The sequence below is a fragment of the Actinophytocola glycyrrhizae genome (genome assembly GCF_042653545.1).
GTDB classification, from domain to species: Bacteria; Actinomycetota; Actinomycetes; order Mycobacteriales; family Pseudonocardiaceae; genus Actinophytocola; species Actinophytocola glycyrrhizae.
On sequence record NZ_JBHSIS010000017.1, the window covers coordinates 281,962 to 338,946 of the forward strand.

Here is a 56,985-nt window from a genome sequence, read left to right on the forward strand (position 1 = left end):
GTGGCGGCGGGTGTCGAGATAACGGAGGGTGTTGCGCAGTGCCGCTTCGGCCGCCGTGGTGTACAGCTCCAGCAGCGCGGCGTCGAGTGCGCGGAAGCCGTGGGTTCGCCTGCCGTAGAGGTTGAGCGACCCCTGGTACTTGTCGTCGATGAACAGTGGCGCCGACAGATAGCTGCCGATCCCCAGGTCGCCGGCCGCTGCGGCGAAGGCGGGCCACCGTCCCGCCACGTCCGGCACGGTGATGTGCTGCACCTTCCCCGATCGGACGGCTTCGAGGCAGGGGCCCTCACCGGCGTCGTACTGGGCGCGGTCCACGGACAGCGTGTACCGGTCGGTCCAGGCGAGGGACGCGGGGGTGCCATCACGAAGCACCGTCACGCTCGCGAGGTCCGCGTCGGGAATGGCACCGACGACCCGGTGACACATCCGTTCCATGATGACCGACAGGTCCTCTTCCTGATCAAGGACCCTGGACAGCTCCGCCAACGCGCCGGTGACCTCGTCCAGCCGCTGGATCACGTCGTCCGCCGGTACCTGCCCCACCCCTCAGCACTCCTCGAACGTCACTCGGGCCCGTCCGCCGCTCGCCGCTGGTCGAACGGAGCGTCTGACCTACGCAGCTACAGAAACGCACAATACTCGTCATCCCGTGCCCTCGTCCGGCACGTACGGGTGGACACTGGTGGTGTGACACCTCCAAGCGATGGGTTCGAGCCGAGTGCGGTGGCGCGTCGGTTGACGGGTTCGCTGGCTCGCCGCGCCGCACGGGAGGAGGCGGTGGGGGTGGTGAGCAGCTGGCAGCACTGCGACACCACACAGGCCAGGAACGACCTCGTCGCACGTGGGCGGCTCGACGGCCAGGACGCCGAGGTGGCGCGGGTGGTCGCCATCATCGACGCGGTGGCGGACGGACGTGGTGACCCGGACTGGGACGAGTAGCGCCGCGGTCGATCCGTGCCGGGCCTACCTGAACAGCTCCGCGGGGTCGAGGGCGCCGTCCGTGATGGCGCGGACGACGTCGCGGATCCCGCGCTCCTCGCGCTCGGCGTAGCCGATCAGGGCGGTGTGGGCGGCGGCGGGGTGGATGTCGAGGGTGCCCGCGACCAGGCCGACGGCCTGACCGAGGTGCACGCGGTCGTTCAGCGCGGTGAGGGTGCGTTCGGCGAACCGGTCGGCCCGCCGGTAGCCGTCTTCCTGGACCAGCGCGAGGACGGTGAGGTCCGCGATCACCTGCGCCAGCCGGAGCTGGTCCGTGGTCAGGACGGTGTTCTCGGTGAAGAGGAGGTTGAGCCCGCCGACGGCCCGGCTGTCCAGCGGCAGCGGGATCGAGGTGATCGCGCGGTAGCCGACCGCCAGCGCGGCCGGGACGAACTCCGGCCACCGGTCGTGCTCGGCTTCCAGGTCGAACGCGGTGACCACGGCGGTCTCGGTGATGCAGTCCAGGCAGGGGCCCTGCGCCACCTGGCTTTGCAGCAGCTCGACGAACCTGGCCGGTTCGTCGGAGGCGGCTGCCACCTCCACCCCACCACGCGGGTCCACCACCATCAGGCCGGTCGCCGCCGCACCGAGCAGCTCCATGCCCGCGTTGGTGACAAGACGCAGCACAGCGCCGCTGTCCGGGGCGCCGACCAGCACCGAGGTGATCTCGGCCAGCGTGTCGGCCACGGCGGTGGCGAAGAGATCCGCCTGGTGGGCATGGGGGGAGTCCGGCATGTCGCCGAGCCTACGGCCATTCACGGGTCCTCCAGGTCGGGCAGTTTACTGGGCCAGCTCGTCCAGCGGGATCCGCTGCTCGAGGACGTCGCGGGCGACGTCGAGCACCGAGCGGCCCTTGGCGAAGGCGTGCCCGCGTAACCGGATGAACGCGTCGTCCAGGCCGATCCGCAACTGGGCGGCGAGCATTCCGGTGGCGATGTTGACGTCCTGGAACGAGGTCACCGGGCGCGGTGCGAACTCCCTGCCGTCCTGTTCGGCGTCGCGGGCCTGCCGGACCAGCCCGGTGGTGGCCAGGTCGGCGGCGAGCACAGCGTCGCTGAGCTCATTGCTCGCCAGGCTGCCGGCACGGTGGCGGAAGAACTCCAGGGTGCCGACCTTGATCGCGCCGAGCTGCAGCGGGAACGCGAACGCCGCCTCGGCACCCGCGGCACGCGCGGCGTCGGCGAACCCCGGCCAGCGTTCCTGTTCGACGCGCATGTCGGGTACCAGCACGGGCCCGCCGGTGGTGAACGCCTCCACCCCGGGGCCCTCACCGACGGTGTACTGCGACACGGCCAGCTCGGCGGCCCAGGAGTCACTGGCCCCCAGTATCTCGTGCGCCCTGGCGGTGTCCCGCAACGCCAGGATCGCCGCGTCGGCCCCCGGCAGCGCCGCCACGCAGGCCAGGCACACCGCCTGGGCCCACCCGTCCTCGCCGGGCGCCTCGGCGCCTGCGGCGATCGCCCGCCACAACCGCTGCCGACGCTGCCCGTCCAACACGCACCTTCCGTCCCGCAAAGCCGATCCCTGAACGACAGCCTACGAGAACATCCGGCCACGAGCGCGCAAGCGGACGAGAACCCCCTCAGGTGGCCGACTCGCCCGTCCTGATGTCCTCGCCGGCGCGCCAGAACTGCGTGCACGCCCACAGGCCGAACACCATCGCGGGCACGCCGATCGACAGCAGCACGATCGCGACGGTGGTCGCCTCCCGGATGTCCTCCGCGTCACCGAAGTCGTCCGCGGGGACGTTCGCCAGGCTCCACCAGATCATCGCGCCCACCACGACGATGAGCATCGCGGCTCCGCAGATCCACAGGTCGAACCGCCACCGGTAGGAGAAGGCACGCCAGAACGGCTGTGCCTTGCGCGGTACTCGACCGTGCGGGTTCTTCACCGCCTGCCGCCGGTACCAGCGGGCATAGGAGGTCTTCTTGACCAGTGAGCCCAGCACGGCGCCGTTCACCGGGACGATGACCGTGCCCCACAGGAACCAGACGAAGAAGGTCTCGAAGTCCCAGTCGATGGTCCACGGCAGGCCGAGCAGTGCGCAGGCCAGCACCGCGAGACCGAGGAACCACGCCAGGTGCGACGGCGTGGACAGGAGACGGATCTCCGACTCGAAACTGCCCGCGGCCGCCTTCCTACCCCGCTGACTTCCCGACACCCCGATCGAGCCCCGCCGGGTGTACTCCAGGATCCACATCGCACACATCAGCAGCATGCCGACCCAGGAGAACACGTACGGGTTGTTGATCACGCCGAGCAGCCCGTCCGAAACGTCCACCCGTTCCCGCTCGGTGTGCCACGCGATGAGCGTGAGCGCCCCCGGCAGCAGCGTGGCCACGAAGTAGAGCACGCACAGCACGAAGACGATCCACCAGGAGACGTTGGGTCCTCTCCTGCCGCCCCCGATCCTGCCGTCCGCGCCGAGCACGGCGTAGCCGATCAGGTTCGCGGGGTCGACCCGGTCCATGGCGGTCCCTTTCGTGTGACCCGGCTCCCGGCTCGACGGTCACCGTGGTGGGGGTGTGGCGGCACAGGCGCGCTTTCTGAAGCTGTCGAAGACGTCGACCGCGTTGTCGCCGTAGTCCTCCCACGGCCTGCCGGACGCGTCGGTGCCCAGCCGGGCGAACAGCGGCACGGCCTCGGCGCCCCGGTCCGCGCTCACCAGCCCGTACGCCGCCCAGCGCCGGTCGCTGCCCGCGTGGACGCCACGGCCACCCGCCGGGCTGGCCAGCCACTGGAGCAGCGTGTCGAGCGCACGGTGGATCCTGGCGTCCGCCCAGATCCGCTCGTCGTGGTCCTCGTAGCTGAACGCGGCCTGGACGACCAGGAAGGCGAGGGTGGGGGACGCGGCGGCGGCCCGTTCGGCGAACGCGAACAGCCGGTCGTACGAGACCGGCTCGTCGTCGGCCATGTACATCAGCGCGAACTCGTGTCCCGCGCGGTGCAGCGGACTGCGGGCCTGCAGCTCGCGCCAGATGGCGGCGAACGTGTCGCCGCCGTACCCTCGGCCACGCGCGAGCGTGATCAGCGTGTACCACGGGGTCGGATCCTCCGGCGCCAGCTCGGTCGCCCGCCGCGCGGCCATCTCCGACCGCACCAGCGTCCGGTAAAACGCGTCGTGCTGCTCGGCGGAGGTGTCCTCCGGCAGCTTGTTGCCGCGCAGTTTCCAGGCCAGCCAGAGTAACGCGTGTGCGTCGACGACGGCGATGTGCCGGTCGTCGCCGGTGCCCGCGGCACGCCACGCGTCCAGCCAGGCCACTGTGTCCCCGGCGGCCTCGCCGAGTGCGTGCACCGCGGCCGCACGCATCGCCCAGTCCCCGTAGCCGCGGTTGAGCAGGTCGGCGGCCGGTCGCCAGTCACCGGCCCGCGCGGCGGCGACCGCCGCTCCGATCACGGGGACCGGCCTGCTCAGATCCGTGCTCAGCGCGTGCCTGGGCGGCATACCCCACCCGGTGACGTCGACCGCGGGCCGGTCAGGAAGGCCAGGCACGATCTCGGCCGGGTTGACGGTGGGGTCCACCTGGTGGATCAACGCGATCATCTCGTCGTGGGACGCCGTCTGCAGGTAGGCCTTCACCGAAAGGCCTCGGCGCTTGGCTTCCTTGCGCATGACCATCAGGACGCGGGTTTTCGTCCCCAGTAGCAGTGCCACGATGCCGTTGCCTTCCGTGTGGTTGTCCTACCGAGTCGAGCAGTGCGCGCAGTCCGGCCGTGTCCGGTCGTTCGGACACCGCGGCGTCGACCAGCTCCGGCAGCGAGACCTGGCGCCCCTCGTCCAGTCGCATGGCGCCGACCCCCGGCCACGACTCCCGCCAGCGGATCATGCCCGCTTCGGTGAGCGTCCTGACGACCGCACCGAAGAGTCCTTTGCCGACGATCAGCCTGGCACGTTCGTGCCGGACCCGGGGGCCGTCCGACCGGCCGACCGGACTGGCCGGGTCCGTGCCGAGTTCGGTCAACAGGCCCGCGTCGAGCGCGTCGAGCAGCGTGCGCAGCGACGGTGGCCGTGCGGTCAGCCGGGCCGCGTTCGCCAGCACCCGGCCGGTGTTCTCGGTAAGTGCGGTGATGCCGCCGATGCGGACCAGCGTCGGCCAGTCCACACGGCGCTTGGTGCGTGCCTCGGGCACCAGCCCGTCCAGCAGTGCCGCGTCGAGCAGCGGCACCGGGTCGCGCAGCAGGCCGAGCGCGTTCCCGGCCGGGACGCGCACCGTGCCGAGGGCGCGCAGCGCGTCGATGGCCGCGATCCGCTCGCTCATCGGCGGGTGTGTGTCGTACGGTTCCGCGTCCTCCGGCGGGTTGGCGCGCAGCTCGGCCAGCTCGTCGTGCAGCGAGGCACGCAGCTTGCGGTACCCGGCGAACGCGTCGGCGGGCAGGTAGCCTGCGGTCCAGCCCACGGTCAGGTGGTTGTTCAGGAACACGTTCCACGACTCGGCGATCGGCGCCAGCTCGCGGAACGCGGCGACGGTGGCCACGGAGCCGACCGCGCGTGCCGCCGCCTCGTCGGCCGCGCTCTCCTGCCGCCTGCTCAGCTTCGTGGTCGCGCGCAGCGTGAGCGCGCCGCAGCGCCGCAGGAGGAAATGCAGTGCCCGCTGGAGGTAGTCGTCCCTGTTCATCGTGTTCAGGGTGTGCACGAAGGCACGCCTGCTGCGGTAGGCGATGCCCGCGAAGCGGGTGTCCCGGTTGCTGTAGTGCGCGAGCTCGTGGGTGAGCACCGCGGCGAACTGGGCGGAGCCCATCTCGGCGACCAGCGGGGCGCCGACGAACAGGTGGCGGCGCCTGGAGACCAGCCCGAGCAGCCGGGTGTCCTCCAGTACGGCGGCGTTCGCGTCGGCGATCAGGTGGATGTCGTCCGGTGGCGCGGTGCCCGCGACCTCGGCGAGCCTGCGGACCAGCGCCCACAGCTCTGGCTGCTCGTGCTCGCGCACCGGCACACCGTGCACCGGGTTGTCGATCTTCTTGAAAAGCACCCACAGCCCGCGGCCGAGAACCAGCACGGTCGGCACCACGCCGATCGCGATCTTCACGGCGGTGACGGGGGACTGCGTGAACGCGTAGATGCCGAACCCGACCAGGACGGCCGCGACGACCAGCATCGTCACCGGGACGACGCTGATCAGCAGCACCCATGACACGGTGCGCGACAGCAGCTTCACGAGTGGTCCCTCTGTACGGCGCCATGGTGTTCATCCCGGTGCGTGCTCCGCAGCGGCCCTTTAGAGGGACGCCGACGTTCACGGGGTGCGGCGGAAGCGTAGGCAGGTCGAGTACATGGCCGGTACAACGGTGGAATACGTCCTTGCCCGTGCGACCCGCGGTGAGCCGGGGGCACAGGCGCTCACCCGCGGACGAACGTCCCGGCGCGGGCCCTGCCCGGCTGTCGGGAGTTCACCTGACACCGCCGAGGGCAGACCGTTCCTAGGCTCCCTGGTGCCCACCTGTCACCAGGGAGTACCGCGGAAGGAACAGGACGACATGCACCAGGGACCCCAGCAACCGTGGCCCGCGGGCAGGCAGCCGGGCCCGCCGCCCGCCGAGCCCCCGAGGTCCACGGCGATGCTGACGGCGACCTGGGTGGTCACGTCGATCGTGGGACTCGCCTACATCGGTCTCTTCGTGCTGATGGGTCTCGGCGCGAGCGACGAGATCTCGACGATCGAGAAGCTGAAGGAGATGAAGGCGGGCGGCGCCCCGATCACCAACACCGTCGAGGACCTGGACGAGTCCATCGCCGAGAACGAGCTCGCGATCGTGGTGTTCTTCGTCGGTGCGGCGCTCACGCTCCCGCTCGTGATCGCGAGCTTCCTCGCGGGCACGGGCCGGGCCTGGGTACGGGTCACCGCCACCATCTTCCTCGTGCCGCCGATCGTCGTGATCGTCTTCGGCGTCGTCCACGACATCCGCGACGGCCACCCGGAGAACGCGTTCGCCCTGGTGTTCACCCTCCCGGCGATCGTGCTCGCGATCCTCTGGTGGCTCCCGGCCACCACCAGGGCGATGACCGCCAGGCGGTTGAAGCGCGAGCCCGTCCCGCCGGTGCCGCAGGGATACCACCCCGCATACCGGTGACCGGATTCCCGCGGCAGGCCGCGGCACGGTGATCCACAGTGGATGCAGACCACGGCATCGACAACGACCCGGCCCCGGCTGGGTTCGCCGTCAGGCGCGCAGGAAGTCCAGGATCGGCTGGGTCTGGCCGACGATGGAGTGCGCGACGTCGGGCAGCAGGGTGACGGTCGCGTGCGGCACGGTGTGGTCGAAGCGCTTGGCCGTGTCCGCGGAGTCGAACATCGCGTCGCGTCCGCCGACGACCACCAGTACCGGCATGGTCAGCTTCCGCAGGGTCTCGTCGGAGAACACGGGAAGCCGGTCGCGGCGCGGCAGGAAGTGCGTGAACATCAGCGCGAGGTACTCGGCGACCTCCGGCATCACCCGGACGTCGACGCCCGCGACCGCCTTGATCGACCGGAGCCTGCCCCACTGCCCGAATGGTTTGTACAGCAGGGCTTTGAGGAGGAACCCGACCTTCTGGCGGCCGACGCCGCCAGGGCACAGCAGCGCGAGCTTCTCGACGCGGTCCGGTCGCCGGGTCGCGTAGTCGAGCGCCAGCCAGCCGCCCAGTGACGCTCCGGTGAGCGCGGCGCGTTCGAGTCCGAGGTGGTCCAGGACGTCGTCGAGCCACAGCGCGTACGCGGGGGAAGCCAACGGCGGGCGCGACGGTGCGGACAGACCTGGTTCGCCGATCATGTCCACGGCGTGGACGCGGAAGTGTCTCGCCCACGCCGGGACGTCACCCAGCCACATCGCCGCGTTGGAGCCCGATCCGTGGAGCAGCAGGAGGGGTGGCGCTTCCTCGGGCCCGCACACCAGGACGAACGTGTCGCCCTCGCGGGTGGGCACCACCCGGTGTTCGGCCGGGACGGGCCAGTTCGCGAGGGTGTGCTCGTAGCGGCGCCGGATCTCCCGTTCGCCTGCCTCGGTCTTGTAGATCACGACTCGAGCACCGCCTGCAGGTACTCGAGGATGTGTCTGGTGTCGGCCAGTCCACCGAGGACGATGATCTTCATGCGTGCCCTTTCCTCGTCATAGACCGTCTCCACTCGTAGCGGCTGGTCGCCCGCGTGGGTGCGTACGGCCGTGAGCAGGGTGCCGGCGCGGTGGGCCGTCTCCTGGCTGACCGCGTCGATCTCGACGATGGTCGACACGTCGACGTGCCGGTGCCGCCTGACTTCTGGCGGGTCTGCCACCGGCGCACCGACGAACGCCTCGAGGTCCGCGCGCGTGACGCGGTACTGCTTCCCGACGCGGACCGCCTTGAGTCGGCCGTCGCGGAGGTAGCCGCGCACTGTCCGCACGTGCAGCCCGAGCTGCTCGGCCACCTCTTCCGCTGAGTAGAGCTGCTTGTTCACAAATTTACCTTAACAGCTCTATAGTTACGCGAGAATAGGTGCTTTAGGTAACGATAGATCATAGCTGAGAGGATCGTCTCGTGAGCGGCGACGAGATGTTCGTCGAGTACGCCGGCTGCTCCTCGACGAGACCGCCACGACCGCCGACGGGCAGGTGTCGCTCCCGCGACGCACCTCGCCGCGATGCTCGGCGTGCAACGCCCGGCGCTGAACAAGATCCTCGAGGAACTCGAACGCGACGGCGTGCCCTACGCGGCCATCGACCTCCTCGACCAGGAAGGCCTGCGCGAGCGAGCGGGCTGGCGTCGTGGTCGACGGCACGCGCCGGCCGGTCGAGTTCTCCCGCACGCCGGCATCAGCCTGTGGCAGTGGGCGTGGATGCCGCTCACCTGATGGCCACGACGGGGCTCTGGTCGGGGAACGAGCCGTCGCCGAAGAGGAGGTGGGCGGCGGCGACCCGCCCCGGCCGCGTACGCAGCAGCCGGAAGGCCAGCTCGGCGGTGGCCGGGCTTCCCATCCTGGAGAGGACATCGCGCAGCAGTAGTCTGCCGCGGAACCGGGCGCGCAGTGCCGCTCCGTCGTAGTGGCGCAGCACCGACGGGTCGCCGGTGCGCAGGTAGTCGCCGGTGACGGCGGCGGCCAGCCGCGACAGGCGCAGGCACGGGTCGAGGCCGCCAGCGGTCAGCGGGGACACCGCGCCCGCGGCGTCCCCGACGAGGAGTCCTTCGGCGCACGCGATCCGGCGCAGCACGCCACCGACGGGGATCGGGCCACCCCGGCGGCGTACCGGCCCGGCGGGGACCGGCACGTCCGGGAACCCGTCGCGGAAGGATCGCAGCAGGCGGGGGAGCGGCGCGGCGAGCCGGCCGGGGTGCCCGGCCAGTCCGACGTGGGCGTGTTCCCCGTCGTCGACGAGCCAGGCGAGGTAGCCGGGTGCGAGCCGCGGGTCGAGCACGCAGTGGAACGTCGGCGCCGAGGCTCCGGCGTTGACTCGGAACACCTCCTCGGCCCCGATGATCAGCCGCCGGTTGACGTCGAGCCCGAGCCTGCGCGCGACTGACGACCGCGCGCCGTCCGCGCCGACCGTGAAGCGAGCCGTGATCCCCGGCACCGGGTATGGGACACCGAGGTGCACGCGCGCACCGGCCAGCCGGGCCTCGGACAGCGCGTGTGCGTAGATGCCTGCCATGTCGGCGACCCGGAACTCGTCGTGGGCGCTGGTCAGCTCGACCGGGGCGCGCAGCGACGGCGGGTGGAGCAGGACGCGCCGCACCGCGGGCCCGAGGAGGTGGCCGGGCAACGCGAAGTCCTCGAGCGTTCTGCGCACGAAGATGCCGGTCGTCCGGATGCCGACATCGAGGCTGCCGCGGCGTTCGCACACGAGGACGTCGAAGCCCTGCAACGCGAGCAGGCGCGCCGTGTGCAGACCTGCGAGCCCGGCGCCGACCACGAGCACATCCACCTTCATGTATCGAGTATCGCTTGGTATCGATCGAATTTCAATAGACCCACGGAGGTAGGCCGGAAGGGTTTCCGGGCTTGCCGTCCTCGGCTGAGGGACGCGTGCCCTGAAGGCGCCTTCGGGACCCTCGATGACCCGGAAGCGCCTTCAGGGCACCGGCGGGCGCAGGCAGGGCACGAGGTAACGGAGAGATAACGAAGGAACTGTGCTCCCATCCGGCGGCGACCTGCTGCCGAAGACCAGTTGTTCGCGGCTCGAATCACGAGTCGAAATCTGGCCGGGGCACTCAGTCGATTCCGCGTCCGGCCTTTCATCTAATGGGAGATCTACCTGTCATGAAGCGCAACCTTCGTCGCGGCACGCTCGCCATCGGTGTCGCCTTCTTCGCATTGTTCGGCGCCGCCTGCGGCAGCTCGGACGATGGTGCCTCCACCGAGGCGGGCGGCACGACCACCACGGCCACGCAGGCCCCGGCGTCCTCTGAGGACAGTGGGATGGAACCGGCCGCGGACCTGGTCGGTCCTGGCTGCGCGGGCTACGCGGAGCAGGTGCCGGAAGGCCCCGGCTCGGTCTCGGGCATGGCCGCTGACCCGGTCGCCGTCGCCGCGAGCAACAACCCGCTGCTCAAGACCCTCGTCGCCGCGGTGTCCGGCCAGCTGAACCCGGACGTGAACCTGGTCGACACGCTCAACGGCGGCGAGTTCACCGTGTTCGCCCCCGTCGACGACGCGTTCGCCAAGATCGACGCCGCCACCATCGAGACGCTCAAGACCGACAGCGACCTGCTCACCAAGATCCTGACCTACCACGTGGTGCCCGGTCAGCTCGCCCCGGACGAGATCGTCGGCGAGCAGACCACCGTCCAGACCGGCATGGTCACCGTGACCGGCGAAGGCGACAGCCTGAAGGTCAACGACGCCAACGTGATCTGCGGCGGCGTGACGACCGCCAACGCCACCGTCTACCTCATCGACTCGGTTCTCATGCCGACCATGTGACGGTTCGCCGCGGAACAGGGCTGCCGGGACTCGTGAGAGCCTCGGCAGCCCTGGCGCGTGCCCCGATCGGCCGTCCGGAAATGAATTCGGACGGGTCGGAAGATGGTCGTGCCAGCCGTTTTCTCCCATTGACGGCTGGCGCGATCCTTCCGCTCCGCCGAAATCGACCGCCTGCGCCTTTCTTGCGCGCGTCGACGGTTTTCGCCAATCCACGGGGCGCGCGGTGCCGAACGCAGGTCATGGATACCGTGGATGACACCGCCGTTGTCGGCACCCGGCTGAGCCGGCCGGTCGCGATGGTTGTCGGTGTGCTGTCGGTGCTGGTGGCGGTAGCGGTGGGGCACCTGGCCGGCGGGCTGATCAACCCGGCCGCGTCTCCCGTGATCGCGGTCGGCAACTCGGCGCGCGACCTGACCCCGCCGTCGATCACCGAGTGGGCCATCGCCAACCTCGGTGACGCGAAGAAGGCGCTGGTGTTCGTCGGGGTCGGCGTCGTTCTGCTGGTGACCGGGGTGCTCGCGGGCCTGCTCTCCCGGCGGCGGCCGTGGCCGGGAGTGGCCATCGCGGCGGTCGTCGGGCTCGTCGGCGCACTGTCGGTGCTCGACCAGCCCTCGGTGCCCACCGCCGGGGTGCTCGCGCCGGTCGCGGGCCTGCTCGCCGCCGTCGCGACCTTCTACCGGCTGCACACGGCCGCGACGCGCCGCCGCCCTGCCGTCCCGGCGGGCGACGAGCCGGAAAGCGCCGCACGGCGCCGGTTCCTGTGGACCTCGGCCGGTGTGGTGGTCGGCGCCGGTGCCGCGGGGACCGCGGGCACGCTGCTGGCGGGCCGAAACGACGCCACCTCCTCCAGGGCCGCCGTCGGGGCGCTGACACCGGGCACACCCGCGCCGCCCATCCCGCCCGGCGCGGACTTCGCCTCCGTTGGCACACCCCGGTTCCTGACGGCCAACCGCGACTTCTACCGCGTGGACACCGCCCTGCTGTCGGTGCCCCAGGTCCGTGCCGAGGACTGGCTGCTGCGCATCCACGGCATGGTCGACGGCACCAGGACGTACACGTTCAACGACATCCGCCGCCGCCCGCTCGTCGAGCGCACCGTCACGATCACGTGTGTGTCCAACGAGGTCGGCGGACCGTACGTGTCCACAGCCAACTTCGTCGGCGTGCCGTTGCGGGACCTGCTGCGGGAAGCGGGTGTCCGGTCCGGGGCCGATCAGCTGTTCTCCACCAGTGCGGACGGCTGGACCGCGGGCACGCCGGTGGACGCCGCCATGGACCCCAACCGCGGCGCCCTGCTCGCCATCGGCATGAACGGCGAACCACTTCCCATCGAGCACGGCTTCCCCGCACGCATGGTCGTCCCCGGCCTCTACGGCTTCGTGTCCGCCACCAAGTGGGTCGTCGACATGGAACTGACCACGTTCGGCGCGCGAGAGTCGTACTGGCGGAAACGGAACTGGGGCGTCAGGGCCCCGATCAAGACCCAGTCACGCATCGACGCGCCCCGTGCCTTCGCGACGGTGCCCGGCGGACGGGTCACCATCGCAGGCGTCGCCTGGGCGCAGACGATCGGTGTCGCGAAGGTCGAGGTCCGCGTCGACGGCGGCCGGTGGCTGCCGGCCCGCCTCGCCACCGAGGTCAACAGCCAGACCTGGCGGATGTGGCGCCTGGACGTCGACCTGGCACCCGGCACGCACCGGGCCGAGGTCCGCGCCACCGACCGCCGCGGACAGACACAACGGCAGGAGCGCGTCCCACCGATCCCCGACGGCGCCACCGGCTGGCACTCGACCACCTTCACCGTCGACACCCAGAGCTGACCGCCGCCGATACTTGCTGCGAATCCGGGGTGTGGGCACGACGGCCGCTCGTCGTCAGCGCGGGAGAACCAGGTGCCGTGAATGGGCCGTTCAGGGCGCCCAGCGCCCTGAACGCGCCTTTCAGGGCATTGCCACGCAACGCACCCGACGCGACCAGCACACGACGACCGACCGCCCACTCACGCCAACTTCGGAATCAATCTTCTCAGGTGACCGGTTCAGCCCGCGCGGGCGCGGGATCTCGCTGACGGTCCGCGGGGGGCGCGGTGGACGGTCGGCGCGACGCGGACGACCCGTGCGGTCAGCTCGTCGAGGGCGCGTTCGAACGCCTCGTCGGTGCCGAGCCGGGCGGGGTCGGCGACCGACCAGTGCACGCGGGGGAGGTCGGTGCCGAGTTCCTCGTGGGCGTGGTCGCACACCGTGACGACGAGGTCGTCCCGCCGGAGCACGTCGGTCACCTTCTGGGGCGCGGACGTGCGGAGGGCCAGTTCGTGGCGTTGCGCGACCGCGACGGCACCGGGGTGGACCCGTTCCGCGGGTTCGGTGCCCGCGGACGTCGCGGGCACGTCGCTGTACTGCCGCCACAGCGCGGCCGCGAGCCGGGAACGCGCCGAGTTCCGCGTGCACACGAACACCACCCGCGCCGCCGCACGGGACGTGGCCGGGGTGAGCTGTTCCAGGACGGCGGGCACCAGGCTGAGGTAGGTGCGGCGGCGGTCGCCCTCGGACCGGGTGCGGCGGATCAGCCCGGCCCTGGCGAGGACGCGGACGTGGTGGGCCATCAGGTTCGACGGGATCGACAGCCGCTCCTGCAGCGTCGACGGAGAAGCGTCGCCGACCAGCAGCTGGTCCACGACGGACAGCCGCGCCGGGTCGGCGAGCGCGGCGTGGATCGCGGCCCGGCGCCGCAGCTCCTCGGAAAGCTCGATGGTCATTGCGTCAATGATGACCGACCGAACTGCGGTCCTGTCAACCCCGGACGTGCGGCGGCCGCTCAGGCGTCGAGCAGCTCGGCGACCAGACCGCGGACGCGGCGGTCGATCTCGTCGCGGATGGGACGGACGGCCTCGACCCCCTGGCCCGCCGGGTCGTCGAGGTCCCAGTCGAGGTAGCGCTTGCCGGGGAAGATCGGGCAGGTGTCGCCGCAGCCCATGGTGATCACGACGTCCGCGGCCTCGACGTCGGCGGTGGACAGCTTGGTCGGGATCTCCGCGGTGATGTCGAGACCCCACTCGGCGACCGCCTCGGCCGCGGCGGGGTTGACCTTCTCGGCGGGCTCGGAGCCCGCCGAGCGCACGGCGATGCGTCCGAGCGCGTAGTGCTGCAGCAGGGCGGCGGCCATCTGGGAACGCCCTGCGTTGTGGACGCAGACGAACAGGACCTCTGGCGTGTCGGCCACCGGGTCTCCTCAGAAATCGATGCGGCTTCTTGTTTCGATGATGCCCGATCCAGATGAACGCGAGGTGACGGGCTCCGTGGTCGGCGGGGTCTCCGGGCCGGCTCAGGTGTCGAGGAGCTCGCCGAGGAGCGCGCGGACCCGGCGGTCGATGTCGTCCCGGATTCCCCTTACCTGCTCGAGTGGCTGGTCCAGCGGGTCGGTGACCCGCCAGTCGAGGTAGCGCTTGCCGGGGAAGACCGGGCAGGCGTCGCCGCAGCCCATGGTCACCACCACGTCCGCGGCCCGCACGACCTCGTCGGTCAGCGGTTTCGGGTAGGCCTCGGTGAGGCCGACGCCGATCTCGGCGAGCGCGGTGGTGATCACGTCGGGGATCGCGCCCCTGGGCCGGGAGCCCGCCGAGCGGACCGCGACCTTGCCGGACGCGTGGTGGTCCAGCAGTGCCGCCGCCATCTGGGACCGGCCGACGTTGTGCACGCAGATGAACAACACCTGCGGCACTGTGACGGTGGCGAGTCCCTGCGCGTGTCCGTGGTCGGTGAGCCGCTGCCTGGCGAAACGCGCGGTCAGCGTGACCAGGTGGGTCTTGATCGTCGCGTGCTCGTCGAGCAGCGCGTGGGTCTCGTGGACGAACCGGGTCACCGTGTCCGGCGCGAACACGCCGTGGAAGGCGTCGGCCAGTTCGTCGGCGACGCGGTCCAGCTGTTCGGCGACGTGTCGGCGGGGCAGGTGAGGTGGGCTGGTCATCGTTGCCCCCTGGTTGCGGGATCGGTCCTGGATCGGCATCTGTCGATTTAAAGGACACCAGCCGGGGGAGCGCGTGTCAATGGCATCGCCAAGGCATCTCCATGACATCCCGCCTGGGCGCATGCCATCATGACCGGTGCGACACCGTGGACGGGCACAGGAACGGGGTGGTACCACTGGCCGTGCTGCCCGGCAGGGACGCCCCACCGCGTCCCGACGACTACGCCGCCACGGCGCGACTGTTCAAAGCGCTGGCCGACCCCGTGCGTGTCAAGCTGCTCGCCCTGGTCAGCCAGGCCCCCGACGGCGAGGCGTGCTTCTGCGACCTCGCCGACGAGTTCGACATGCCGCAGTCGTCGCTGTCACACCACCTGAAGATCCTCGTCCGCGCGGGGCTGCTCTCCCGTGAACGCCGCGGCACCTGGAGCTGGTACCAGGTCCAGTCCGAGCCGCTGGAGATCATGTCCGGCCTGCTCCGTCCCGGCGGCCCCTTCCTCGGCGAACCCGGCACCGGGTCCTGAGACCGCCGCGGCCAGCGCACTGATTCGACATTTCTCGATGCATCGTCTTATCATTCCCACGTGATCTCAGTTCAGGCTGATATGTCGCCCGCTGCCGTGCTGCGGGTGCTCGCCGACCCGCTCCGGGGTGAGATCGTGCGCCTGCTGGCCCGCGAAGCGCTCTGCACCTGCCATCTCGTCGAGGAGACCGGGGCCGGGCAGACCAACGTGTCCAACCACCTGCGGCAGTTGCGCCGCGCCGGGCTCGTCGATACCGAGCCGCACGGCCGCTACACCTACTACCGGCTGCGGCCGGAAGCGCTGCGTGCGCTCGCGGCTGTGCTCACCGACCTGGCCGCTGCGGCCGAATCGAACACCGAGAACCGGAGGCCCTGCCCGTGAGTCAGGCAACCGTCGAGCCCACCGAGCAGGACGTGCTGCACCGGCTTTCGTTCCTGGACCGTTTCCTGCCGGTGTGGATCATCGTCGCGATGGCGGCAGGGCTCGGCCTCGGTGCGGTGGTGCCGGGTCTGCAGGGTGTCCTGGACGCGGTGAAGATCGGCCAGGTCTCCCTGCCGATCGCGCTCGGGCTGCTGCTGATGATGTACCCGGTGCTGGCCAAGGTCCGCTACGACAGGCTCGACACCGTCACCCGCGACCGCCGCACCATGGTCCTGTCGCTGGTGCTGAACTGGGTCGTGGGCCCGGCGCTGATGTTCGCGCTCGCCTGGCTCATGCTGCCGGACCTGCCGGAGTACCGCACCGGCCTGATCATCGTCGGTCTGGCCCGCTGCATCGCGATGGTCATCATCTGGAACGACCTCGCCTGCGGCGACCGGGAGGCCGCGGCCGTGCTGGTGGCGCTGAACTCGGTGTTCCAGGTCGTGATGTTCGGTGTGCTCGGGTGGTTCTACCTGGACCTGCTGCCGGGCTGGCTCGGCCTGGCGTCCGAGACGGTGTCGTTCTCGCCGTGGGAGATCGCGCTCTCGGTCGTGATCTTCCTGGGCATCCCGCTCGCCGCCGGATACCTGTCGCGCCGCGTGGGGGAGCGGGTGCGCGGCCGGGACTGGTACGAAGGCACCTTCCTGCCCCGGATCGGCCCGATCGCCCTGTACGGCCTGCTGTTCACGATCGTCGTGCTGTTCGCGCTGCAGGGCGAGACGATCACCTCCCGGCCGTTGGACGTGGCCAGGATCGCGCTGCCACTGCTGGTGTACTTCGCCGTGATGTGGGCCGGTTCGTACGCCCTCGGCAAGGCCGCCGGCCTGAGCTACTCCCGCACCACGACGCTCGCGTTCACCGCGGCGGGCAACAACTTCGAGCTGGCGATCGCCGTCGCCATCGGCGTCTTCGGCGTCACGTCGGGCCAGGCGCTCGCCGGGGTCGTCGGCCCGCTGATCGAGGTGCCGGTCCTCGTCGCGCTCGTGTACGTGAGCCTGTGGCTCCGCCGCCGCTGGACCACCTGACGAACGGCGGCACCCGCAGACAGGTCGCCGTGAAAGGCCCGTTGACGGCACAACGAGTGCCGTCAACGGGCCGTTCAGGGCGCTGAGCGCCCTGAACGCGCCTTTCAGGGCATTGCCACGTCGTCCCGCGCCTTTCGCAGCCCGAAGCCCTGCGACCTGCCCGTCCGGCGAGGACAAACCCACCAGACCGCAGACCGGGCCTACCCGACGCGACCAGCGCGCGACCACCAACTCCACCACTCACGGTTGACATGAAACCAAAAGGTTTCATATGGTGGGTCGCGTGGAACGGGTCTTCAAGGCGCTGGCGGATCCGACCCGCCGTGAGCTGCTCGACGAGCTGTTCCGGCGGGACGGGCAGTCGCTCAACGCGTTGGCGAGCCGGTTCGCGATCACGCGGGTTGCCGTGGCCAAGCATCTTCGGCTGCTCGAGGAGGCCGGTCTGGTCGTGTCGGACCGGCGGGGCAGGGAGAAGCTGCACTTCCTGAACCCCGTGCCGATCCGCCTCATTCACGACCGGTGGGTCAGCAAGTACACCGAGACGTGGGCCGCGGGCCTCGTCGACCTGAAACGACATCTGGAGGCACCCGTGGAGAAGGTGTTCGAGATCTTCATCCGCACGACGCCGCAGCGGCTGTGGCAGGCGATCACCGATCCCGAGACGCGGGCCCGGTTCCAGTTCGGCGCGCGCGTGGAATCGGACTGGTCCACGGGCTCCGCCTACCGGGTCACCCACGAGGGGGCCGGCGGGCTGGTCGAGGGCGAGAACCTCGAGGTCGAACCGCCCTGGCGGCTCGTGCAGAGCTATCACGCGATCTGGGACGACGACATCGCCGCCCAGGGCACCAGCCGGGTGACCTGGCAGATCGAGCAGGTCGGCGACAGCTGCCGGCTCGTCGTCCGGCACGACGAACTCACCGCCGACGCCGACGAGCACCTCTACGGCGGCTGGCCGATGGTCCTGTCCGGGCTCAAGACCTGGCTGGAGACCGGCACGGAACTCACCACACCCGGCTCACTCATGTACGGAGGCGAACCATCATGACCGCCCAGCACACCACGCCCGGCACGAAACTGGACAGGACGTTCACCGCGACGCTGCGAAAGAGCCCGAACAAGGGCGGTTGGACCTATGTCGTGATGCCCGGCTCGGCCGAGTTCTTCGGCACGCGCGGCCTGGTGCGGGTCAGGGGCCGCGTCGACGGCGAGCCGTTCCACGGCTCGTTCATGGCGCTCGGGGACGGCACGCACAAGCTCGCGTTCACCGCCGAAACCCGCACCCGCATCGGCAAGCAGGCCGGGGACACCGTCACCGTCACCCTCGAAGAGCGGATCGCACGATGACCGCGCCGGCCAGGGTCATCACCGGCATCCGAACCGTCACCGTGCCCGTCGCCGACCAGGACCAGGCGCTGCGATTCTACGTCGACACGCTCGGTTTCACCGTGCTGCGCGACGCGCCGATCCCGACCGGGCGGTGGATCGAACTCGCGCCCGGCAACGACGACGTCGTCGTCACGCTGGACCACGCCGCCGAGGACGTCACCCGCGGCCCGATCATGATCCGGTTCACCACTGACGACGCGGCGGCGGCGCACGCCGCCCTCACCGACGCCGGCGTCGACACCGACGAGATCCTCACCTGGCCCGGGGTGCCACCGATGTTCGCCTTCCGCGACCCCGACGGCAACGCCTTCTCCATCACCGAGACCTGACCCCACCGCCGTCGACCGGACCGCGAGACCACCGTCCCAGCGGCCCGGCCCCGGCGGGCGAGTCTTCGATCAACCCGACTCGGTGAACGCGCGCAGGCGCAGACGGGTCGCCACGGTCCCGGCGAACCAGGCGGAGAATTCGCTGTCCGGGTCGAGGCCCGCGCGGACTGTGTCGCACCAGTCCTCTCTGTCCAGCACCGCGAGGTACTGCCGCACCAGGTGATCGCGCTGCTCGGCGGTGCAGCCGCATTGTCGCGGGGTCTTCTCCGTCAGGTGATGGGCAAGGACAGCGGCGTTGACGTACCTGTTTACGGTCGGTGCCTGACGGCCGAGGTGAGCAGCGTACGCGGCGAGGACACTGCCGGCCGGCGGGAAGTGCTCGAGAGTCATGCCCATGCCGCTGCAGTCCGCCATGATCTTCAGCAGGCGGCCGGTGTGATCGACGAGGTCGTCGTCGACCTCGGACCCGACGATCGCTTCGTGCACGTGCGCCGCCGTAGCGACCCCGCCTGCGAAGTAACCGTTGAGGTAGTCGCCATCGCAGGCGTGGCGCAACAGCCACTGACGCGATCTGTGGACACCGCGGTGACACAGTGCGTCGATGGCGTAGACCCGGCCCCATCCCGCGACACGCTGAGCCAGCCACTGCAACGCCTGTTCGCCTCCGCCACGGCGTTTCAGTGCTTCGGCTGCCAACGGGCCGAACCGGTCCGACAGCAAGCCGATGGTCTGGATCAACGGGATGTCGGCTTCCTCCCAGTCCGCGGCGAGCAGTGCCAGCCCGACGGTGGCGGAGTCGCGGTTGGTGCTGTGCCGCACCAGCCATCTGCCGGTTCGCCGGACTCGCTGCCGGTCCGCACGCAACGCCGCGGCGATGATGTGCTCGTTGGGGTGGATCGGGACGGCGACGTCGTGGAACTTCTCGACGAGTTCGCCCGGTGACGCGTCTGCCTCGCCGAAGTGCACGTCCAGGATGGCGGCGACGTCGACGCCCACGGTTCGCGGATCCTTCGCGGTATCCGGTCGTCGCCGCTGTCGGCGGGGGAGTTCCTCGTCCGGATAGGGCTTGCCGTCACGCGGCAGAGGCGAGTCCGGCTCCTGCCGATGCAGGAGCAGAGCGTGTTCGAACAGGCTGACCTGGGTTCCGAGCCTTCCAGGCTCGGTCGTCTCGCTCACCGGCGGACGAGGGACTCGATTCTCTTGATCACAGCCGTGAGGATGCCAGTCCAGTCCTGTCCGACGCAAGGAGAACCACCTGTCCTCACTTCCCGAACATGCCCAGGCGCGTCCACTTCCGCTCGTACTCTCCCACCCACAGCTTCGGGGCGTAGCGCGCGACCGCGGCCTGGAGTTCGCGCCTGTCGCCGCCGGTGGGGAGCACGAAGCGGAGACGGTCGGCGGGGAGGGTGGGCGCGGGTGCGGGTTCGGTCGCGGACCACGCCCGCAGGACGGAACCCGCTGGCAGGTCCGGGGTGACCAGGAAGACGTCCAGTGCGTGGTTCTTGGGCTGCCGGAGTGACGAACCACCGACGGCTGCCACCGCGGGTGCCCGGAGATGGCCGACGCCGACGCCCGCGACAGCGGGCCAGGGGACGAGGGTCGCGTGCCGGTCGCGGTACCACCAGACCCCGGCGGCGTCGATGGCCAGGCCCGGCATGCGATGGCGCCGGGCGGAGAACATCACGGCGGCGAGGAGGCAGAAGAAGAGGCCGACCGCGAACAGGCCGGTGACGATCCCGCCGATCACCTCTTCCATGCCGTCCTCGAAGTCGCCGCTGTACCCGAGGGCGGTCAGGGCCGCGAACACCAGGACGCCGATGAGCACGAACCCCAGATGGCGCTTGTCGCCATAGCGAGACCACACGGCATCAGGCGCGGGAGCGGTAGGTTGCACGACCCGAGCCTATGGTCTGGTCTGTCCCGACCGATCAGCCAGCCAGGCGCCGGTGCCGAACCTGCCGCTGGAGTCCTTCGTCTCGAACGGATACCGGACCCTGCCCGCCAGGCTCACGTCCTGATCGGAACAACCGCCCAGAAGCCACAACGCTCACGTGACCTACCGGGCCCGCTACATGCGATCGGGCTGTCACGTTTCCTTCCGCGCACCGACATCGAGGCCACCGGCCGAGGCGTGGACGACGCGGCGGGCCATCTCTGCGTCGAGTGGGCTCATGGCGTCGGCCACCGGATCGGTTGGTGACCACCACCGGAAGGCCAGCACTTCGTCGTTCACCGTCAATGATGGTACCGACTGGAGTCGAACCCGGTAGATGGCGAGAAGTTCCCGGCGTTGCGGCTTGACGAGGTCGAACTCGGCGACGGCGGCGAAGGTGAGACCCACGCCGGAGATGCCGGTCTCCTCGCGCAGCTCCCGCACCGCGGCCTGGCGTGCGGTCTCCGCTGGTTCCCGCATGCCTCCCGGCAGCTCCCACTCCTTGCGCCACCTGTCGAACACCATCAGCACAGCGCCCGCGTGGACGACGACGACCAACGACGCGGGCAGGGGCACCTGCTCACCCAGGCGCGTCAGCTCCGATTCCGGCACGACACGAAGGTCGATCAGGTTGTTGCCGGCACGATCACGGATCGGAAGCGCAGCCATGGCACCGATTCAACCGCGACACCGACGCCGGCGACGGCATCATGCTTTTGGGGACTTCGACATGCAACCGCACGAGGCGGCAGGCACAGGGTCGGCGCGGGACTCGGTGGTGTCCCGGAAGTACGGGTGTTGTACGGGCAGAACCGTGTCAGTGGCGATTCCTAGGCTGTCCCCGCGTTGTCCGGAAGGCGGCCGCGAGCACGGGTGCTGTCGGCGGTAGTGCTGTCCCGGGACCTGGCCGTCCTCTACTTCTTCGTGGCCCTGACCCGCCGACACGATGGTGGAGCCGCCGTGAGTTCAGAACCGTTGCCGATGCCCAGTTCGTTCCAACGCCGGTCGGCATCTTCGACGGTGACGAGTTCCGCGGGGCCGGAGTTCGGCGACGCCGTCTCGATGCTGCCGATCAGCGACCTGGTGCGGAGTGGCTCGCCCCGGCTGGACGGGGAGAACGAGGAACACATCCAGCGGCTCGCCGAAACGGATGAGCCGCTGCCCCCGATCGTGGTGCACTGGCCGTCGATGCTCGTCATCGACGGCATGCACCGGCTCCGAGCCGCCGAGCTACGAGGGCAGACCGCGATCGCGGTCCGATTCCTCGACTGCGGGCGGAACGAGATCTTCGTGGAGATGGTCAGGGCGAACGTCGCCCACGGACTGCCCCTGTCGCTCGCCGATCGCAAGGCCGCGGCGGAACGGGTGCTGACCACACATCCGCACTGGTCGGACCGGATGATCGCGGTCGCGACCGGGCTGGCGCACAAGACCGTCGGGCGCATTCGGCGTGCCATCGCCGAGCACCTTCCGCAGGCCACGACCAGGGTGGGCCGCGACGGCCACGCCCGTCCGCTCGGGCGCGGCGGCCGGGAGCTCGCGGAGGAGATCGTCCGCCGTGATCCCGATGCCTCCCTCCGGACGGTGGCCAGGGCCGCGGGTGTCTCGGTCGGCACCGTCCACGCCGTGCGGCAGGAGGTGAACGTCCACGACGCCAAAGCGCAGGCACCCCGGGGGAGCGATCGGGAATCCGTCGCCGAGCTGGTCCGGCGCGCGGACGGACCGCACCGCGCGGCCGTCCCCAGCGGGCAATGGGCGTCGATGATGCGAAGGCTGAGGGCCGATCCCTCGCTCAGGTTCACCGAGGCCGGCCGTGCCGTGCTGCAGGTGTTCGGCTCGCATTCCATCGCGGACGGTGGATGGCGGCGGTTGTCCGAGAGCGTGCCCGCACACTGGGCGCCGTCGCTCGCCGGTCTGGCCCACGAGCTCGCCTTCGCGTGGCAACAGTTCGCGGCACACCTCGACGAGGTCGCCAAGTGCTCCGGTGAACGCCTCCCGGGCCTGCGGCACGAACCGCCCGTGACGTGATGTCAACCGGTGTTCAACTGGGGAACCTCCCCAGTGGAAATCACGGCTCGTTTAAATCGGCAATCCATGTTACGGCCACCGCGCAGACAAGAGAAATGCCGACAGTCGGAAACCGGTCACGCTGTCGCCATTCTTGTCAAGATCGACGAACTATTGATCATCTTATGTCGCTCGGATAGTGTTTCGCACACTTGGGAGGTAATCATGACAAAGTTTGTCGAAAGCATGAGTGACCGGCTGCTCGCCGTCTTCGCACCGAAGATTCAGGCATCTGCGATCTGTCCGCCATGCCGCTGGGTCGGTCAGTGCGGTAGTTGCAACGGAAACCGCAGGTACCGGACCAAGGTGTGCCTGTCCGGCCCGGGATGCCAGACGGAGACCCGTACCTGTTCGGCTGACCCCGGATGCGCCCCGTAGACCGCACAGAACCGTATGACCGGCGGCGGCGTTCGAAAGAACGCCGCCGCCGCTTTCATTCGCTCTGGTAACCCTTCGCCTGTGTCGTGAACAGACGGGCGTAGGTGCCACCACTTGCGAGCAATGACGTGTGGGTGCCGGTCTCCGTGACAGTTCCGTCGGCCAGGACGACGATCAGGTCGGCGTCGCGCAAAGTACCGAGCCGGTGCGAGATCAGTACCGAGGTGCTTCCCGCTCGCAACGTGCTGATCCTGGCGTGCAACTCGGCTTCGGCCTCCGGATCAAGGCCCGCGTTCGGCTCGTCGAGGATCAACAGGTCCGCCTCGGCGCGGAGGAAGGCCCTGGCCAGTGCCAGTCGCTGCCACTGTCCGCCGGAAAGAACGACTCCGGTGCCGTCCGACCCGTCGTCGTCGGCGAACATGCGGCTGAGCATGGTGCGATAGCCGTTCGGAAGGCTCTCGACGACATCGTGGATGTCCGCCTGCCTGGCGGCCGCGGTGATCCGGGCCGGCTCCGCCAGCGCGGTGAGGTCGCCGAGCGCGATGTTCTCCTCGGCGGTGAGGTCATAGGACATGAAGTCCTGGAACACCGCACCGACCCGGTCCCGTAGCCGGGCCGGATCGAGGTCGCGCAGGTCGACGCCGTCCCAGGTGATTCTGCCCTTCGTCGGGTCGTACATCCGGCACAGTAGTTTGACGATGGTGGACTTGCCCGCGCCGTTCTTCCCGACCAGGCCGACGGCCATGCCGTACGGAATGGTGATCGACACGCCGCGCAGCACCCACGGCAGGTCGTCGCGGTAGCGGAACCACACATCGTCGAGCACGATCCCGCGGCGCAGTTCCGGTGTCGCGACCGGATGCTCCGCAACGGGCATCTCCGGTGGAGCGCCGACCACGACGGTGTAGTGGTTGAAGATCATCAGCTGTTCGTTCGTCTGCGCCAGTTGCGACACGATGCCTGCCACCGCGGTCTGCACACCTGCGACGGCGGCGATGAACATGGCGATGTCACCAGCGGTCAGCTCACCGCGGCCCGCGGCGAGAATCGCCCAGACCAGACCGGCACCGGCGACGACGGCGGCGAAGAGCTCAAGTCCACTCTGTACGAACAGTTCGCGGCGGTCGAGTGCGCGCCGGGCGGCGTGGATCCCCGAAATGGTGCGCATCATCCTGCCGCGCAGGAAATCGCCGGTGCCGAACAGCCGGATCTCCTTGCTGGCGCGCTCGTCGGACAGCAGCATCTGGTAGAAGAGCTCGCGGCGTTCGTCCGGGCTCAGCCGCATGGTGGTGTTCACCCGGCGTCGTGCCAGCGCGAGTTCGGCCAGGAGCGTCGGCAGCGCGGCGACCAGGACGACACCGGCGATGAGCGGGCTGATGACATACAGCGAGCCGAACAGGCCGAGTGCCGTGATCACGTTCCTGACCAGCTGCATCGTCCCGGTGGTCAACTGCGCAGGAGCACTGTCGGCGGCTTCCGCGAGACGCAGTTGGTCGAGGAACCGAGGATCCTCGAACCGGCCGAGCCCAGGGAAGCGGTTCACCGCCTGGTACAGCCGGTCCTTGGTCGCTCGGCTGACGCGCCGCTGCGCCTCCGCGGCGAGGTACTGCGTGAGCTGCGGAAGCGTCGCGAGCAGCGCGCCGAGCGCGGCAAGCGCGATCGCCATCGGAAGCAGCGCGTCCGCCGCGGTGCCCCCGGTCACCGAGTCGATGACCAGCTTGGTCAGCCAGGTGACCGCGACCGGGAGCACCGCCCCCACCAACGCGACCACACTCAGCAGCCCGAGCTGCGCGGCCGCACCCCGGAAGGCCAGCGCCACCGCGGGGGCCAACCCGCGCACCGTGCGCCACCTGCGCCGGTCCGGCACGGCCGTCGTCACGAGACCTGACCCCTGGCACGGGCCCGCATCGGCCTGGCGACCACGCCGAGCACCGCGTCCCCCGCGGTGAAGCCCCAGTGCCGGGAGTCGCCGCTGCGTGTCGGGTTGTCCCCGAGCAGCAGCAGCCGTCCCGCCGGCACGAACGCACCCGTGAAGTCGATGTCGTCGTTCTCGGCCCAGCTGCGCCGGATGACCGACGGTATCGGCTCGCCTGCCGTCGCGGCGGCGCGCTTGATCACCCAGGGCCCGGCCGTCGCGAACTCGTGGGAGTGCGGACGGGCGACGACGACCAGGTCACCGGTCCGGACCGCGGTCAGCGGTACGCGCCGGACCAGGACCCGGTCGCCCGCGTACAGGGTCGGTTCCATGCTCGGGCCCCGCACGTCGACCACCACCAGCCGCCGCCGTGCCCGCACGAGCCCTACGAGGGACGCGGTCACCACGACGGCAGCGACGACGACGCGGACGACCATCCACAGCACCGCGAGATCCCGCCGCGGCCCGGTCAGACCGGTGCGGGGACTGGCAGCGTGGTGACATCGAGCGCGGTCGCGGTGATCCTGCCGGACTCGACCACGGCGTAGGTCGGGAACGCGGTCACGCCGAAGGCGGTGGCCATCGGCCCGTCGTAGCCCTCGACGACGACCCGGGCACCGTCACGGAGAACGCCGACCATCTCGGCCGGATCGTCATCGCCGTCGGCGACGACGATCGCGAGCACGCTGTCCTTTCCACCGGGTACTCCGGCGGCGTGTGCGGCGAACTTCGGCGCGTTCTCGACGCAGGGCGCGCAGGACACCGAGAAGAATCCGATCATCGTCTGTCCGGTCAGCGCCGCTCTGGTGACCGGAACGTCGTCGGTGCTCACCGCGGCGAACTCGTCGATCTCCGAACCCGGGGCCCGCATCGAGTCCGCGGGCGCACTCGCCATGGCGCCATGGGGGAACTTCGCGATCGCCTGGTCATGTTCCTTCAGCCGGCGGATGACACCGAACAACAGCAACATGTTCAGCACGCCGACAATGCCGACCACGACCACCAGCGCGGTGAGGAACGTCGTCACGGATCCAGCCTCTCTTCACAGTTCCTGCCGAGCTACGACGTCGCTGTCGTGGACCGGAACAGACCGATCAGGTCGTCGAGACGGGCGGTCAGCGCGACGCCGACCAGCGCGGCGAAGGCGACCACGCACGCCAGTCCCACGTCGAGCGATGACGTTCCCTCGCCCATGCCCGCGGCGATGCCGAGGACACCGAACGCCGCGAGGACGGCATTGCGGGCAACATGCTGCGTGCCAAGGGGCGAGCTCGACGCGCCGAAACAACGGCACGGCGCACCCTGCCCACTGCGCAGGGAACGGACGATGGCCGCCGTCAGGACGACGAGCAGGCCGACACCGGCGGCAAACCCCCACCCGGCCAGCGCCGGGACGATCAAGGCGAACACGATGGCCACCTCGGCCACCACGGCGGCGACAGCGAGCAGTCGAGCCCGGGCCGCACGCGCTCCGGTCAGCCGGGCCGTCGCCGCCGTGAAGTCCGCGAACGCGGTGCGCGAGTACAGCTTGGACATGGCGGACAGGGCGAACACCCCACCCAGCAGGACCTGACAGCCGAACTCCAGATACTCCACGCCCACCTCGTCACCTGCGTCCACGTCGTACGACCGGGATTGTGCTCATGTGAAGATCGTTTGGCAACGCTGGTGGGGTGCGCGGGCAATGGCCGCTTCAAGGCATCGGCGGGCAGGACGAGTACGGCGAGAAGCTCGACAACCTCACCGAGTTGTTCTGCGCTACGAGGCCAAGAAATGGACGGACAGCCCACACTTCGGTAGAAACTGAGGTCAGCGGCTGAACCGTGTCTCCAGTTCGCGGCGACGGATGGTGACGTCGCCGGGGTCGTCGCCGAAGACGACCAGGTAGAGGGTGCTCTGCCTGATGGGGTTGTCGGTGCGGGTGGTGTCGTGGCCGGCGACGACGAGCAGGCCGTCGGCGGTCAGTGCCGGGCGCAGGTCGGTGAGCAGGTCCGCGAGCGGCGCGGTGACGGTCAGGTTCAGGGACTCGGCAGGCCGGCCGAGGGCGTCGGGGCGGACCGACCGCAGTGCCAGCAACGGGATCGAGCCCGCGGTGATCCGGAAGTTGAGGTCGAGCATGATGAGCCGGCCGTCCGCGGTCTCGGCGCAGTCGAGGCTGCACATGCCCCGGTAGCCGAGGTCGGCCGCTTGCTGGGCGATCGTGAGGCACTCGGCGAGCAGCTCCGCCGGGGGTGAGCTCACCAGGCCGAACCGTCCGCCGTCGTAGAGGCCGGCTGCGTCGATCCGCTGCTCGGTGACGGCCAGCAGCCGCGCTGTCGCGTCCGGGGCGACGTAGAGCTGGATGCCCCAGTTGCGGTTGATGTGGAGGTACTCCTCGAGCACGAACTCCGGGAGCACGTCGGTGAACGCCGGCAGCGTGACCTGCTCGTCCGCCCGGTGCAGGTACACGTCGAGATTGCCGCGGTGCGCGTCGTCGGTCGCGGCCTTGAGCACCCAGGACCTCCCCGCGGGGGTCGCCTCGGCGAGGTCCGCGCGCGCCACGACGCTGCGCCGTGCCTGGAAGGCCGGGTCCACGAGCACGGCGATGCTGGCCTTGTTGTTCAGGTAGCCGACGAGCTGTGCGCTCTTGACCGCGTGTTCGTCGGGACACAGCGTGGTCGGCTGCGGGTACTCCGCCGAGATCAGCAGGCCGTCGCCGATCGCCTCCCGGACCCGTGTCTCGAACTCCGCCTCGCTGCTGAACTCGCGCAGGTCGGTGCCCACCGGCAGGCCGGCCTCGCGCAGGTGCGCAAGCAACAACGGATCCGTGCCGCCAGAGCTGCAGATCAGCGGCGTGTCCGCGGCGACGGCGATCGGCCTGGCAGAGAACACGTCACGGGTGTGGCGGTGCCTGCTCGCCGGCGCGGTGGCCTCCAGCGGCGGCCGGGCGCAGACGGCTACGCCGGGGCCGTACACGTCGGAGAGCGCGCGAGGAGTAGCCACTGAAGGCGAGAAGGGAACGGTGAGCGTGATGGGGGATCTCCCGAGAGTGCGTGGAAGCCAGCCACCCCCGACGTCGACCGAGACGTGACGCGGCGTGGAACTGTGCGGAGCAGACGACCAGACGAACCGTGACGGCGGCGACCACTACAGGGTCCGCTCGGTGCTCGCGAGCCGGAGACGTGAAACCGTGGGCGAACAGCCCGGATGCGGGCCGTGTGCCGTGATCCTCTCACGTTTCGACCAGATGATCCCCTCATCGGCCCGCGAATCACGCCGGATGAGCTGAGAATCACCTCCGCGGGACGTGCGGTCACACCACCAACGTTCAGGATGAGCCCGCCAACGCTGCCGCCCAGCTGCCTGCGCGTGAAGTACGTCTGCGCACCCGGCGGCACCTGCTCTCCGCCGGTGTGTGGAAGTGGTCGTTGAGGGACCCTGGTCACCCTCGTACTGCCGTCACGCAGGATCCGAGGTCGACTGTTCCGCGTGGACATCGCCACCGGAGAGGTCGAGGGCATACCTGCCCCGGTGCTCGGTCGTCGGGTCCCTCCACTTCTGCTCCGACCGGACAGCACGTCATGGGCGGTTCACCTGAACTCCCGGAAAATCTCGGCGGTTGAAGCGGTTGCTCCGATGGCCCGCGAGGACTGGGACGGCACGGGTAACCACGAAGATCCATCCGACCGGCGACTGGGTGATCGGACTCCTCCTGTCGGCGGTAGTGCGCAGGTGAATAGCCAAATACCGTAGGCGGTTGGGGTCTGCATCGTCCGGGAGGGGCGCCCCCGCGCTGTGGGGTACGAGCCTGCTCATCGTCTTTCCTCCGGGACAGGGGCGTTCGCGCCGGTCCGTGCCCCGGTCAGGCCAGCCGAGCGGAGGAGGGCGCCGTGGTTGAGCGGAAGCCGGCAACCATTGTCGAGATCGAGCAATCCGGCCTCACCTGGCGCAAAAGCAGCGCGAGTGCGAGCGGAAACAGCGGCTGCGTCGAATTCGCGCGATCAAGCACCTCGGTGTTCATCCGCAACTCGCGGAATCGGGGCGGCGCGCGGATCGTGGTCCTCGGCTCGGCGTGGCGGCTTCTCGTCCAGACGGCGCCTGCGCTCTGACCGAGGCCGGAGCGAGCTTGGCCGTGGTTCGTGCAGGGCCGATGTGAACGGTTTCGGCGATTCGGACAGTCACCGGATCGGGTGCTTTCGACGGTGATGTAAGCGGGACTCGCGACACCCTGGACGGGCCTCCGGCTGGCGGAGGGCCATCTTGTTTCCTACTACGAAGCCGTGCAGATGATCCGGTTTCGTCCGGCCGCTGTCCTGTTCTGCCGTGGATCCACCGGCGCATCGGCTGTGCGGCCACGCCTTTTGCAACCACATCATTCGTTAGGTGTCAGGCTGGCATGCGAATAAGTGCATGCTTGCGCGCCGCCGCATGTCGCGGTGACACCTCGCACATCGTCGTGCATCAAACGGCTTTGACCGGACACTTTTGCGACGTTCCAGAACGACATGGTAGTTATGCGAACCGTCAGGTAGTACATTGACAGGTGGCAGAACGCCACCTTCGCGGATGAAGGAGCAGGTATGGCGCAGGTCGAGACGCCGATCACCCAACAACGGCGCCTTCGCGCCGAGTTGAAGCGCGCCCGTGAGCAGAGCGGTATGACCCAGAAAGATGTGGCCGTCCTGCTCGACTGGTCCCCGTCGAAGGTCATCCGCATCGAGACCGGTGCGGCGATCATCTCGACATCCGATCTCCAGGCGCTCCTGCCGCACTACGGCATCACCGACCGGAAACGCATCGACGAACTGGTCGAGGTAGCGCGGGCGAGCCGCAAGCAGGCCTGGTGGGACGAGTACCGGGGGGTTTACGACCAGCAGTTCCTGACCTTCCTCGGGTACGAGGCGTCGACGATCCGGTTGCGGTCCTACCAGGCCCTGCTCATCCCGGGACTGTTGCAGACCTCCGCCTACACGAACGCGATCCTGCGTGCCTACACCGACGACGAGGAAGCCATCGTGCGCGGGGCACAGGTTCGCGGCAAGCGGCAACATGTGCTCGAGCCCGGCAAGGGACCGGAGATGTTCTTCGTGCTCGACGAGGCCGCGCTGCACCGCTGGGTCGGTGGCTCGGAGGTCATGCGCGAGCAGTTGCTCTGGCTCGAAGAGTTGAACAAGCGGCCCAACATCCAGATCCAGGTCGTCCCGTTCACCGTCGGCGCCCACCCGGGGATGCGGGGTGCGTTCACGATCTTCGAGTTCCCGTTCGAGGACGAGGACTTCGCGCTGCTGCTCGAGCACCCGGACGGTGACGTGCTCATCCAGAACAAGCCGGACATCGCCAGCACCTACGTCGAGACCTTCTTCGACCTGGAGGCGATCGCGACCCCGAAGGGCGATCTCAGCGCCGTGCTCCGCCCGATTCTCGACATGTTTCCCGGGGCGAAGACCGCATCGGCCGCCAAGACCCCGGCCACGAAGGCACAGGACTGATCACCATGAACGACGACCGAGAGGCGGGTGGTATGACCGCGACGACGCGGGCGTGCCCGCGTTGACCGGCCGGACCTCTGTCCGTGCATAGGCACGGGCGGCCCTGTTGCAGCAGGAACCGCCCGCAAGAGCACTCAGCATCCTCAAGTCAGAAGGGCCAGTGCCGTGCCAAGAGTACAACGACCAGCGAGATCACATCGACAGCGGACGACTGCCCAGGACAACGGGGAGCCACCGGCCGGGACCCGGTACAACCCGATACCCATGGCCAACGGCCTGCGGCGGAACCTGCGCAAACGGGTGAAGAACAGCAAGCCGGAAGACGACAGCAACTGGGCGACGTTCCCGACCAGACGTCGGGTGGTGATCGCGGTCCACACCGTTGCCGCGGCCATGCGGCTCAAGGATCTGGTCGGGCTGCTCGACGAGGACCCCGAGATCGGCCTCGTGTACACCGCGGTACCCGACCGGCTCGGCGACGGGGTCACCGAACTCCTGCGCAAGTGGGAGGTCAAGCGGATGCGGTGGGACGAGGCCGCCGACGGCGACTACGACCTGGCCATCGGCGCCAGCTTGCACCGGCTGGGCGAACTCGGCGCGAAGCGGGCGTTCGCGATCGCCCATGGATCCGGCTACAACAAGCGGTGGCCGAGCTGGGCGTGGTTCCGCTCCGAGGAGAACCGGCCGACCTATGGCCTCGACCGTGAGTCGTTGCTCGACAAGGCCGGGCGCCCCGTGGTCGACGCGCTCAACCTCTCGCACATCGACCAGTGGGAGACGCTGAAACGTCAGTGCCCGGAGGCGACGACCGCGGCGATGGTCGGCGGCGACCCCTCGTTCGACCGCCTGCGGGTGAGCCTGCCCTCCCGGCAGTACTACCGGGACGCGCTCGGCGTGCGCAACGGTCAGGTACTGGTCGCGGTCACCTCGACCTGGGGCCAGCAGTCGCTGCTGAGCAGGCACCCCGGGCTGCTGGCCCGGCTGCTCAGGGAACTGCCCGCCAACCACAAGGTCATCCTCACCACCCACCCCGCCGTGTGGTTCGAGCACGGTCCGCAGCGGATACGGACCCTGCTGCGGGACGTGTGCAGCGCGGGGCTGGACGTGGTCGAGGCAGGCGAGCCGTGGCAGGGCCTGCTGGCCGCGGCGGACTACCTCATCGGCGACCACACCTCGGTGAGCGTCTACGGCGCGGCCAGCGGCCTGCCGCTGCTGCTGAGCCACTTCGCCGTCGACGACATCGACGGCCAGTCGGTCATGGCTGAACTGGCCCACCTGAGCCCGCACCTCGACGACGCGACGCCGCTGGCCGAGCAGTTGGCCAAGGCGACCGCCGCGCAGGCAGGTCAGCAGGAGGTGGCGGGCGCGCGTGTGTCGTCCGTACCGGACAGGTCGGCCAGCGTGCTGCGCAAGAAGTTCTACGAACTGTTGGAACTGGACGAACCGGACGTCGATCCGAGGGTGGAACGCGCGGCGCCGCCCAGGTTGATGAAGCACGAGTCATTCGGCTGGTGAACTCGGCGGCACCCCGAGGTTCCGCGCCCGTTCGAGGATCTGGGCGGCGGCGGGGTTGCCGAGCTCGGCGAGGAGGACGGCGGCGCGCTCATAGTTGGCGCGGGCGTCGCCCGGCATCCCGGACTGCTCGTACAGTTCGGCCAGGGCGCACAGCGCGTCCGCTTCGCCGAGGGTGGCATTGACGGACCGCATCGTGGCGAGCGCCGACTCGAGATGGGTGAGCGCGCTGTCACGCCGGCCCATGCTGGTTTCCGCGCGCCCGAGGAACATGAACGAGCGGGCGGTGTTGTACGGATCCGGTGTCGGGAGCGTGCCCAGCTCGCCGGTGGCCTCCGTGAGGAAGGCCGCCGCCTCCTCCGGTCTGCCCGCCGCGGTCAGCGCCCGGCCGAGGCTGATCAGGGCCAGCCCGACGTTGCGTCGCTCGTCGATCCGCCGGTACTCGTCGAGCGCGCGGGTGAAGCGATCGATCGCCGAATCCACCTCGCCCTGGTCGAGGTACACGAAGCCGAACCGCTCCATCGAACTCGCCATGCGCAGCCGGTCGTCGAGCCGCTGCCACAGTTCGGCCGCGCGGTTCATGCGCTCGAGCGCCTCGTCGTTGCGGCCCAGCGCGTGGAAGAGCAGGCCGAGCCGGTCCTGGGTCTCGGCTTCCATGAACTGGTCGGCACACGACCGGGCCGCCTGCTCGGCGATCAGGTCGAACTGGAGCCAGTCGTGGTAGTGGGTCCGGTACAGGAACAAACCCCACATCGCGTCGGCCATGTGCCATGCGACGTCGTGCAGACCGGTGTCGTTGGCGAACCTGGCCGCTGCCAGCAGGTTGAGCCGTTCCTGCTCCAGCCAGTCGAGTGCGGAGTTGTGGTTCGGGAACGACACGGTCGGTGGGATCACCCGCACGGTCCCCTCGTACCGCCCGCTCCGATGTGGGGTGATCGACGCGTTCGCGCCGTTCGCCGACTGCAGGTACCAGTCGAGCATCCTGCGCACGGCCGCGTCGCGGTTCTGGCTGGGCTCCTCGTCCTCGGCCTTCTTGCGCGCGTGCAGCCGGATCAGGTCGTGGAACCGGCAGCGTCCGGTCCTCGGTTCGTCCAGCATGTTCGCGTTGAGCAGTTCGTCGACGAGCGTCTCGGCTTCCAGCACGTGCGTCTGCATGACGGCCGCGACGACGTCGAGACCGAAGTCGGGCCCGGGATGCAGGCCCATGAGCCGGTAGAGTCTGGCCGCCTGGCCGGAAAGTGCCTGGTATGACATGTCGAACACCGCCTGTACCGATAGTTCGTCGTCGAACGACAACCGCGCCAGTCGCCGCTGTTCGTCCTGGAGGTCGGCGACCGCGCGCTCCAATGTCCACTTGGGACGCGTGGCCAGCCGCGCCCCGGCCACGCACAACGCGATGGGCAGGCCACCGCACAACTTCACCAGTGTCTGCGCGTGTCCGCGCTCCTCGGCGACCCGCGCCTCGCCGACCGTCCTTGCCAGCAACGTGACGCCGTGCGGTTCGCTCAACGGTTCCAACGTGACGAACCGTGCGCTGTCGGCGACCAGGCTGCCCAGCCACGACTGCCCGGTCACCAGTGTCACGCTGCCCGTCCTGGCTGGCAGCAACCGGCGGATGTCCGCCGCGGTTCCGGCGTTGTCGAGCAGCACCAGCAGCCGCAGCCGGGCGGTCAGCTTCCGGTACAGCTCCGCCTGTTCGCCCGCGTTCACCGGGATCTGCCGCGCCGCGACGCCGAGCGCGGCGAGGAACGCGGCGAACACCTGCTCCACCGGGACCTTGTTGCGGGAACCGCCGAGGTCGGCGTAGAGCTGGCCGTCCGGGTAGCGTTCACGGGCTCCGTGCGCCCAGCGCAGCGCGAGCGCCGTCTTGCCGACACCGGGCGGCCCGACGAGCACGAGCAGCCCGTTCGCCTCGTGGTCGTTCAACGTGCCGAGCTCGTCCTCCCGGTCGACGAACGTGTTGGCCGGCGGCAGGATCTGGTGCGGCGCCTCGGCCGGCCGGACCGGCGCCGGTTCGATGACCGGCGGCTGTGACGTGCCGGGCAGGTGGATCCACGCGCGGAGCCGCGTTTTCTTCACCTGTGCCGAGATCGGGTGGTACTGGGCCGGATCGATGGACCGGTAGCCGTGCCGGACGATGCCGTCGTACACGCCGTCGGACACGATGACCGCGAGGTCGCCGGACGCGTGCCGCAACGCGGTGCGCAGTTCGGTGGCGTCCAGCATGCGGCAGGCCCGGACCAGGTCGGCACCGTACAGACCGTTGTCGTCGATCCTCACCTCCCCGGCATCCAGCGCCAGCCGCAACCGGAACCGTTGCGCCAGTGGCACTGTGCGGTTGTGTTCCGCCAGACCCGCGGACAGGCAGCCGACGAGCGGGTCGAGCAGCAGCACCTTCGACACCTCCGGCGGCACCAGGACGATCATCCCGTCGCCACTGTCGGAGTGGATGCAGTTGTCCCACCGCACCCCCGAGGTCTCGATCGCCTCCGCCACCAGCCGGTAGAGCACGGCTCGTACCGCGAACTGGGCCCCGTCGTCCCGGTGCGGGTCGCCGAACCCCTCGACGTCGATCGCCAGGATCGAGTGGTGTGTCGGGTACTGGCTCACTCGTCACCGCCATTGGTCCGCGACAGGTCAGGCTAACGGTCCTCGAACAGCGATTCTGCGCCATTTGGCACATGTCCGCGTTCAGGGAACGCGTCGCCGCGCAGGCGGAGGCGGCGCGCGGGCCGTCGCACCGGGACCGATCAGAAAGGCGACGCGACCTGTCCCGTGAGTGTGCCGACGGTTGCGAACGTCAGCACGTGGCGATACCCGACCGCGCATCACTCATCGGTGGGCGCGGGAAGGGGCACCGGATGTCCTGACGAACCGGGGTCTCAGGCGCGCTGCCACAAGACAGGTCCTCGGCCGACTCCCACGAAAGGTCACGGCACCAGCGACCGCGCTTCCGGGTCGGCCGGCGATCACGCGGTTTCGTCCTGGTCCCGGAGCGCGACGAGGAGGTCGTGGGCGGCGGTGGCGACACGGGGACGGACACCAAGGTCCCGCAGCTGTGCGGACGCCGCGGCCATCTCGTCGACGCGGCGCCTGGCATGCCGGTGGGTGCCGTCGACGAGCCGGTCGACGGTGCGTTCGTCGAACCCGGTGAGCTCCGCGCCGATGTTGTCGCGCAGCCACTCCGCGCATCCCGCCGCCTCGGCCGCGGTCAGTGCCTCGACAACGGCGGCGGCCAGTCCTTTGTAGAATACGCTGCGCAGCAGCTTGCGGGAGATCGCCGTGCCAACGGGACCGGGCTGGACCGTCACGTCGGCGCCGAAGCCGCGGAGGATCTCGGCATACCGGTCGGCGGTCTCCCCGGACACGAGCATCGGGGTACGCAGACCGTTTCCCGGCACCGGGGCCATGAGGGCGACGTCGACCACCGTGACGGGCCGGCCGGCGAGCCGCTCGACGAGCGCGGTCTTCACCGCCGGTGCGGCGGTGTTGAGGTCGGCCCAGATGGTCCCGGCGCGCAGCGCGGGCAGTGCGTTGTCCAGCGCGGGAACGGCGTCGTGGGCGCTGGTGACGCTGAGCACGAGGTCGGCGTCCCGGACGGCGTGCGCGTCGTCGTCACGCACCTGGACACCGGCGGGGGCGGCCACGAGCGGGTCGTGGCCGCGGACGTCGGCACCCGCGGCGGCGAGGTCCCGAGCGATGTGACCACCCGCTTCGCCAAGGCCGAGTACGGCGATACGCGTGGCCATCAGCCGAGGGCCGAAGCGTCGTCGGCGTGGCGGGTGCCGAACGTCCTCGGACCCCACGTCTGGCCCGTGGCGCGTGGGACGGTGACGGGCTCGGGGGCCGGGACGGTGTGGTGCGGTGGCATGTCCCAGATCTACGCGCCCGTGGTATTGGCGTCAAGATTGCCTGCAGAGTTGTCGACAATCTCGGCTGGCGGGGGATCGCCGTTACACTGCGCGCAACAAAATTGGCGACGATCTCGGCGGGATTGTCGGAGAGTGCGGCGGTGACGGTGAACGAGAGCCTGCGACCCGTGGTGGACGAGATCCGCGGGGCGATCGTCCGCGGCGAGTTCGTGCCGAACCAGCGACTGGTGGAGGCCGACCTGTCCGAGCAGCTCGGGGCGAGCCGGGCCGCGGTCCGGTCGGCTCTGGTGACGCTCGCCAGCGAGGGTCTGGTCGAGCGGGTGCCCAATCGTGGCGCTCGGGTGCGCGCCGTATCGCTGGCCGAGGCGATCGAGATCAGCGAGGTGCGCATGGCGCTGGAAGGGCTGTGCTCCGCCAAGGCCGCCGAGCTGGCTACCGGAGACGATGCGGCGGAGCTCACCGCGATCGGCGAGCGGATGCGCGCGGCGGTCGCCTCGGGTGACGTGCTCGGCTACTCGCGGCTCAACCAGGACCTGCATCGCCGCGTGCGGGAGATCAGCGGCCAGCGGACCGCGTGTGACGTGCTGGAACGCCTGCGGGCCCAGAACGTCCGGCACCAGTTCAAACTGGCCATGCAGCCGGGGCGCCCCGGGGTGTCGCTGCCCGAACACCTCGCGATCATCGAGGCGATCTGTGCCGGCGACCCGGTCGCCGCCGAGAACGCCACCCGCGCCCACCTGCGCAGTGTCATCGACGCCTTGCGCGCGGCAGATCGCGCCGGGGTGCCGAACGTGGTCTGAGCAGCGCGTTCCTCGACCGGAACATGTGCGGGATGGATCTACGCCAGGATTGTTGACAAAATGGTTGACCAAGTTGAGACTCGGGTCGTGACAGAGAAACCGGGAAGCTTGCTGGTGGTCAGCGCCCACGCGGGCGACTTCGTGTGGCGGGCCGGTGGGGCGATCGCCCTCGCCGCGGAACGCGGCGAGCGTGCCACGGTCGTGTGCCTGAGCTTCGGCGAACGCGGCGAGTCCGCGCGCGCGTGGCGCGATGGCCACGCGCTCGAGGAGATCAAGGCGATGCGCAGGCAGGAGGCGGAGGACGCGGCCGCGTCTCTCGGTGCGCAGGTGCGGTTCTTCGACGTGGGGGACTACCCGCTGTGCGAGTCACAGGAGGTGGTGGACCGGCTCGTGCACGTCTACCGCGAGCTGGCGCCGACCGTCGTGCTCACGCACACCCTGACCGACCCGTACAACGGCGACCACCCGGCCGCGGCCAGGATGGCGTTGCAGGCCAGGGTGCTCGCGCAGGCCATCGGGTACGACGCGCCCGGCGAGCCGCTCGGCGCGCCGCCGGTGTTCTTCTTCGAGCCACACCAGCCCGAGCAGTGCGACTTCAAACCCGACGTGCTGCTCGACATCACCCCGGTCTTCGACCGCAAGCGCAGGGCGATGGAGTGCCTGCCGGCCCAGCAGCACATGTGGGACTACTACACCGATCTCGCGAAGCGGCGGGGCGTGCAGCTCAAGCGCAACGCCGGCCCGAACCTGGGGCTGGCGCACGACACCATGGGCGAGGCCTACGTGCGGGTCTACCCGCAGGTCACCGGAGTGCTCTCGTGAGGGGCGTGATCGTCACCGGCCCGCCGCGGGCGGCGGCGGGCGATGTCGAGGCACTGGCCGGGTTCGGTGTGGCCACCGTGCACGAGGCGCTCGGGCGGGACGGCTACCTCGGTCCGGACCTGCGGCCGGTCCAGGACGGTGCCCGCGTCGCGGGTACGGCGGTGACCGTGCTGTGCTGGCCGGGGGACAACCTGATGATCCACGCGGCGGTCGAGCAGTGTCACGACGGCGACGTCCTGGTCGTGACCACCACCTCGCCGTGCACCGACGGGCTGTTCGGCGAGCTGTTCGCCACCGCGTTGCGGCAGCGCGGGGTGCGCGGCGTGGTCACGAGCACCGGCGTGCGCGACGTCGCCGAACTGCGCGCGATGGGTTTCCCGGCCTGGTCGGGTGCGGTCAGCGCCCAGGGCACGGTCAAGGCGACCGCGGGCGCGGTGAACGTGCCGATCGTCCTCGGCGGACACACCATCCATCCGGGCGACGTGGTGCTGGCCGACGACGACGGCGTCCTGTGCGTGCCCCGGCACGCTACCGGGGACGCGGTGCGGGCGGCGGAGGCAAGGGAGGCGAAGGAGGCGGCCACCCGCGAGGCCTTCCGCGCAGGCGAGCTGGGGCTCGACCGGTACGGCCTGCGGCGGACACTCGAGGACCTCGGCGTGGAGTACCTGACCGCGCAGGAGTACCGGCGGAGGCAGCCGTGACCGCCGGGGTCCGCTGCGTGCTGATGCGTGGCGGGACCTCCAAGGGCGCCTACTTCCTCGCCGAGGACCTGCCCGACGACCAGGGCACCCGCGACGATCTGCTGCTGCGCGTCATGGGCACCCCCGACCCGCGCCAGATCGACGGGCTCGGCGGCGCGGTCCCGGTCACCAGCAAGGTCGCGATCGTGTCCCCCGCCACCGGGCCCGACCGCGACATCGACTACCTGTTCCTCCAGCTCGGGGTCGGGGAACCGACCGTCTCCGACCGGCAGACCTGCGGCAACATCCTCGCCGGGGTCGGTCAGTTCGCGGTGGAACGCGGGCTGGTGCCCGCGGGCGCCGAGCGTACGACGGTCCGGATCAGGCTGGTCAACACGGACTCGATCGCGGTCGCGACGTTCCCGACACCGGGCGGCACCGTCGACTACCGCGGCGCCACGGCCATCTCCGGTGTGCCGGGCACCGCGGCCCCGGTCGAGCTGGACTTCACCGACACAGAAGGTTCCGTGTGCGGCAGCCTGCTGCCCACCGGCAACGTGTGCGACGAGATCGACGGCATCCAGGTCACCTGCGTCGACAACGGCATGCCGGTCGTGGTCGCCCGCGCGGCCGACCTCGGGATCAGCGGCTACGAGCCGGCCGGGGAACTCGACGCCGACACCGTGCTCGCCGACCGGATCCAGTCGCTGCGCACGAGGGCGGGCACCCTCATGGGGCTCGGTGACGTCACGTCCTCCTCCGTCCCCAAGACCACCCTGGTCGCCGCGCCCCGCGACGGCGGCGCGATCTGCACGAGAACGTTCATCCCGGTGCGGCCGCACCCCTCGATCGGCGTGCTGGGCGGGGTCAGCGTGGTGACCGCGCTGCTGCTGCCCGCGGCCGTGGGCAGCGAGCTGGTCGTCCCGCCCGCCGACGGCGCGCCAGTCGAGATCGAGCACCCCACCGGAAAGCTCGCCGTGGCCGTGGACCTCGACGACTCGGTGCCACCGCGAGTGCGGCGGTCGACCGTCCTCCGCACGGCGCGGAAGCTCTTCGACGGCACCGTCTTCCCCCGTCCCTGAACCGCACCGCCGAGGAGGCAGCGTTGTCCGCGCTCCGTCACGAGATCGCCCATGTCGGTCACGTCGAACTGTTCACCCCGGAACCGGAACGGAGCCTGGACTTCTTCGTCCGCGTCCTCGGCCTCACCGAGAACGGCGCCGACGGCGACTCCGTCTACCTGCGCACCTGGGACGACTACGAGCACCACAGCCTCAAGCTGACCGCGTCGACGACCTCCGGGGTCGGCCGCACCGCGCTCCGTGCCGCGAGCGCGGAGGCGTTGCGCAGCCGGGTGGCCGCGATCGAGGAACGCGGCCTCGGTGTCGGCTGGACCGACGGCGACCCCGGCATCGGCCCGACCTACGTCTTCCGCGACCCGGACGGCCACGAGATGGAGCTGTACTGGGAAAGTGAGTGGTACCGGGCACCGGAGGAGCTGCGGCCGGCGCTGAAGAACCAGGCGCAGGCCTACCCGGCGCGCGGGGTGTGCGTCCGCCGCCTCGACCACGTCAACTACCTCGCGCAGGACGCGGCAGCGGGCGGCCGGTTCGTGTGCGACGTCCTCGGCGGGCGCGTCACCGAACAGATCGTGCTCGACAGCGGGGTGATCTCCGCCCAGTGGACGCACTTCGCGCAGAAGTCCTACGACCTCGTCTACACCAACGACTGGACCGAGGCCACCGGGCGCCTGCACCACATCGCCTTCGCCACCGACACCCGTGAGGACATCCTGCGCGCCGCCGACATCTGCCTGGACCACGGCGTGTTCATCGAGACCGGTCCGCACAAGCACGCGATCCAGCAGACGTTCTTCCTGTACGTCTACGAGCCGGGTGGGAACCGGATCGAGCTGTGCAACCCCACCGCCCGGCTCGTGTTCGCCCCGGACTGGGAGCCGGTCACCTGGACCGAGGCCGACCGCGCCAGGGGCCAGGCGTGGGGCCTGAAGACCATCAGCACCTTCCACACCCACGGCACCCCACCGGTCGGTCCCGGGTGATAACAGCCGATTATAAGCGGAGCAGGAAGTGTGTACTTTTGGGGCAGCCGGTGCCGACCTAGCCTCACAGAATGTCCAACATTGCTGACTGGTCGGTTTCGATCGCAGGCGAGTGCATGGTGACCAGGCCGTTCTCGATGTATTCCGAGGACGAGTTCCAGGCGGTGCGCGAGCTGTTCAGGAATTCGGATGTCGCGTATGCGCATCTGGAGATGAATTTCGGGAGCCCCGCGAAGGTCTATCCGGCGCGCGGTGACTGGTACGGCAGTTATATGTTGGCCGAGCCGGGGATCGCGCGTGACCTGCGGTGGCTCGGGGTGGACGTGATGTCGACGGCGAACAACCACAGCCTGGACTTCGGCGAGCGTGGCCTGCTCGCCACCCTGGAGGCGTGCCGAGGGGCCGGGCTCGCGGTCACGGGTACCGGCCAGGACCTCGACGCCGCGCGTGCCCCGGTGTACGTCGAGACACCAAGGGGCCGGATGGCGCTGGTCTCGACCAGCTCGGGGAACCGGCCGAACGAGTGGGCGGGCCTGCCGAAGGAGACCATGGTGGGCAGGCCGGGCATCAACCCGCTGCGTACCAAGTGGACCTACATCGTGCCGGGAGAGGTGGCGCGGCAGTTGCGGGCCGCGGCGGGTGGCCTGAACATCCTGCGGACCCACAAGAACTGCGGGCCGGGCAAGACGGGCCAGGTGCTCGCCGAGAACGAGTTCCAGTTCACGCTGCCGGGTGGTCAGTCGGCGGCCGGTGAGCTGGTCTTCCGGGAGGGCGAGGAGTTCCAGATCCTCACCGAGTGCCACCAGGGCGACCTGGCGGGGAACCTGCGCTCGATCCGGTCGGCGGCCGCGATGGCGGACCTGGTCATGGTCGCCCACCACTTCAACATCTCCGAGGGCCCGCGCGGCGACGCACCGCCGCGGTTCGTCCGCGAGTTCGCCCACCGCGCCATCGAGGCCGGCGCGGACATCTTCGTCGGACACGGCTGGCACAAGACCCTCGGCATCGAGATCTACCGGGGCAAGCCCATCTTCTACGGCCTCGGCAACTTCTTCGCCCAGTCCGAGTTCCTCGAGCACGTCCCCTACGACAGTTACGAGACCTGGGGCCACGACATCGACGCCCTGCCGACCCTCACCCCCGACCTCCACCCGCTCCACCCCGGTCTCGACGGCCCCTCCGAAACCTGGTGGAGCTCCGCGATCATCAACGTCCACCTCACCGACGGCCGACTCACCGAGGTGACCCTCCACCCGGTCGAGCTGGGCCGCGAGGTGTCCAAAGAGGCCAAGATCACCCGCCAGAGCGGCAAGTCGGCTGAACACCCGCTGACCGAGGGCAGGCCCCTCGTGGCCGACCAGGTCAACGGCACCAGGGTGCTGGAGCGGTACAAGCAGCTGTCCGCCGAGTACGGCACCGCTGTCGAGATCGACGGCAACGTGGGCAGACTGCGGCTCGAGGACTGACCGTCTCCCCGTCACGATTCTGGAGGTTGGGCGCGATGAGGCGCACGTCATGCCGATCGCCACTGGCGACCGAAGCTCCCCGCGGGGAGGTGGTGACAGATGGTGACGGTGGCTCCACAGGAGACCTCCAGACCTCGTGAGACCAGAGCCGGGTCGAGAACGCAGGGCAACCGCGTTCTCATCGTGGTCGTCATCCTGATGCTCACCGTCCTGGTGTTCCTGCCGACGGCGCTGGTGCTGGTGCGTGCCATCTCCGAGGACCCGAGGGACCCGCTCGCCACGTTCACGCTCGACGCGCTGGCGGACTCGTACGGCAACCCGGAGATCTGGGGCGTCCTCGCCCAGACCATGGCCATGGCCCTGACGTGCGGCGTGGTGGCCACCGCTCTGGGCGCCGCGCTGGCCTGGATCCTCGCCCGCACCGACGTGCCGATGAAGAAGCTGTTCGAGCTCGTCGTGATCGCGCCGCTGTTCCTCTCCCCGTTCATCGGCGCGCTGGCGTTCCTCGAACTGGGCGCACCGCGCACCGGTCTGCTGAACCAGCTCTCCCGTGAGCTCGGGCTGGCCGACTGGCTGTCGATCAACGTCATGACCTTCGAGTGGCTGATCGTCATCCTGGCGCTGCACTACGTGCCCTACGGCTACCTGCTGGTGTCCGGCAGCCTCCAGAACATGGACGCGAACCTCGAAGAGGCGTCGCACATGAACGGTCGCGGCACCCTGCAGACGGCGCTGCGCGTCTCGCTGCCCGCGATCCGCCACGCGATGCTGTCGTCGGTCATGTTCGTGACCATCAGCGCGACCGGCATGTTCTCGGTGCCCGCGCTGCTGGGCGCCAACATGAGCTTCAAACCGCTCGCCGTGACGGTGTACCGGGCCACGAACGGGTTCCCCAGCGACTACGCCCTCGCGGCCGCGCTGGGCACCATGATGGTGTTGCTCAGCGTGATCGGCCTGTGGATCTACCAGCGCGGTCTGCGGCAGGCGTCACGGTTCGTCACCGTGACGGGCAAGTCCCAGAACCGGAAGAAGATCCTCCTGGGCCGGGCCAAGTACGTGGTGATCGCGCTGCTGGTCCTCTACGCCCTCGTGACCACGATCCTGCCGTACCTCGCCCTGGGGCTGAGCGCGTTCAGCACGTCGACCAACCTGGACGAGATCGATTTCTCCGCCGCGGCCTTCAGCGAGGTCATGGCCTCGCCAGAGCTGGTCAACGCCCTGGGCAACACGGTGCTGGTGTCCGTGGTGACGGCCGTCGGGGCCGTGGCCGTCGGCCTGCTGACCTCCTACGCGACCGAGCGGGTGCGGTACCGGGGCTCGGGCCTGCTGAACTCCGTCGCGATGTCACCGCTCGCGGTGCCGGGCATCGTCTTCGCCACCGGCGTGTTCGCGATGTACCTCGGCACCCCGCTCTACGGCACGTTGACGATCATGGTGGTCGCCTACATCGCGTCGTACCTGCCGCACGCGACCCGCGTCACGGGCAACGGCTTCGCCCAGATCGACAAGTCGCTCGAGGAGGCGTCCCGGATGTGCGGGGCGAGCCAGAGCCGCATGATGGCCACGATCCTGCTGCCGCTGATGCGGCCGTCGATCGCCGCGGCCGTCATCATGGTGTTCCTGTTCACGGTTCGTGAGATCAACACCGCGATCCTGCTGTACACACCGGACACCATGCTGCTGTCCATCCTGTCCTTCAACTACGCCCAGCAGGCCTCGCTGTCCTCGGCGGCCGTCGTCGGGTTGATCGAGACGGCACTCATGGTCGCGTGGATCGTGATCATGCGGGCCGTGCTCCGCCCGGGAAAGCTGCAGGAGCGCGCGTGAAACACAAAGAGGTGAACATGAACGACGGCCTGGCGGTGACGGGACTCGTCGCCAACTACGGCACCACGAGGGCCGTTTCCGAACTGGACCTGTCGATCGACCGGTCCGAGTTCGTCACCCTCCTCGGCCCGAGCGGTTGCGGGAAGACGACGACGCTGCGCTGTGTCGCCGGCCTGCACACCCCGCGGTCCGGTGAGATCACCCTGGGCGGCAAACCGCTCTACGCGCCGGAGGTCAACATCCCGCCGCACAAGCGGGACATCAACATGGTCTTCCAGTCCTACGCGGTGTGGCCGCACATGACGACCCGCGAGAACGTCATGTACGGCCTCAAGGCGAAGAAGATGCAGAAGGCGAAGGCACGCGCCAAGGCACAGGACATGCTGGAGCTGGTCGGGCTGGCGGAGTTCGCCGACCGGCACGCGACCGACCTGTCCGGCGGGCAGCAGCAACGGGTCGCGCTCGCCCGCGCGCTGGCGACGGAACCCAGCCTGGTGCTCATGGACGAGCCGCTGTCCAACCTCGACGCCCAGCTGCGGGCCAGGATGCGCGACGAGATCCGTCAGATCCAGCGCAGGACCGGGATCACCGTGCTCTACGTGACGCACGACCAGTCCGAGGCGCTGTCCATGTCCGACCGGGTGGTCGTCATGAACCAGGGCAGGATCCAGCAGATCGGTGACCCGTGGGCGCTGTACCACCGGCCGGAGAACGCGTTCGTCGCCACCTTCGTCGGTGATGCCAACCTCGTGCCCGGTGTGGTCACGGAAGTCGGCGGCGACAGCTTCACGGTCCGGGTGCCCACCCTCGGCCAGGAGGCGGTCTTCGACATCGCCCGCGCCGTGGCGGCCGACTGCCCCGCCCCGGGCGAGGCGATCTCCGTCGTCTTCCGCCCGGAGTGGGCACGAGTGTCGCGAGAGGACGCACCGGCCGCGACATCGCTGGCACGCAACGAGATCAACGCCCGTCTCGTGTCGAGCGAGTTCCTCGGCGACCACTTCGAGCGCACGTACGAGGCCGGCGAGCACCGGCTGCGGGTGCTGGCGGTCACCGGACCCACGTCGCGGCCACCGGAGATGGGCGCCGAGCAGACCCTGCTCATCACACCGGAGAACCTGACCTGGTTCCGCCGCGAGGACACCGCGCCACGCGAGGACGAGATGGTGCCCGTCGCCAGCGGAGCAGGGCAGGACAGGTCGTGAGCGGAGCCCGCGGAACGAACCAGGGAACACAGGGCCCGACAGTGGCCGGCGTCCGCACCCACGCTCAGGCGTTCGCCGAGGCCATCGCGGAGAGCGGGTGCACCCATGTCTTCGGCCTGATGGGCGATGGCAACATGCACCTGGTCATCGCGCTCGAACGCCGGGGCGTCCACGTGGTCGAGGTGCGGCACGAGAGCGCGGCGGTGTCGATGGCCGAGGGCTACGGCTGGTCCTCCGGCCGCACCGGCGTCTGCACGGTCACCCACGGCCCGGGGCTGTCCCACGTGGCGACCTCGTTGCTCGTCGCCGCCCGCAACCGGTCACCGCTGGTCCTCATCGCGGCCGAGACACCGGCCGGCTACCAGGGAGCCCAGACCTTCGACCAGGCTGCCTTCGTGGCCTCGTGCGAGGCGGTCTACCGGCGGGTCACACCGGGGGAGAGCCCGGCCGACGTGCTCGCCGACGCGGTCGCCCTGGCGCAGGACGAGTCGAGGCCCGTCGTGCTCGGCGTCCCGGCCGACCTCCTGACCGCGCCAGCCGCCGCGCCGAAGGGGACCCGGGCCGCGCGCTCACCCGGTGCGGACGGCGAGGACCCCTCGGCCGCCGCCGGACGGCTGGCCCAGCTCCTGACCGGCGCGGCCCGGCCCGTGCTGATCGCCGGCCGCGGCGCGATGGACGGCGCCGCACCGGATCTCATGCGGACACTCGCCGAACGCCTCGGCGCCGGTCTCGCTACGACCCTGCCCGCCAAGGGACTGTTCGACGGGCACCCGCTCGACCTCGGTATCGCCGGGGGTCTCGCGCATCCCGCGGCGGAACGCGTGCTCCGGTCCGCGGACCTGGTGGTGGCGATCGGCGCGGCCATGGGCCGCAGCACGACGCAGTCCGGGCGGCTGTTCGCAGGCGCCCGTGTCGTGCGCGTCGCCAAGGACGCCACGGGGACGGCCGAGACGCTCCGCGCGGACGGGGCCGGCACGCTGGCGGCGCTGGTGGCTGCCGTGACCGAGACCCGGCAGCCGTGGTTCACCCCGGTCGGCTCGGCCACCGACTGCTGGCGGGAGGACCTCGACGACGTGCGGCCACCGGTCCCGGCCGGCACCGTCGACCCCCGGCGCGCCCTCGCCGAGATCAGCGAGCACCTCCCGGCCGACGCGATCGTGGTGATCAGCAACGGGCACTGCTCGGGCTTCGCCGCCGCGTTCGTCGCCGCGCCCCCGCGGGGCCGGTTCTTCGCCGCACAGGGTTTCGGGTCGATCGGGCAGGCCCTCACGACGGCCACCGGTGTGGCACTGGGCGCGCCGGGACACAAGACCGTCGTCTTCGAGGGGGACGCCGCGTTCATGATGCACGCGCAGGAACTCGACACGGCCGCCCGGGCCGGTGCCGACCTGACCGTGTTCGTCCTCAACGACCAGGCGCTCGGCACCGAGTACCAGCGCCTCGCGAAGGAGGGCGACGACGCGGACACCGCGATCGTGCCGGCCCCCGACCTCGCCGTCCTGGCCGGTGCCCTCGGTGCCCGCTCCTCGACGATCGACGCCGAGCACGCGCACGCCGTCGCCGAGGCCGCGCTGCGACCGGGACTCGCGGTCGTCGACGTACGCACCGCGCGTTCGGTCCTCAGCAGGCACATGAGGTTGCCGCACGGGGGACGAGAGGGCTGACGGTGGCGAACACGGTCGAGCGGGTTCCGGCTGAACGAGGCGGCGGCGCGGGAATGCCCTGAAAGGCGCGTTCAGGGCGCTGGGCGCCCTGAACGGCCCATTGACGGCACTGGTTGTGCCAAGCGTCTAGGCGCCGCGGGCGATGGGGCTCAGTGACGACGAGTTGACCTTCGCGGGCAGCAGGCTCAGGAAGAGACGGGCCGCGGGAAGGACCTCGCGGTCCGGCGGGGTCAGGATGACCGCGCCGCGCAGGAGCGGGAGCCCCGGCGCGGGCACGACCTGGAGAAGTCCGGCGCGGAGGTCCTCGCGCACGCAGAACTCCGGCAGGATCGCCAGCGCCAGCCCTCTGGTCACGTAGGTGCGCATCGCCTCGAGGCCACGTGACTCCAGGATGATGTGCAGGGACGCGTCGACCTTCTCCGCCCACCGCTCCACGAGCTGGCGGCTGCGCATCCCGTCGGCGAAGGTCGCGAAGTCGGCGCGGGCGAGGTGGTCGATCCGTTCGCTCTCCGCCAGGGCGTGGATGCGGTCGTCCGGCCGGGCATAGAGGTACATCCGCTCCTCGATCGTGCCGAGGCTCGGGAACTCGCTCGGCGCCGGGTACCGGCAGATGCCCAGGTCGGCGTGCCCCTCGGACAGGGTCTGCGTGCACGCCTGGCGGGACGGCTCGTGTTTGATGACCACGCGGGTGGACGGGGCCGTCTCCTTCATGGCGATCACGGCCTCGACGAGCAGGTGCTTGATGTGGTCGGAATCGCTGACGACGGTGAGCGTCGAGTTCTCCGGGAGGTACTTCAGCTGTTCCAGTCGCTGGTGGAACCGGTCGGCGCGGCCGAGCATGTCCTCGGCGAAGCTCATCAGTTCGCGGCCCGCCGGCGTCATCTCGGAACGGGCGCCCTGCCTGCGTTCGAGGAGTGTGCAGCCCAGCAGGCTCTCCAGATGGCGGATCCGCTGGGACACGGCGGGCTGGGTGAGCGTCAGCTCGACGGCGGCGGCCCGGAACGACCCCGCGCGGACCAGTGTCAGGAAGGTGAACAGCTGGTCTAACGTCAGGCCCGCGATGAGCCGCTGACGACTGGTGTGTCGCCAGTCGCTGGTGGGAGGTGTCATCGCGGCATCCTGACGTCGATCGAGCGTTGGCCTGTCAACTGTTGAGTGTCTCGTTCACCCTGCTGACGAAGTCGCCGAACTTGTCGCCCTGCAACTCGGGGTCGGTGGCCATGCCGTACCAGACGACCGGCTTGGCGTACCACGGTTCCTGCGCGACCTCGCGTTCGTCGACCCAGCCGGTCCGCGTGCCGGTGCCGGTGCCGAGTTCCGCCATGAGGTCGTGGCCCTCGTCGGAGGTCGCCCATTCCATGAACAGGCGCGCGGCGTACGGGTGGGGCGTCTGCGTGGGCAGGCCGACCATCCAGATCGCGGCACTGGTGGGGTCCGGGTACTTGTACTCGATGGGCGCGCCCTTGGCGATGTAGTCGTTGTAGAGCGTGTCCGTGCCGAACGTGACGGTGTACTCGCCCTTCACCAGCTGCTCGGCGATCGGGATCTGACTCTCGAACAGCGCCGGGTCGTTGTCCGCGACGCCTTGCAGCCAGTCCCACCCGTACTCGTCGGCCTGGTTGAGGATGATGTTGGCGTAGTTGCCTGCCGTGGTCGCACCGCCGGTGTCGCCGAGCGCGATCTGGCCCTTGAACGCGGGGTGGGCGAGTGCGGCCACGGGGTCCTCGTTCAGCAGCTTCTGCTGCTCCGGGGTGGCCCGCTCGGTGTTCCACGCCACGGCCCCGATGCTCTGGTGCATGGGGTAGGCGATGCCCGCGAGCCCGGAGTCCGGGAGCACCTCGTCGAAGTCGAACGCGTCGTAGTTCTCGGTCCGGTAGTCGGTGACCCAGCCCTTGTCCGCGGCGTCCTGCCACAGCTGCTGAACGTTCTGGACGACGATGTCGGCGTTGTTGACCCCGCCCTGCACTTCCTGCGCCCATTTCTGATAAAGGGTCGTGCTGCCGTCCCGGTAGAGTTTGACCGGAATGCCGTACTTGTCCTCGAAATGCTGCACCCAGGCACTGGTCGACTTTTCCGTCGTGGCCGCGTAGAGGCTGACCTCGCCCTCCTCCTTGGCCTTTTTGACCAGCTCATCCAGTCCGCCCGCGTCGGCCGCGCTGGTGGGCAGGTCCTCGGTGTTCTCGCTGCCGGAGGAACCGCATCCCGCGAGCAGCAGGGAACCCACCACTACGGGCCCGACGAGTAAATTCCTGAATTTCATGTCGATCATCCTTCAGGTCCAGGCTGCTTCGCGATCCGAGCCCTCCGGATCTCGTTAACTCTCGTGAAACATAGGACCGTGGGGCACTACCGGAAAGTATCGAATTACTACTCGACCGATAAGGTGAACCTTATCACTTGGTCGCATCGTCCCTGGCGGACAAATTGTTCTTCACATTGTCAACAATTTGTCGTACCGTCGGGAACCATGGTGCGCGCGAGCACGTCGGGGCCACTTTGACGGGCTCGTCGGGGTCCGGGGTCCCGTGGCGCGACCTGGTGCCGACCGCGCTGGTCCCGAACGTCCTCCAGGGCTGCGGGCAGGGTGCGGCGATCCCCGTCATCCCGCTCGCCGCCGTGGCGCTGACCGGGTCGCCCGCGACGGCGGCCATGGTCGCCGCGATGCTCACGGTCGGTCAGGTGCTGTTCGCGCTGCCCGCCGGATGGCTCGTGGGACGGTTCGGCGAGCGGTCCACGATGCTCGTGTCCACCGCCGCCACCGGCCTCGGTGGCCTCCTGGCCCACCTGGCCTCGTCCGTGGTGCTGCTGGGCTGCGGCGCGCTGCTGATCGGGAGCGGTGTCGCCGTCTTCGCCACCGCCCGGCACGCGTGGATCACCGCGGTGATCCCGGCCGGGGTCCGCGGGCGGTCGCTCTCCGCACTGGCCGGCGCCACGCGGCTGGGCATGTTCGCCGGCCCCTTCCTCGCCGCGGCCGCCTTCCACCTCACCGGGGACGCCCGTGGCGGGTTCCTCGCCGTCGTGGCGATGTCCGTGCTCCTGGTCGTCGTGATCGCGTCGGTGCGCTTCGACGGCCTGGCCGGCGCGGCGGCGCCCGCCGGGATCGCCGCCGGTGACGAGCCGAGTCCGAAGGTGTTCCGCACGATGTGGCAGCGCCGCGACGTCCTGCTGACCCTGGGGCTGACCGTCTCCGTGGTCACCACGATGCGCATCACCAGGCGCATCCTCGTGCCCCTCGCCGGCGTCGCCGTCGGCATGGACGACGTGACCGTCACCCTCGTCGTCGGGATCGCGTCCGGGATCGACTTCTCGGTGTTCTACCTGGGCGGGGTGGTGGCCGACCGCTGGGGCCGCCTGGCGGTCGCCGTGCCCGCTCTCGTCGCGTTCGGACTGTCGCACGTGGCGCTCGCGCTGGCGACGCAGCTGTCCGCCGGCCAGTGGTGGTTCCTGTCCGGCACCCTGGTGATGGCGCTGGCCAACGGGTGGAGCGGTGGTGTCGTCGCGACCATCGGGTCCGACCTCGCCGACCCCAGGGCGCCGGCGCCGTTCCTCAGCTCCTGGCGGCTGACGACCGACCTGGGCTCCTCCGTCGCGCCGGTGGCGGTCGCGGCGCTGGCCGCGGCGTTCTCGTTGTCGGTGGCGTGCGTGGCGTTCGGGATCGTCGCCTGGGTCGCGGCCACCATTCTTCCGTCCCGGGTGCGCAGATTTCTGCCGGACAGCGGAGGTTGACGCCCTGTCCACGGAATCGGACCGCCACACCTTATTGGCCGATTAGAAATCGCTTTCACCGGAACATTGATTTCACCGATCGCAGTGGGCTTTTCTTGACGAACAATCGCACAACGGTGTTCGACTCGGACATGAGGAGCAACAGTGAGACGATCAGCGCGGACCGTCCGAATCGGAAAGAGGAGCGCGACGATCGCGCTCGTCGGCATTCTGGCGGCCATGACCGTCGGTGCCGCCGTGCCACAGAGCGCGGCGTCCGCTCCCCGTGCCTCCTACACCGAACAGGAGTCCCGCCGGGACGGTCACGGCACCGTCAAGCGTGTCGAGGTGCGGTCGAAGGCCCTGGCCGGGAACCTCGAGGGCGACTCGCCGGTCCGTGACGTGTCGATCTACCTGCCGCCCGGGTACTCGTCCGACAGACACCGCCACTACCCGGTCCTGTACATGCTGCACGGTTTCACGCTGACCGACCTGAGCTACTTCGGCGACGACGCGAACATGCACATCCCGACCATCGCGGACCGGACACTGGCCAACCACACCGCCCGCGACATGATCATCGTGACCCCGAACGCGATGACCGTGTACGGCGGCAGCAACTACTCCAGCGGCGCGACCACCGGGGACTGGGAGACCTTCGTCGCAGACGAGCTGGTGTCCTACATGGACTCGCGGTTCCGCACGATCCGCGGCCGCGACGGCCGTGGGCTGGCCGGGCACTCGATGGGCGGCTACGGCGCCCTGCGGATCGGCATGAAGCACCCGGACGTCTTCTCGGCGCTCTACATCCTCAGCTCCTGCTGCATCTCCCCGACGAGCAACATCCCGGACACCGCGGAGGAGATCGCCACCATGGAGGCGTACACCGCGAACCCCGGTGACTACCCGGAGGTGCCCGGCAACATCAGGACGGCGGTCGCCGCGGCCGCCGCGTGGGCGCCGAACCCGGAGAAGGCGCCGCTCTACTTCGACTCGCCGGTCAAGGACGGGGCCCTCCAGGACGCGGTCTTCGCACGCATGACCGCCAACCGGCCACTGGCGATGGTGGACCAGTACATCTCCGGGCTGCGGACCCAGGCGATCGCGTTCGACGTCGGCAACCAGGACACGAACATCGCCGCCAACCTCACCGAGCTCGACCGGGTCCTGACCGCCTACGGCGTCCGCCACAGCTTCGAGGTCTACGAGGGCAACCACGGCAACCGGATCCCGGAGCGGTTCGAGACGAAGGTCCTGCCGTTCTTCTCGAAGGAGCTGCGGTCCGCACGTTAGCCGCGTCCCGAGGACGGACGTGATCGCGGGGGAGGACTCCACGGCGCGGTGTGGGACGCCCCGACCTGATGTGTCTACCGAGGACGAAGGAGTACCAGTGAGACGATCATCGAAGCTCGCCGCCCGGCCGTGGTGGCGGAAGGCCACGACGGCGCTCGCCGGGGTCCTCGCCGTGGCCTCCGCCGCGGCCCCGGCGGCCGCCGCCGAGCGCACCAAGGACCTCGACCTCGTCGTCCGCACCGCGTACGGCGCGGTCGAGGGGCGAAAGCTCGGCGACGCGCAGGCGTTCCTCGGGCTGCCCTTCGCGGAGCCGCCGGTGTACGAGCGGGCGTGGAAGCGACCGGTCGAACCACGCGCGTGGCGTGGCGTCCGGGACGCGACGAGGCAGGAGGCCGCGTGCCTCCAGTTCGAGCCTACCGGGGTGAAGAACGACCAGCCGACCAGCCTCGACTGCCTCTACCTCGACGTGTACCGGCCCGCGCGCGCCCGCAAGGGCGAGAAGCTGCCGGTCATGGTCTTCTACCACGGCGGCGCCGGTACCCAGGGCTCCGGCGTCCTGTACGGCGGCCAGACGATGGCGAGCCGGGACGACGTGATCGTGGTCAGCACCAACTACCGCCTCGGTGCGGCAGGCAACCTGGCCCTGCCCGCGCTCGACGGCGAGGACCCCGGTGCCGGCGGCAACTTCGCCCTGCTCGACCAGGTGCAGGCGCTGAAGTGGGTCCACGGGTCGATCGCGGCGTTCGGCGGTGACACCGGCAACGTCACGGTCTTCGGCCAGTCCGCCGGTGCCCGCGCCGTGTGCAACCTCCTCGCGACGCCGCTCACCGAAGGCCTCTTCCACCGCGCGATCATGGAGAGCTCGCCATGCCTCGGTGGTGGCACGGTCAAGGAGACCGCGCAACGGCGAAGCGAGGCGTACGCGGCCGCGGTCGGCTGTCCTGCCGGTCCCGGTCAACTGGGCTGCCTGCGCTCGGCGTGGCCCGCGGGGCTCGTCCAGTCCTTCGCGGGCAACCGCCCCAGCGGCTATGTCGGCGCGTCGAGCCTCCCGCTGGCCTCCGGTGACGCCATCTCGTCCGGGAAGTGGCACCGGGTCCCCGTGATCGTCGGGAACACCCGGTGGGAGCAGAAGCTGCAGAACCAGCAGCACGCGGACATCACGGAGGACCAGTACGAGGCGATCGTCATCGAGCAGTTCGGTGCGACCGCCGGACCGCTCGTCCTCGCGGAGTACCCGGCGAGTGCCTACGAGCGCCCGTTCTACGCCCTCGCCGCGATGCGCACCGACGCGGGTGCCGGATGCACCGTCGACGCCAACGCCAGGCTCTTCCTCGACCAGGACGTCCCCGTCTACCGCTACCTCTTCGACGACCCGACGAGCCCCACGCTGTTCGGCTTCCAGCCCGAGGGCATCGACATGTCCAGTGCCCACAGTGGCGAGTTGGCGTACCTCTTCGACTTCACGCTCGGCGACCGGCCGCTGACCTCGCGGCAGGAGCGCCTCGCGCACGCGATGCAGGACTACTGGACCGCGTTCGCACGGTTCGGTGAGCCGAAGGCCAGGGACCAGGTCACGTGGCCCCGGCACACGGAGGCGGGTGACAAGGCACTGAGGCTCGCACCCGAGATCGAGGTGACCACGGGCCTGCGGGACCTCCACAACTGCGACTTCTTCGCCGACCTGCCGTAGTTCCAGCCGCGGCACCCGGTGGCGAACCCGGATCCGCCGACGCACTTGGTGCGGCCAGGTTCAGGCCTGGCCCATCCGGTCCTCGGGAGACAGGGTCGATACTGCCCGCACGCTGTCGGGCGTGACACCAATCAGGTCACGCCCGACCGGGAATGTACGGGAATTGTACGGCCCTGCCCGACGGTGTTCGGGCAGTTCCACCTGGGCCGCGACGGACCGGCCGGCAACGGCCGGGACGACGGGTCGCAGGTGACCAGGGCGACGTGGGAGCAGTACCTCCGCGCCACCCGGTGGCACGAGAAATCCCTGCACCAGTGAGGAAACGCATGACCGGACTCAGGACATGGACGCGAGCGGCGTTGGCCGCTGTGGTGGCGACCCTCGCCGCCGCGGGCGTCACCACGCTCACGGCGACCCCGGCGAGCGCGGCGGCACGGGACGGCGTCTGCAACAGCGGCGAGTTCTGCTACTACTACAACAGCAACCACGCGGGTTCGGTCTCCGACTTCGCGGGGTCGGTGGCCGACTACGGCACCACCCAGCCCTCCTGCTACGACTTCAAGGGGCCGGGCAACGGGCAGGGTCAGTGCATCAAGAACAACGCCGCGTCGGTGTGGAACCGCACCGGTGGCACGGTCCGGGTGTACTACAACTCCGGCTACGGCGGCGACCACCAGGACTTCGGCGCCGGCGCGAAGAGCAACCTGAAGACGGCGCTGAAGAACAACAACGCCTCCCACCAGTTCAACCCGGGCACGGCGGGCCGGTTCTGGCTGCCGTTCCCGTGTGGGGAGACCTGGCAGGCGAGCACCCGCACCAACCACAGCCCGGCCAACGCCGTCGACTTCAACCACTATCCCGAGGACAACGGCTGGAAGGTGTACTCCTCCGCCCCGGGCACGGTGTCGAGGGTCGCGAACCTGGGCAACACGTCCTACGGCCGGTACATCGTGATCGACCACGCGGGCGGGTGGCAGACCCTCTACGCGCACCTGAGCGCGCAGAACGTGTCGGTGGGCCAGTCCGTGTCGGAGAAGACCATGATCGGCCGCGTCGGCAACACCGGCGGCTCCACCGGCCCGCACCTGCACTACGAGCAGAAACGCTACGGCTCCGTGCAGCGGGTGACGTTCCGGGACGGCAACCCCGTCTACTGGGGTTCGCGCAACCTCGCGCGCACCACCAACTGCCCGTGACCACCTGACACCGCGCCGGTGACCTGGCCTGCCGAACGGGCCGGGGCACCGGCGCCGGTGGTACGCCTGAGGGCCCCGCGCGTCAGCCGACGCGGTACCCGGTGAGGTCGGCCCACCACTCGTCGCCCTTCGCGGCGCCGGTGGCGAAGACCAGTTCCCGGCCGTCGGCGCTGAAGGTCGGCAGGCCGGGCCCGTCGTGCCGCAGGGCGGCCAGCTGCGTGCCGGCACCGAGGTCCCACACCCGGACGTGGCCGGTGTACACGACGGCTAGGCGGCCGCGGTCCGCGGTGACGACGGCGCCGACGTCCAGGTCCGTGCGTGGGCGCAGGTCGTCCTCGGCGGTCAGCGTGTGCAGCCGAGTGCCGAGGCGGTCACGCACCACGACCGAGTCGTCCGCGAACGTGACGACCCATCCCGCGGTGGCCAGGTGCACGGCGTCGTCCCGGCTCTGCCAGGCGGCGTCGCCGGTGTCCGGCACGAACCCGGACGCGGCCAGTTCCTCGACGTCGCCGACCGGTCCGGCGAGGTCCCGCACGACCCGTCCGTCGGCCGTCGCGATCACCGACGCGCCACCGGCGTCGAGTGCGGGACGGCCTGCGACACAGTCGGGGTGGCCGGGGTAGGGGCAGTAGAGCGCGATCGTGTCGTGGGCGGACGACCGAACCACGGCGACCGCGATGCCGGCGTAGTCGAGGCCGAGCGGAATCCGGCCTGCCTCGCGGCCGTCGCGCGTGTCGACCCGCACCAGCACCGCGGCGCGGCGGCCGTCGACGTCGGCCTGGGTGTTCACCGGCCGCCCGACGAGGCCGACCGTGCCGCGCGCGACGGTCACCGCGTAGTCGCCGCCGCCCGGCTGGAAGTCCTCGATCCGATACGTCCACGCCGGTCCACAGGGGTTGCCGGGAGCACACTCCGCCGGCCGGTCCAGAACACGCCACCCGACCACCGCGACGGCCACGGCCAGCAGGACCAGCGCCGTGGCAGTCAGCTTCCGGCGCACCACGCCTCCTTCGGTCGATCCCCAGGCAGGGTATCGACCGTCCAAACGGGAGCAGTCGGGTACCGCACGAGGCCGCGGCCGAGGACCGGGTCGTGCCCGGTCAGCTGGTTCGGCGTGTTCCGCTGACGTGCTACCTGCTGCGCAGGCGGGGAGACACGAGACCGGCGACGGCGGTCGCGATGACGACGACACCGAGCACGACGGCGATCACCGGCAGCACGGCGACATCGTTCGCCTCGGCCATCTGCCAGCTGTTGTACGCCACGGCCAGGATGCCGACCAGCAGTAAGAGGACGCAGCCGCCCTGGGTCCTCGGCACGAAGGACCACCGGCGTTGGTTGGGCATCGAGACCTCCCCATCAGTGGGTACCTGTCCGACCGGATTCCTACCCGTCGGCGATCGTCGACAAACGTGGCGTTCGGTGCAACCGCGTGCGCCGTGGGCTCACGTTTCCCGTACCGCCCGGCGCCCGGCTACCGTTCCCGGCGAAAGGACCGTTGTTCCGCGTCAGCGGATGCCGGCTTTGGCGGCGGTGCTTGGACGTAGTGGCACAGGCAGCGAGGGGAGCCACGGAGATGCTGACGAAACTGCTGGTCGCGACCGCACTGGCCGCGGGGGTGGCGGACGCACCGCCCGCACCGCCCGCCGAAGTGGTGCGAACTGCGGACGGGGCGGTTCGCGGCGTGGCGGCGGCCGACCACAGGACGTTCCAGGGCATCCCGTTCGCGGCGCCACCGGTGGGGGAACTGCGTTGGCGCTCGCCGCAGCCGGTGACACCGTGGCCGGGGGTGCGGGAGACCACGACGCCGAGCGCCCGCTGCGCACAGGCCGCGGGCGGCGGCACACCGAGCGACGACGAGGACTGCCTCTACCTGAACGTCACGACGCCGAACACCCCCGGACGCAAGCCGGTGCTGGTGTGGGTGCACGGCGGCGGGAACAGCTATGGCGCCGGTGCCGACGTCGACCCGACCCGACTCGCGGTCAAGGGGGACGTGGTCGTGGTGACGATCAACTACCGCCTCGGCGTGTTCAGCGCGTTCGCCCACCCCGACCTCGCCGGCGGCGGTGCGTTCGGCCTGGAGGACCAGCAGGCGGCGCTGCGGTGGGTGCGGCGCAACGCGACCGCGTTTGGGGGCGACCCGAACAGGGTCACCCTCTTCGGTGAGTCGAGTGGGGGGTTCGACGTGTGCGGTCAGCTGACGTCGCCGGGTGCCAGGAAGCTGTTCCAGCGGGCGATCATCCAGAGCGGCACGTGCGCGTCGAGCTGGCCGGCCAACGGTGTGATCCACACGCAGCCGGCCGGGTCGCCGTGGCTGTCGCTCGCGGAGTCCCGCTCGCACGGCGCCGACCTGGCCGCCCGGCACGGGTGCGCCGACGTCGAGTGCCTGCGCATGCTGCCCGCGGCGGACCTGATCCCGCAGGGCAACTCCACGATCATCACCGGGATGGCCTACGGCGCGGAGGTCCTGCCCACCCGCCCGGACCTGGCGCTGGCGGGCGGCGCGTTCCACCGGATACCGGTGATCGCCGGGCACACCCGCGACGAGGGCAGGCTCGCGGCCGCGTTCGTACCGAGGCCGTTCACCGAGGAGACCTACCGGTCGCTGCTGGCCGAGGCGTTCGGTGACCGCGCGCCTTGGGTGGTTGCTGAGTACCCGTCCGACGCGTTCGGCTCACCGGCCCTGGCCTACGCACAGGTGTTGACCGATCGGGTGTGGGCGTGCAGGCACGTGGCGGACCACCGTGCCATGGCACGGCACACCACGGTGTACGGCTACGAGTTCGCCGACCGCACCGCGCCCACCGGCTGGTTCACCTTTCCGCCCGACCTGCCGCCGGGCGCGTTCCACAGCTCGGAACTGCCGTACCTGTTCGACCTGGTCGGCTTCCCCGGCACGCTGGGTCCGGCACAGGCGGCGCTGGCCGACCAGCTGA

At 70.0% G+C, this 56,985-nt stretch carries 56 protein-coding genes (2 of these 56 cut by a window edge); 30 read left to right on the plus strand and 26 right to left on the minus strand.

Features of this window, described 5'->3' with window-relative positions; all coding sequences use genetic code 11:
• Positions 1-543, minus strand: partial view of an ANTAR domain-containing protein gene (locus ACFPCV_RS27170; protein ID WP_378059177.1) — the 5' portion only. It extends 192 nt beyond the left edge of the window; the window shows 543 of its 735 coding nt (coding positions 1-543); it begins with the start codon at positions 541-543; its stop codon lies off the left edge, out of view.
• A gap of 144 nt (positions 544-687) precedes the next feature.
• Here ACFPCV_RS27170 and ACFPCV_RS27175 point away from each other — a divergent pair, with 144 nt between their 5' ends.
• A complete protein-coding gene (locus tag ACFPCV_RS27175) occupies positions 688-939 on the plus strand; it encodes a hypothetical protein (protein WP_378059178.1) in 252 nt (83 codons plus the stop codon).
• A 24-nt stretch (positions 940-963) separates the two neighbouring features.
• Here the strand turns inward: ACFPCV_RS27175 and ACFPCV_RS27180 are convergent, their stop codons facing one another.
• The 5 genes from ACFPCV_RS27180 to ACFPCV_RS27200 form a co-directional block, all read right to left on the minus strand.
• Positions 964-1,713 carry a GAF domain-containing protein gene (locus ACFPCV_RS27180; RefSeq protein WP_378059179.1) on the minus strand — a complete coding sequence of 250 codons (750 nt, stop codon included), beginning with the start codon at positions 1,711-1,713 and terminating at the stop codon, positions 964-966.
• 45 nt (positions 1,714-1,758) lie between these two features.
• Positions 1,759-2,475 (minus strand): ANTAR domain-containing protein, encoded by a 717-nt coding sequence (locus tag ACFPCV_RS27185; protein ID WP_378059180.1) that lies wholly within the window; start codon positions 2,473-2,475, stop codon positions 1,759-1,761.
• Between the two features lie 85 nt (positions 2,476-2,560).
• Positions 2,561-3,451, minus strand: a complete 891-nt coding sequence (locus tag ACFPCV_RS27190; RefSeq protein ID WP_378059181.1) for a hypothetical protein — start codon at positions 3,449-3,451, stop codon at positions 2,561-2,563.
• A gap of 39 nt (positions 3,452-3,490) precedes the next feature.
• On the minus strand, positions 3,491-4,561 hold the full coding sequence (locus tag ACFPCV_RS27195; protein WP_378059182.1) for a DUF4034 domain-containing protein: 1,071 nt from the start codon (positions 4,559-4,561) through the stop codon (positions 3,491-3,493).
• Complete coding sequence (locus tag ACFPCV_RS27200; RefSeq protein ID WP_378059183.1) at positions 4,458-6,137, minus strand: M48 family metallopeptidase; 1,680 nt, start codon at positions 6,135-6,137, stop codon at positions 4,458-4,460. The genes ACFPCV_RS27195 and ACFPCV_RS27200 overlap by 104 nt, the downstream gene beginning before the upstream one ends.
• 319 nt (positions 6,138-6,456) lie before the next feature.
• On the opposite strand from ACFPCV_RS27200, the gene ACFPCV_RS27205 reads away from it, so the two are divergent.
• Positions 6,457-7,050 carry a hypothetical protein gene (locus ACFPCV_RS27205; RefSeq protein ID WP_378059184.1) on the plus strand — a complete coding sequence of 198 codons (594 nt, stop codon included), beginning with the start codon at positions 6,457-6,459 and terminating at the stop codon, positions 7,048-7,050.
• 90 nt (positions 7,051-7,140) lie between these two features.
• Here ACFPCV_RS27205 and ACFPCV_RS27210 read toward each other — a convergent pair whose 3' ends face one another.
• Both ACFPCV_RS27210 and ACFPCV_RS27215 read right to left on the minus strand, forming a co-directional pair.
• A complete protein-coding gene (locus tag ACFPCV_RS27210) occupies positions 7,141-7,974 on the minus strand; it encodes an alpha/beta fold hydrolase (protein ID WP_378059185.1) in 834 nt (277 codons plus the stop codon).
• Positions 7,971-8,390 carry a helix-turn-helix domain-containing protein gene (locus ACFPCV_RS27215; protein ID WP_378059186.1) on the minus strand — a complete coding sequence of 140 codons (420 nt, stop codon included), beginning with the start codon at positions 8,388-8,390 and terminating at the stop codon, positions 7,971-7,973. The genes ACFPCV_RS27210 and ACFPCV_RS27215 overlap by 4 nt, the downstream gene beginning before the upstream one ends.
• Before the next feature lie 183 nt (positions 8,391-8,573).
• Here ACFPCV_RS27215 and ACFPCV_RS27220 point away from each other — a divergent pair, with 183 nt between their 5' ends.
• Positions 8,574-8,783 carry a hypothetical protein gene (locus ACFPCV_RS27220; protein WP_378059187.1) on the plus strand — a complete coding sequence of 70 codons (210 nt, stop codon included), beginning with the start codon at positions 8,574-8,576 and terminating at the stop codon, positions 8,781-8,783.
• Here the strand turns inward: ACFPCV_RS27220 and ACFPCV_RS27225 are convergent.
• On the minus strand, positions 8,776-9,858 hold the full coding sequence (locus tag ACFPCV_RS27225) for an FAD-dependent oxidoreductase (protein ID WP_378059188.1): 1,083 nt from the start codon (positions 9,856-9,858) through the stop codon (positions 8,776-8,778). The genes ACFPCV_RS27220 and ACFPCV_RS27225 overlap by 8 nt on opposite strands.
• Positions 9,859-10,187: 329 nt before the next feature.
• On the opposite strand from ACFPCV_RS27225, the gene ACFPCV_RS27230 reads away from it, so the two are divergent.
• Positions 10,188-10,850: a fasciclin domain-containing protein gene (locus ACFPCV_RS27230; protein ID WP_378059189.1), complete on the plus strand. Its 663-nt coding sequence runs from the start codon at positions 10,188-10,190 to the stop codon at positions 10,848-10,850.
• A gap of 239 nt (positions 10,851-11,089) precedes the next feature.
• Complete coding sequence (locus tag ACFPCV_RS27235; RefSeq protein WP_378059190.1) at positions 11,090-12,670, plus strand: molybdopterin-dependent oxidoreductase; 1,581 nt, start codon at positions 11,090-11,092, stop codon at positions 12,668-12,670.
• 218 nt (positions 12,671-12,888) lie between these two features.
• On the opposite strand, the gene ACFPCV_RS27240 is transcribed toward ACFPCV_RS27235, so the two are convergent.
• The 3 genes from ACFPCV_RS27240 to ACFPCV_RS27250 all read right to left on the minus strand — a co-directional run bounded on the left by ACFPCV_RS27240 (position 12,889) and on the right by ACFPCV_RS27250 (position 14,813).
• Positions 12,889-13,605: an arsenate reductase/protein-tyrosine-phosphatase family protein gene (locus ACFPCV_RS27240; RefSeq protein WP_378059191.1), complete on the minus strand. Its 717-nt coding sequence runs from the start codon at positions 13,603-13,605 to the stop codon at positions 12,889-12,891.
• 59 nt (positions 13,606-13,664) lie between these two features.
• Positions 13,665-14,069 carry an arsenate-mycothiol transferase ArsC gene (locus ACFPCV_RS27245; protein ID WP_378059192.1) on the minus strand — a complete coding sequence of 135 codons (405 nt, stop codon included), beginning with the start codon at positions 14,067-14,069 and terminating at the stop codon, positions 13,665-13,667.
• A 102-nt stretch (positions 14,070-14,171) separates the two neighbouring features.
• Positions 14,172-14,813, minus strand: a complete 642-nt coding sequence (locus ACFPCV_RS27250) for an arsenate reductase ArsC (RefSeq protein WP_378059193.1) — start codon at positions 14,811-14,813, stop codon at positions 14,172-14,174.
• Positions 14,814-14,959: 146 nt separating this feature from the next.
• Between ACFPCV_RS27250 and ACFPCV_RS27255 the strand changes: the two genes are divergently transcribed.
• The 6 genes from ACFPCV_RS27255 to ACFPCV_RS27280 all read left to right on the plus strand — a co-directional run bounded on the left by ACFPCV_RS27255 (position 14,960) and on the right by ACFPCV_RS27280 (position 18,494).
• On the plus strand, positions 14,960-15,334 hold the full coding sequence (locus tag ACFPCV_RS27255) for an ArsR/SmtB family transcription factor (protein WP_378059194.1): 375 nt from the start codon (positions 14,960-14,962) through the stop codon (positions 15,332-15,334).
• 60 nt (positions 15,335-15,394) lie between these two features.
• Positions 15,395-15,715 (plus strand): ArsR/SmtB family transcription factor, encoded by a 321-nt coding sequence (locus ACFPCV_RS27260; protein WP_378059195.1) that lies wholly within the window; start codon positions 15,395-15,397, stop codon positions 15,713-15,715.
• Positions 15,712-16,779 (plus strand): ACR3 family arsenite efflux transporter, encoded by a 1,068-nt coding sequence (gene arsB / locus ACFPCV_RS27265; RefSeq protein WP_378059196.1) that lies wholly within the window; start codon positions 15,712-15,714, stop codon positions 16,777-16,779. Before ACFPCV_RS27260 ends, arsB begins: the two co-directional genes overlap by 4 nt.
• A gap of 283 nt (positions 16,780-17,062) precedes the next feature.
• Entirely contained in the window at positions 17,063-17,824 is a 762-nt protein-coding gene (locus ACFPCV_RS27270; RefSeq protein ID WP_378059197.1) for an ArsR/SmtB family transcription factor, read from the plus strand.
• Positions 17,821-18,123 carry a DUF1905 domain-containing protein gene (locus tag ACFPCV_RS27275; protein WP_378059198.1) on the plus strand — a complete coding sequence of 101 codons (303 nt, stop codon included), beginning with the start codon at positions 17,821-17,823 and terminating at the stop codon, positions 18,121-18,123. The genes ACFPCV_RS27270 and ACFPCV_RS27275 overlap by 4 nt, the downstream gene beginning before the upstream one ends.
• A complete protein-coding gene (locus ACFPCV_RS27280) occupies positions 18,120-18,494 on the plus strand; it encodes a VOC family protein (RefSeq protein ID WP_378059199.1) in 375 nt (124 codons plus the stop codon). Before ACFPCV_RS27275 ends, ACFPCV_RS27280 begins: the two co-directional genes overlap by 4 nt.
• 69 nt (positions 18,495-18,563) lie before the next feature.
• On the opposite strand, the gene ACFPCV_RS27285 is transcribed toward ACFPCV_RS27280, so the two are convergent.
• From ACFPCV_RS27285 to ACFPCV_RS27295, 3 genes are all read right to left on the minus strand, one after another.
• Positions 18,564-19,490 (minus strand): hypothetical protein, encoded by a 927-nt coding sequence (locus ACFPCV_RS27285; RefSeq protein WP_378059200.1) that lies wholly within the window; start codon positions 19,488-19,490, stop codon positions 18,564-18,566.
• Between the two features lie 265 nt (positions 19,491-19,755).
• Positions 19,756-20,358, minus strand: coding sequence for a hypothetical protein (locus ACFPCV_RS27290; RefSeq protein WP_378059201.1), 603 nt, complete (start codon positions 20,356-20,358; stop codon positions 19,756-19,758).
• A gap of 222 nt (positions 20,359-20,580) precedes the next feature.
• Positions 20,581-21,096 carry an NUDIX hydrolase gene (locus ACFPCV_RS27295; protein WP_378059203.1) on the minus strand — a complete coding sequence of 172 codons (516 nt, stop codon included), beginning with the start codon at positions 21,094-21,096 and terminating at the stop codon, positions 20,581-20,583.
• Between the two features lie 351 nt (positions 21,097-21,447).
• Between ACFPCV_RS27295 and ACFPCV_RS27300 the strand changes: the two genes are divergently transcribed.
• Positions 21,448-22,455: a streptomycin biosynthesis protein gene (locus ACFPCV_RS27300; RefSeq protein WP_378059204.1), complete on the plus strand. Its 1,008-nt coding sequence runs from the start codon at positions 21,448-21,450 to the stop codon at positions 22,453-22,455.
• 472 nt (positions 22,456-22,927) lie between these two features.
• Here the strand turns inward: ACFPCV_RS27300 and ACFPCV_RS27305 are convergent, their stop codons facing one another.
• From ACFPCV_RS27305 to ACFPCV_RS27325, 5 genes are all read right to left on the minus strand, one after another.
• Entirely contained in the window at positions 22,928-24,751 is a 1,824-nt protein-coding gene (locus tag ACFPCV_RS27305) for an ABC transporter ATP-binding protein (protein WP_378059205.1), read from the minus strand.
• Complete coding sequence (locus tag ACFPCV_RS27310; RefSeq protein ID WP_378059206.1) at positions 24,748-25,224, minus strand: S26 family signal peptidase; 477 nt, start codon at positions 25,222-25,224, stop codon at positions 24,748-24,750. Before ACFPCV_RS27310 ends, ACFPCV_RS27305 begins: the two co-directional genes overlap by 4 nt.
• A gap of 32 nt (positions 25,225-25,256) precedes the next feature.
• A complete protein-coding gene (locus ACFPCV_RS27315) occupies positions 25,257-25,814 on the minus strand; it encodes a TlpA family protein disulfide reductase (protein ID WP_378059207.1) in 558 nt (185 codons plus the stop codon).
• 32 nt (positions 25,815-25,846) lie between these two features.
• A complete protein-coding gene (locus ACFPCV_RS27320) occupies positions 25,847-26,383 on the minus strand; it encodes a MauE/DoxX family redox-associated membrane protein (RefSeq protein WP_378059208.1) in 537 nt (178 codons plus the stop codon).
• A gap of 213 nt (positions 26,384-26,596) precedes the next feature.
• Positions 26,597-27,769, minus strand: coding sequence for a hypothetical protein (locus tag ACFPCV_RS27325; protein ID WP_378059210.1), 1,173 nt, complete (start codon positions 27,767-27,769; stop codon positions 26,597-26,599).
• An 887-nt stretch (positions 27,770-28,656) separates the two neighbouring features.
• On the opposite strand from ACFPCV_RS27325, the gene ACFPCV_RS27330 reads away from it, so the two are divergent.
• The 3 genes from ACFPCV_RS27330 (at position 28,657) to ACFPCV_RS27340 (ending at position 31,770) form a co-directional block, all read left to right on the plus strand.
• On the plus strand, positions 28,657-28,875 hold the full coding sequence (locus tag ACFPCV_RS27330; RefSeq protein WP_378059211.1) for a DUF397 domain-containing protein: 219 nt from the start codon (positions 28,657-28,659) through the stop codon (positions 28,873-28,875).
• Positions 28,876-29,346: 471 nt separating this feature from the next.
• Positions 29,347-30,255: a helix-turn-helix domain-containing protein gene (locus ACFPCV_RS27335; RefSeq protein ID WP_378059212.1), complete on the plus strand. Its 909-nt coding sequence runs from the start codon at positions 29,347-29,349 to the stop codon at positions 30,253-30,255.
• Between the two features lie 264 nt (positions 30,256-30,519).
• Positions 30,520-31,770 (plus strand): hypothetical protein, encoded by a 1,251-nt coding sequence (locus ACFPCV_RS27340; protein WP_378059213.1) that lies wholly within the window; start codon positions 30,520-30,522, stop codon positions 31,768-31,770.
• Here the strand turns inward: ACFPCV_RS27340 and ACFPCV_RS27345 are convergent.
• The gene (locus ACFPCV_RS27345; protein WP_378059214.1) at positions 31,756-34,377 is read right to left on the minus strand and encodes an ATP-binding protein; all 2,622 of its coding nucleotides are present in this window, start codon (positions 34,375-34,377) and stop codon (positions 31,756-31,758) included. The genes ACFPCV_RS27340 and ACFPCV_RS27345 overlap by 15 nt on opposite strands.
• A 359-nt stretch (positions 34,378-34,736) precedes the next feature.
• Complete coding sequence (locus ACFPCV_RS27350) at positions 34,737-35,516, minus strand: NAD(P)-dependent oxidoreductase (protein ID WP_378059215.1); 780 nt, start codon at positions 35,514-35,516, stop codon at positions 34,737-34,739.
• Between the two features lie 110 nt (positions 35,517-35,626).
• Here ACFPCV_RS27350 and ACFPCV_RS27355 point away from each other — a divergent pair, with 110 nt between their 5' ends.
• From ACFPCV_RS27355 to ACFPCV_RS27395, 9 genes are all read left to right on the plus strand, one after another.
• A complete protein-coding gene (locus ACFPCV_RS27355) occupies positions 35,627-36,439 on the plus strand; it encodes a GntR family transcriptional regulator (RefSeq protein WP_378059216.1) in 813 nt (270 codons plus the stop codon).
• A 60-nt stretch (positions 36,440-36,499) separates the two neighbouring features.
• Positions 36,500-37,261 carry a PIG-L deacetylase family protein gene (locus tag ACFPCV_RS27360; RefSeq protein WP_378059217.1) on the plus strand — a complete coding sequence of 254 codons (762 nt, stop codon included), beginning with the start codon at positions 36,500-36,502 and terminating at the stop codon, positions 37,259-37,261.
• Positions 37,258-37,962, plus strand: a complete 705-nt coding sequence (locus tag ACFPCV_RS27365; RefSeq protein ID WP_378059218.1) for a 4-carboxy-4-hydroxy-2-oxoadipate aldolase/oxaloacetate decarboxylase — start codon at positions 37,258-37,260, stop codon at positions 37,960-37,962. Before ACFPCV_RS27360 ends, ACFPCV_RS27365 begins: the two co-directional genes overlap by 4 nt.
• Positions 37,959-39,023, plus strand: coding sequence for a 4-oxalomesaconate tautomerase (locus tag ACFPCV_RS27370; RefSeq protein ID WP_378059219.1), 1,065 nt, complete (start codon positions 37,959-37,961; stop codon positions 39,021-39,023). Before ACFPCV_RS27365 ends, ACFPCV_RS27370 begins: the two co-directional genes overlap by 4 nt.
• Before the next feature lie 23 nt (positions 39,024-39,046).
• Positions 39,047-40,003, plus strand: coding sequence for a VOC family protein (locus ACFPCV_RS27375; protein WP_378059220.1), 957 nt, complete (start codon positions 39,047-39,049; stop codon positions 40,001-40,003).
• 71 nt (positions 40,004-40,074) lie between these two features.
• A complete protein-coding gene (locus ACFPCV_RS27380; protein WP_378059221.1) occupies positions 40,075-41,469 on the plus strand; it encodes a CapA family protein in 1,395 nt (464 codons plus the stop codon).
• A gap of 99 nt (positions 41,470-41,568) precedes the next feature.
• Complete coding sequence (locus ACFPCV_RS27385; protein ID WP_378059222.1) at positions 41,569-43,296, plus strand: ABC transporter permease; 1,728 nt, start codon at positions 41,569-41,571, stop codon at positions 43,294-43,296.
• Positions 43,293-44,498: an ABC transporter ATP-binding protein gene (locus tag ACFPCV_RS27390; RefSeq protein WP_378059223.1), complete on the plus strand. Its 1,206-nt coding sequence runs from the start codon at positions 43,293-43,295 to the stop codon at positions 44,496-44,498. The genes ACFPCV_RS27385 and ACFPCV_RS27390 overlap by 4 nt, the downstream gene beginning before the upstream one ends.
• On the plus strand, positions 44,495-46,162 hold the full coding sequence (locus ACFPCV_RS27395) for a thiamine pyrophosphate-binding protein (protein WP_378059224.1): 1,668 nt from the start codon (positions 44,495-44,497) through the stop codon (positions 46,160-46,162). The genes ACFPCV_RS27390 and ACFPCV_RS27395 overlap by 4 nt, the downstream gene beginning before the upstream one ends.
• A 126-nt stretch (positions 46,163-46,288) precedes the next feature.
• Here the strand turns inward: ACFPCV_RS27395 and ACFPCV_RS27400 are convergent, their stop codons facing one another.
• Complete coding sequence (locus ACFPCV_RS27400) at positions 46,289-47,272, minus strand: LysR family transcriptional regulator (protein WP_378059225.1); 984 nt, start codon at positions 47,270-47,272, stop codon at positions 46,289-46,291.
• A 34-nt stretch (positions 47,273-47,306) separates the two neighbouring features.
• Positions 47,307-48,431, minus strand: coding sequence for an ABC transporter substrate-binding protein (locus ACFPCV_RS27405; RefSeq protein ID WP_378059227.1), 1,125 nt, complete (start codon positions 48,429-48,431; stop codon positions 47,307-47,309).
• A gap of 227 nt (positions 48,432-48,658) precedes the next feature.
• On the opposite strand from ACFPCV_RS27405, the gene ACFPCV_RS27410 reads away from it, so the two are divergent.
• The 5 genes from ACFPCV_RS27410 to ACFPCV_RS27430 all read left to right on the plus strand — a co-directional run bounded on the left by ACFPCV_RS27410 (position 48,659) and on the right by ACFPCV_RS27430 (position 54,046).
• The gene (locus ACFPCV_RS27410; protein WP_378059228.1) at positions 48,659-49,888 is read left to right on the plus strand and encodes an MFS transporter; all 1,230 of its coding nucleotides are present in this window, start codon (positions 48,659-48,661) and stop codon (positions 49,886-49,888) included.
• Between the two features lie 144 nt (positions 49,889-50,032).
• Positions 50,033-51,160 carry an alpha/beta hydrolase gene (locus tag ACFPCV_RS27415; protein WP_378059229.1) on the plus strand — a complete coding sequence of 376 codons (1,128 nt, stop codon included), beginning with the start codon at positions 50,033-50,035 and terminating at the stop codon, positions 51,158-51,160.
• Positions 51,161-51,257: 97 nt separating this feature from the next.
• Positions 51,258-52,850, plus strand: coding sequence for a carboxylesterase/lipase family protein (locus ACFPCV_RS27420; protein WP_378059230.1), 1,593 nt, complete (start codon positions 51,258-51,260; stop codon positions 52,848-52,850).
• 183 nt (positions 52,851-53,033) lie between these two features.
• On the plus strand, positions 53,034-53,168 hold the full coding sequence (locus ACFPCV_RS27425; RefSeq protein ID WP_378059231.1) for a hypothetical protein: 135 nt from the start codon (positions 53,034-53,036) through the stop codon (positions 53,166-53,168).
• An 8-nt stretch (positions 53,169-53,176) separates the two neighbouring features.
• The gene (locus tag ACFPCV_RS27430) at positions 53,177-54,046 is read left to right on the plus strand and encodes a peptidoglycan DD-metalloendopeptidase family protein (RefSeq protein WP_378059232.1); all 870 of its coding nucleotides are present in this window, start codon (positions 53,177-53,179) and stop codon (positions 54,044-54,046) included.
• Positions 54,047-54,128: 82 nt separating this feature from the next.
• Here the strand turns inward: ACFPCV_RS27430 and ACFPCV_RS27435 are convergent, their stop codons facing one another.
• Together ACFPCV_RS27435 and ACFPCV_RS27440 are read right to left on the minus strand one after the other, a co-directional pair.
• Positions 54,129-55,046 carry a hypothetical protein gene (locus tag ACFPCV_RS27435; protein WP_378059233.1) on the minus strand — a complete coding sequence of 306 codons (918 nt, stop codon included), beginning with the start codon at positions 55,044-55,046 and terminating at the stop codon, positions 54,129-54,131.
• Positions 55,047-55,176: 130 nt separating this feature from the next.
• Positions 55,177-55,392: a hypothetical protein gene (locus tag ACFPCV_RS27440; RefSeq protein ID WP_378059234.1), complete on the minus strand. Its 216-nt coding sequence runs from the start codon at positions 55,390-55,392 to the stop codon at positions 55,177-55,179.
• Positions 55,393-55,622: 230 nt separating this feature from the next.
• Between ACFPCV_RS27440 and ACFPCV_RS27445 the strand changes: the two genes are divergently transcribed.
• A protein-coding gene (locus ACFPCV_RS27445) for a carboxylesterase/lipase family protein (RefSeq protein WP_378059235.1) crosses the window boundary here: on the plus strand, positions 55,623-56,985 show its 5' portion. The gene runs 158 nt beyond the window's last position; the window shows 1,363 of its 1,521 coding nt (coding positions 1-1,363); it begins with the start codon at positions 55,623-55,625; the stop codon falls past the right edge of the window.

Bases quoted from the DNA above. Each gene is read 5' to 3' on its own strand.
- ACFPCV_RS27180 (WP_378059179.1), bottom strand. From the start codon at position 1,713: ATGCCGGACTCCCCCCATGCCCACCAGGCGGATCTCTTCGCCACCGCC.
- ACFPCV_RS27190 (WP_378059181.1), bottom strand. From the start codon at position 3,451: ATGGACCGGGTCGACCCCGCGAACCTGATCGGCTACGCCGTGCTCGGC.
- ACFPCV_RS27205 (WP_378059184.1), top strand. From the start codon at position 6,457: ATGCACCAGGGACCCCAGCAACCGTGGCCCGCGGGCAGGCAGCCGGGC.
- ACFPCV_RS27220 (WP_378059187.1), top strand. From the start codon at position 8,574: ATGCTCGGCGTGCAACGCCCGGCGCTGAACAAGATCCTCGAGGAACTC.
- ACFPCV_RS27225 (WP_378059188.1), bottom strand. From the start codon at position 9,858: ATGAAGGTGGATGTGCTCGTGGTCGGCGCCGGGCTCGCAGGTCTGCAC.
- ACFPCV_RS27230 (WP_378059189.1), top strand. From the start codon at position 10,188: ATGAAGCGCAACCTTCGTCGCGGCACGCTCGCCATCGGTGTCGCCTTC.
- ACFPCV_RS27235 (WP_378059190.1), top strand. From the start codon at position 11,090: ATGGATACCGTGGATGACACCGCCGTTGTCGGCACCCGGCTGAGCCGG.
- ACFPCV_RS27240 (WP_378059191.1), bottom strand. From the start codon at position 13,605: ATGACCATCGAGCTTTCCGAGGAGCTGCGGCGCCGGGCCGCGATCCAC.
- ACFPCV_RS27250 (WP_378059193.1), bottom strand. From the start codon at position 14,813: ATGACCAGCCCACCTCACCTGCCCCGCCGACACGTCGCCGAACAGCTG.
- ACFPCV_RS27275 (WP_378059198.1), top strand. From the start codon at position 17,821: ATGACCGCCCAGCACACCACGCCCGGCACGAAACTGGACAGGACGTTC.
- ACFPCV_RS27280 (WP_378059199.1), top strand. From the start codon at position 18,120: ATGACCGCGCCGGCCAGGGTCATCACCGGCATCCGAACCGTCACCGTG.
- ACFPCV_RS27295 (WP_378059203.1), bottom strand. From the start codon at position 21,096: ATGGCTGCGCTTCCGATCCGTGATCGTGCCGGCAACAACCTGATCGAC.
- ACFPCV_RS27310 (WP_378059206.1), bottom strand. From the start codon at position 25,224: ATGGTCGTCCGCGTCGTCGTCGCTGCCGTCGTGGTGACCGCGTCCCTC.
- ACFPCV_RS27335 (WP_378059212.1), top strand. From the start codon at position 29,347: ATGGCGCAGGTCGAGACGCCGATCACCCAACAACGGCGCCTTCGCGCC.
- ACFPCV_RS27340 (WP_378059213.1), top strand. From the start codon at position 30,520: ATGGCCAACGGCCTGCGGCGGAACCTGCGCAAACGGGTGAAGAACAGC.
- ACFPCV_RS27350 (WP_378059215.1), bottom strand. From the start codon at position 35,516: ATGGCCACGCGTATCGCCGTACTCGGCCTTGGCGAAGCGGGTGGTCAC.
- ACFPCV_RS27360 (WP_378059217.1), top strand. From the start codon at position 36,500: ATGGTTGACCAAGTTGAGACTCGGGTCGTGACAGAGAAACCGGGAAGC.
- ACFPCV_RS27380 (WP_378059221.1), top strand. From the start codon at position 40,075: ATGTCCAACATTGCTGACTGGTCGGTTTCGATCGCAGGCGAGTGCATG.
- ACFPCV_RS27385 (WP_378059222.1), top strand. From the start codon at position 41,569: ATGGTGACGGTGGCTCCACAGGAGACCTCCAGACCTCGTGAGACCAGA.
- ACFPCV_RS27400 (WP_378059225.1), bottom strand. From the start codon at position 47,272: ATGACACCTCCCACCAGCGACTGGCGACACACCAGTCGTCAGCGGCTC.
- ACFPCV_RS27405 (WP_378059227.1), bottom strand. From the start codon at position 48,431: ATGATCGACATGAAATTCAGGAATTTACTCGTCGGGCCCGTAGTGGTG.
- ACFPCV_RS27430 (WP_378059232.1), top strand. From the start codon at position 53,177: ATGACCGGACTCAGGACATGGACGCGAGCGGCGTTGGCCGCTGTGGTG.
- ACFPCV_RS27440 (WP_378059234.1), bottom strand. From the start codon at position 55,392: ATGCCCAACCAACGCCGGTGGTCCTTCGTGCCGAGGACCCAGGGCGGC.